This window comes from Deltaproteobacteria bacterium (genome assembly GCA_016218975.1).
GTDB lineage: Bacteria > Desulfobacterota > Deferrimicrobia > Deferrimicrobiales > Deferrimicrobiaceae > JAENIX01.
Window position 1 is genome coordinate 1 of sequence record JACRCO010000093.1, and the last position, 49647, is coordinate 49647.

Genomic DNA, 49647 nt, shown 5'->3' on the forward strand with positions numbered 1-49647 from the left:
ATCGGGCGGTTCTTGCTACAACGGCAGTTGGCCGGGCGGGAACGGCGGCGGTTGGGTCTTGATCAAGGCGGACGAAGCGGTTGTTGACGGTGTAATAACTTCAAACGGCGGGAGCGGCAGCGGCTACCAGTCGGGCAGCGGTTCGGGCGGCACGATCAGTCTTGATGTCGGGATCCTTTCAGGCGCAGGGACGGTACGCGCGAACGGTGGAGCGTACGAAGTGGGCGGCGGCGGCGGACGGATCGCCGTCCGGTATGACACCCTGAACATGACACAGGACCGCATCCAGGCGCTTGGCGGACAGGGAGGAAACGCCCAGGGAGGCGCAGGAACGGTCAACCTGACATCGCAATAGGAACGTTTGGATAATCCGGGGACAACTTGGGAAATTAACGCGGGGGCCGGCAATCAGGCGGCCCCCGTTGTCTTCGTCAACGAAATATAATCTGCGGATCCCTCCTGCAGTTTCATTGTAACAAACACCCCAATGCCTCAATCAAACTGGCATGATTCATGAAGTTATTATGAACATTCCAGGTATATGGCAGATATATCAAGTAATTCCGGGACATTTGCAATTAATACAGGGGAAGGAAATTACGATATCGCAAAAGGCGGTTCCAATTCGTGATGCATCCGCTTGCAGATAGTCCATAAGCTCCTCACCCGAATAATTTCCAAGTTAAAACCGGGAGTAAAAGGAGGTACGCATGAACCGGGTCATATTCAAAAACCAATATAGAAAATTGAGGGTAATGCTTGCGAAATTTTTCGGCTACTGGTTTTTCATCGCTTTCGCCACCATCGCTACGGCGTTCGCCATCATCGAGAGGTTCATGGAGTATTTCCATTCGGAACATATCACTCATGTGATGATCCTGATCCTTGTTTATTCGCTGCTTGTATATATCGTCACCGAAAGGGCGAAGGTCCTTGACGATATCCACGACAGCATAAAGGGTCCAAAATCTTCGATATACCCGACGAGGGAATCCGTATACACGACGATCCCCATGATCATCGCGAAGGCCTCCGCGAACGGCAATGGCCGGAGACGGATATTCCATGCCGCGCTTCATGGACATTCCGGGAAGAGGATCGCGAAGATGGCGCATCCGGACCCGTTGTTCGAACTGTTCGAACACGAAATCGACAAGTGCGTCGCCTCCAAGGGGACAGGGATGTGGCACGTATACGAAATCTATAACATCATCGACGAAGAGCGGCTGGACAGCATCGTGGAATTGCTGGAAAGGAGGATGGACGCGGAAGGGTACGAGGTGCGCGCGTTTTCCGTGAACGATGCGCTTCCGCATCTCTGCCCGCTGGTCATCGGGGACGAGGACCTCCTCGTTTCGGTGGACGATCCCCGTTACTATCGGGCGCGCGCCGCGGCGCACCTGCAGGGACGCGATCACGTGCGTCTGGCGACGGAGTATTTCTACTCCCTGTGGAACGACCCGCGCATCCGCGTTCTGAAATCGGAGACCTGCGTGGAGTGGGATGAGATCGGGAAACTCCGGGAAAAGCTCCGTGCCGAGAGCGAGGTCCGCGCGAAGGCGGGATAACACGCAGAGGTCTTCCCCCGGAGCCCTGCTTTCCCCGCGGGAAAACGGCGGCGGGGACGTGGTATGATTCACGATCATGATAGACCATCTGCGCGGCCGGATCGCGGGAGGCGGGAAGGATTTCGTGGTCGTGGAGTGCGCCGGAATCGGGTTCCGAGTGCACGTCTCCGCGGCCACGCGCAAGGAACTCCCGCCGGAAGGGGAGAGCTGCCTCGTCCGGACGCACCTGCACTTCCGCGAGGGCGGGGGCGACCTCTACGGATTTTCTTCGGAAGCCGAACGCGAACTTTTCCTTGCGATAGTCGGCGTGAGCGGCGTGGGACCGAAGTCGGCGATCTCTGTCCTTTCGGTGATGGGGGTTTCCGGCGTGCTCGCCGCCTGCGCCCGTGAGGATGCAGTGGCTTTCACGCGGGTGCCGGGCATCGGCAAAAAACTTGCGCAGCGCATCGCCCTTGAGTTGCCCGACAGGTTGAAAAAGGTCGCGGTCGAATTCGCTTCCATGGGGCTCGGAGAGGGAGAGGCACCGCCTTCGGCGCCGGAGTCCGAAGCCGTGCAGGCGCTGGTTTCCCTCGGATTTCCACGCGCGGAGGCGCAAGCAGCCGTTTCGGCCGTCCGCAGGGAAAGCGGAAGCGAGGGCACGGCCGAAATTCTCATACGGGAGTCCTTGAAGCGGCTATCCGCCCGCGCCGGGCTGAAATAGGCGCAGGAACGGCGGGGAGAATACCGGGAGATCTCGGGGAGGCGGGTTGGAAGGACGCATCGTGGATCCGGGGTTCGGCAACGAAGACAGTGCGCTCGATCTTTCCCTGAGGCCGAAGCGGCTTCCCGATTTCATCGGACAGCGGCAGGTCGTCTCCAACCTGAAGACCTTCATCGACGCCGCAAGGAGCCGCAAGGAGCCGCTCGACCACGTGCTTCTTTCAGGCCCGCCGGGTCTTGGCAAGACGACTCTTGCGCATATCGTCGCGAACGAGCTGGGCGTCGGAATCCGCACGACCTCGGGTCCCGCCATCGAGCGGAAGGGAGATATCGCGGCCATTCTCACCGCGCTGGAACCCGGCGATGTACTGTTCATCGACGAGATCCACCGATTGACCCGCATTGTCGAGGAACTGCTCTATTCGGCGATGGAAGACTTCGCTCTTGACATCATCCTCGGTCAGGGACCGTCGGCCAAGTCCATCAGGCTGCCTCTGCAACGGTTCACACTGGTCGGGGCGACAACACGCACCGGCCTGCTGACGTCTCCGCTGCGAGACAGGTTCGGCGTGTCTTTCCGCCTCGAGTTCTACCGGCCGGAGGAGCTGGAGGAGGTAATCCGCCGTTCGGCGAAGGCCCTCTCGATCCCGATCGACGGGGAAGGAGCAAAAGAAATCGCCCGGCGTTCGCGGGGCACGCCTCGCATCGCAAACCGCCTGTTGAGAAGGGTCCGGGACTTCGCGCAGGTCGACGGAGACGGAAAGATAGACCGGAAGATCGCCGACCATGCGCTCCTCAGAATGGAAGTCGACCGCGAAGGGCTGGATATAATGGACCGAAAGATCCTGAGCGTGATCGTGGAGAAGTTCCAGGGCGGGCCGGTCGGGGTCGATACGATTTCCGCGTCGGTCAGCGAGGAGCGGGACACGATAGAGGACGTCTACGAACCGTATCTCCTCCAGCAAGGGTACATCAAGCGGACTCCGCGGGGACGGGTCGCCACTCCGTTGGCGTACAAGCACCTGGGGGTCGCGGCTCCGAAGTCCGCCGTCCAGGACGCATTGTTCGAAAGGGAATAGGAAAGAGGCGCGCCGCGATGAACCCGATCGCGAAACTTCTCATCGTCGCGGGCCTGATCCTGATTGCAGTCGGACTCTTCTTCCTCATATCCGACAAGATTCCCTGGCTCGGAAAGCTCCCCGGTGACTTCACCATCAAGCGGGATAACTTCACCTTCTATTTTCCCCTTGCCACGTGCATCATAATCAGCGTGATCGTTTCGCTGATCCTCTGGCTGCTCAGGAAGTAATGTAGCCCATACCCGTCTCCACCGCCTCGCGACGAACCATTGTGAGAAGTGCGGGCTTTGCTGTGGTAGATCAACAACGGCTGTTGCAATAACGCAACACCTGCTGGCGCCTTCTTTAGGGCGATTGCGCTATCTGTCTGATTTTACTGAATATTTATATTCATCCAATTGGTATGTGGATTGCTTGTTTGCAGGGTAGGAACAACAGGGGTGACACTTTGAAAATCTACCAGCAGACGATCTCGACATGGGTTCAGTTTTCGGGAATTGGGTTGCACACCGGGCTTCCGTCGTTCGCACGGATCCTCCCGGCGGAGCCGGATACCGGCATAGTATTCCGGCGCACGGATACGGGCGCCGAGGTCAAGGCGTGCGTGGAAAACGTGGTCGAAACGGCGTACGCGACCGTGCTCGGCTCCGGAAATGCGCGGATTTCCACCGTCGAACACTTCCTGGCGGCTCTCTACGGAATGGGGGTGGATAACGCCGTCGTCGAAGTCGACGGCCCCGAGCTGCCGATCCTGGACGGAAGCGCGCAACAGATCGCCGAGGCGATCGACTTCGTCGGAACGGTGGAGTCGGTCGTCCGCCGTCGTTTCGTTTGGGTCGCGGGGGAGGAGAAGCTCCAGCGGAACGGCTCCATGGTGGCCGTAGCCCCGTCGGATGGGCTTGAGATCCTGATCACGGTCGATTTCCCCGGGACTCTCATAGGAAAACAGTGGATGAAGTTCTCCCTTACGCCTGAAAGCTTCATGAAGGAGATTTCTCCGGCAAGGACTTTCGTTCTGCGGGAGCAGATCGACGCGTTGTGGAAGGCCGGGCTGGCCAAGGGAGGCTCGCTGGAAAACGCCATCGTAGTGGAAGGAAAGAAGCTTCACAACCCGGAAGGCCTGCGCTTCCCGGATGAATTCGTTCGGCATAAGCTGCTCGACCTCATTGGAGACCTGGCGCTTCTCGGCCGCCCCGTAAGAGGGTTTTTCCTTGCGGTGCGCCCCGGCCATACCGTAAACCGCAGCCTTGTGGAATTCCTCTCCGGCATCGCCGACCCGGGGGCTGTCCCGTCGGCCCCGGAACGCCCCGAACCGGTAGAACTTCTGATAACTGCTTAGCCTTAAAGCATTTTCCACTGTTGCAGAATTGCCTCAGCCGGCTATAATGTCCGGGGAGGCACTTTTGCGCCGGATTGCCGTTTCTTCATTTATTTTAGCCGTTCTTTTAGCCGCGAGCGTTTCCGCTGCCTCCCCCAAACCGGAAATCGTCGGAATCGGCGGGCAGGTTCGCGGGAGGGAAGCCCGCGTAAAATTCACCCTTCAAAACGCCTTTACCCCCGAAATGGTGGAAGCGCTGAAAAGCGGGATCGAGATCTCGTTCAAGACCGTCGTTCGCGTGGAGAGGGTTCACCACGGGTGGTTCAATACGACACTGGGCGAAATCAAATTTTCCCGCTCGGTTAAATACGACGTGCTCGCCCGGGTATACCGCCTGAACCGGGAGGGTCAGGAGGACCTGCTTCCCGATATACACGCCGCCCTTGCCGGGATGACCAGGTATGAGGTCGCAGTTCCGGTATTCATCGACGCGGAATCCGGGAAAACCTACCGCGCCTACGTTCGGATCCGGCTGGACAGGGTCGGGCTTTCGGAACCGCTTCGATCCATCTTTTTCATCTCCTCTCTATGGGACGTCGAGACCGACTGGGCGAGAGGGTATCTCACGGCGCCATGAGCCCCCTTATGACCCAGTCCTCCGAGACCCTGCTGGAAAAGGAACGCGCGAAGCGGCGCAGGGAACGGTTCGCCATAGGCATCGTGGCCGTTCTTATCGCCGGACTGACCTTCCTGGAGGCCAACCTTGCGGCACTCGGCGGATCGGTCGCATTCACAAGCAACATCGTCATCTTCGCTCTCATAAACATCAATGTCGTCCTCATCGTCCTGCTGATCTACCTGGTCACCCGGAATGTCTTCAAACTCATCCTCGACAGAAAACGGAACATCCTCGGAGCGAAGATCCGGTCGCGCCTTGTCCTCATATTCATAGGGTTTTCCCTCGTTCCCACCATTCTCCTGTTCGTCGCCGCCGCGAACATCACGACCACCAGCATCAAGTCATGGATTGGGGGAAGAGTGGGGGTTGCGCTGACAGGCGCCCTTGAAATGGCGCGAGGGAAACTGGAACAGGAGGCGAACCGGCTTACTGGTATCGCGGGTGATGCCGCGCTCCGGTTTCCCCGCGGAGCCTCTATCGGGGAGGCGGTCGAGATCCTCGGAACCGCGCGGGAGAAACTGCCGGCGGGAACCGTGTTGATGCTCGCTGATGCCAAAGGGATCATCGCTTCGAGCGGTGAAACCCCCCAAGGTGTGCCCGCGGAGATCCTGTCGCGCCTGAAAGGGATGAAATTCACGGAGAAGGACGACGTTTCCGCGACCCTGGTCGGCGACATCTTCGCCTCCTCCGTCCGGAAACTTCCGGACGGGCGCCTGCTGATCGCCGTGAAGACGCTGCCTTCCGGCGAGGCTAACAGTATCCGGGAAATCGCCAAGGCGTACGACGAATACCACCAGGTGCGGCTCCTCGACGACCCGATCCGCGCCAGCTACATCGCCGTGCTGATCCTGATCACTCTGCTGATCGTTTTCGCCGCGTCGTGGATGGGGATCTACCTTGCCAAGCAGATCACGGTGCCCGTCCAACTGTTAGCCGAGGGAACGGAGAAGGTGGCCCGGGGGGACCTGGACGTCCGCCTCGATTACCGGTCCGACGACGAGTTCGGGCACCTGGTGTCCTCATTCAACAGGATGACCGGGGACCTCAAGGAAATGAAGCGGAACCTCGAGGAAGCCAACGTCTCGCTTTCGAGCACCTTCGAGGAATTGCGCCGGAGGACCCAGTTCATCGAGGCGATCCTCACCAACATATCAACCGGCGTCATTGTCATCGACCGCCACAACCGCATCGCGATGATCAACAAGGTGGCTGAAAAATTGCTGTCGATCAAGACGGAAAAGGTGCTGGGGAAGCCCTACAAGGAGGTTATCCGCGAGGAGCATTTCGAAGCCATCCGGGCGCTCTCCCGCGAGGTCGGGGAAGGGGCGGGACGGCAGGTGGAACGGCAGATCGACCTGCCGCTTGGAGGCAAGAAGATCTCGCTCCGCGTGAGCGTCACCGTGCTGAACGGAGGCGCCGGGGAGTACCTGGGGCTGGTCGTGGCGTTCGACGATCTTTCACAGGCCATGCGCCTCCAGAAAGTGCTCGCATGGAGGGAGGTGGCCCGCCGCATCGCCCACGAAATCCGGAACCCGCTGACGCCGATCCAGCTCTCAACGGAGCGGATGCAGAAGAAATACTCGGCAGCCCACGAGGGAGACGCCGCCTTCGCGGAGTGCACGCAGACGATCCTGTCCGAAGTGGCGACGCTGAAGCATCTGGTCGAGGAGTTCACACGGTTCGCCCGGATGCCGGCGCCCGTATTCAAGGAAGGAGACCTTTCCGAGGAACTGCGTTCAGTGGTGGAAACGTACCGTGCGGCGCATCCGGGCGTTTCATGGGAAATCGAGACGGAAGCGATCCCGCACGCGTGGTTCGATCCGTTCCAGCTACGGCGGGCGTTGACCAACCTGCTGGAGAACGCCGCCGCCGCGCTCGGAGGGAAAGGGGCAGTACGGGTCGGATGCGTTCACGAGCCGGAACTCGGACGGGTCCGCATCTCCGTCGCCGACGACGGTCCCGGGATTCACCCGGAAGACCGGGAACGCCTGTTCGAGCCGTACTTCTCCCGCAAGGCGGGCGGAACGGGTTTGGGGCTGGCTATAGTCAGCGCCGTCGCAAGCGACCACGGCGGGACGGTCCGGGCGAGAGACAACGAGCCGCGCGGCGCGGTCTTCGAAATGGAATTCCCGATCGGTCCGAAGGGAAGGGGGTAGACGGGGCGATGGCCTACTCTGTGCTTGTCGTCGACGACGAGGTCAATATCCGGAAAACCCTCGAAGGCGTTCTGTCTGACGAAGGATACCGGGTGATATCGGCCGAGACCGGCGAGAATGCGCTGGACGCAGTATCCCGGTCCCTTGTCGACGCGGTCCTGCTCGACGTCTGGCTGCCGGGGATGGACGGCCTTGAGGTCCTGCGCCGGATCCGTGAAATGTACCCCCTGCTGCCGGTCATCATGATTTCCGGGCACGGAACGATCGACATGGCGGTCAAGGCGGTCAAAAGCGGCGCGTTCGATTTCATAGAGAAGCCGATCTCTCTCGACAAATTGCTGATCACGCTTTCAAGAGCCATAGAGCGTGAGGCGTTGCGATCGGAAAACGTGGAGCTGAAAGAGAGGGTGGAGCGCAAGTTCCGCCTCGTTGGAGACTCCCCAGCCATGGGGAAACTGCGGGCGGAAATCGCGGCGGCGGGACCGACCAACGCCTCCGTGCTCGTCAGCGGAGAGAACGGTTCCGGTAAAGAGATCGTGGCAAGGGAGATCCACCGCCATAGCCGCAGGGCGGAGAAATCCTTCATCGCGGTGAACTGCGCCGCCATCCCCGAGGAACTGATCGAATCGGAGCTTTTCGGCCACGAGCGCGGGGCTTTCACCGGGGCCTTCGGGAAGCGGCGCGGCAGGTTCGAACTTGCGGACGGCGGCACGCTTTTCATGGACGAGGTGGGGGATATGAGCCCCCGGACGCAGTCCAAGATCCTGCGCGTACTGGAAGAACGAGCGTTCGAGCGCATCGGGGGCGGGGATAAGATACGCGCCGACGTCCGGATCATCGCCGCCACCAACCGGAACCTTCCGAAAGAGGTGGCGGGGGGGCGGTTCCGGGAGGACCTCTACTTTCGGTTGAACGTATTCCCGATTTTCGTGCCGCCCTTGCGGGGCCGGAAAGAGGACATTCCTCACATCGCAGCCTACTTCGTCGAAGAGATATGCGCGGAGCAGGGGAAGGAAAAAAAATCCTTTTCCGGCGAGGCGATGCAGCGCCTGCTCGTGCATCCCTGGCCGGGAAACGTCCGCGAGCTGCGCAACGTGGTTGAGCGCCTGGTCATCCTTTCGATGGGACCGCGGATAGAGGAGGACACCGTGCGGCAGGTGCTCGCCGTGGAATTGCCCCAGGCGGAACTGCCGTTCCTCCAGGCGTTCGACGAACGGAATTTCCGGGATGCTACGCTGGCTTTCGAGAAATCGTACCTGGAGCGCAAGCTGCGGGAGAACGACTTCAACATAAGCCGCACCGCCGAAAAGCTTGGACTCGACCGTACCAGCATCCACCGGAAGATGAAGCAGCTCGGGATCGCCCCCGAGGGCGGGCGGCGTTGATACGCAGGCCAGGTACGGAAATCTGATCGAAAACCCGAACATGCACCCGGCACGGATCGGCAAATATGCCGTCATTCGGAAGATCGCCTCCGGAGGGATGGCGGAGATCTATCTTTGCCGTCTTCGCGGCGAGGAGGGGTTTCAGAAGAAAGTCGCCGTCAAGGTGATCCATCCCCGCCTGTCGGAAACTCCCCGGTTCCGGGATCTCTTCGCCCGCGAAGCGCGAATCGCCGCCTCCCTGTCCCATCCCAACCTGATCCAGGTGTTCGACTTCGGCAAGGAAGGACAGTCCCTGTTCCTGGCAATGGAATTCATCGACGGATGGAACCTGGCCCACGCGGTATCGCGGTCCCGCTTGCGGAACGTTCCGTTTCCGCTGCCCGTCTGGCGGTACTGGATGGAGGGGATTCTCGCAGCTCTCGGCTACCTGCACAAGCGGGGGATTGTCCATCGCGATGTAAGTCCGTCCAACGTGCTGCTATCCCGCGGAGGGGCCGTCAAGATCGCGGATTTCGGCATTTCCCGCGCCGCCTTCGGGGGGGCGGATCCGAGCGCGGGATGGGAAGGAAAGTTTTCCTATATGTCGCCGGAGCAGGCGCGGGGCGAGGATGCGGACGAATCCTCGGACCTGTTTGCGGCGGCGGCGATCGCCGCGGAGCTTTATCTCCCGGGGCGCATTATCGACGGGGATTCTCCGGAACATATCTTGTCCATCATGAGGCAGTACGACGTTCGGTCGCTCGATCTCGGTTGCCTTCCTTCCGGGATTGCCGATGTGGTGAGGAAAGGGCTGTCGACGTCGAAGGAGGATCGTTACGCCGACGCGGATGCGTTCGGCCGCGCGGTCTGCAACGCGGTTACGTCCGCAGCGGGACGCTCGGAACTGGAGTCCTGTTGGAACGGCCTTTTTCCGGAGGAGCCAGGCGAAGAGGACACGGTTGTTGCGGCGCCGGCGCAGGACAAGGACATCGCCATGGTGCGCGAACGCCGGAGCGCATACGGGAAAAAGAGTATGCGCTTTCTGAAAACCGGGATCGCCGCCGCAGTGGCTGCCGTTTCCGTCGGAGGCTGGCTTGCATTGAAGGAGGCGGGGAGGCCGCATACGCACGGCGGGCAGCGGCAGGAAGTTGCGTCCCCGGCTTCGCGGAATCCCGATGACGCACCGCCGGCGGCCGTTCTTCCGGCCGTACCGCCGGCGAAAAAAAAACCACTAGCGGAAACGGCGGCCAGGGATGCGATAAGTCCGTCCGCGCCGTCAGGGAATGTACCGGCGGCTCCTTCCGCAACGGTTCAGGCGTCTCGTGCCCCGGAATCTCCTTCGCGGGAAGTACTTGTCGAAACCATACCACCAGGGGTCGTGTTAACGCTTGACGACGGAACGCCGCTCGGGAGGACGCCTCTACGGCTCGATCCCGCACCGTTGAAAGGCAGGAAAATCGTATTTCAGAAAGAAGGGTACGACGCCATAAGCGTGCATGCCGAGGTGCTGGCCGGATTCAGGACGACGCCCTTCAGCCTCGATATGGAGCGACAGATGGGAACGGTCAAGTTCGTCCAGGCCATCCCTTGGGCGAAGGTTTTCGAGGGGAACCGTCTCCTCGGCTTTACCCCGATATACAATCTGAAACTCCCCGTCGGATCGTACCGTCTCCGGTTCGTCAACGAGCCTCTCGGGATAGAGCATGTCCAGGAGGTCACGGTGCGGCGCGGCTCCAACGATCCCCTGATAGTGACCTTGGTGGGGAAACGTAAAACGGAGTAGCCGCCCCATCGCGCTACATGTTCGGAATGCCGCGTCCGCCCGCCTTGACGGTCTTCTGTTGTCTCGCCACGCTCCTGTAGTAGCGGACGGACGACTTTTTCTTTTTCGCCTCCGATATGCGGATCTGCAGACGAATTTTTCCGGCGGGTTTTTGGGAATGGCTGATATTGCGTCGTAGTTCGCTCGCCGCCGCAAGGGATACGAAAAAAGCGGATACAAGCATTACAAGCAGCGCAGAGCAAATTTTCCGGCAAGCGGCGGTGTTCATCGCGTTATCTCCTTAACATGTCAAAAAGATTGAGAATAACAGGCGACAGGATGACTATGAAGACCGAAGGGAAAATGAAGATAACGAGTGGGAAAAGGAGCTTGACGGCGGCTTTCTGCGCGATGGTTTCCGCTCGATGGGCCTGGCTCTCCATCATGCGGGAAGATAATTCCCGCAACCCCTGCGACAACGCGATGCCGAGCCTCTCTCCCTGCTGGACGAGGTTAAGGAACGCACGATAATCGTCGAGAGGCACCCGGGAGCGCGATCTTTCGATGGCATCGGCACGAGACATGCCGAGGAGCCTGGCACGCGCCAATTCGTCCAATTCGGCCGCGAGAGGGCCGCGCGGAAGCGCGCGCACGACTTCCTGCAAGGCGGCGGAAGACCCCATGCCCGCTTCCAGCATAAGGGACATGAGAAAGGCCGCCACCGGCAAGGCGGCGCGTATGGCGTCGATCCGCCTCCGGGCTTCCTCTCTGAAGGACAGGTAGACGGCGGCTGCCGCGGAGATCGATCCGAGGAACATGACGAATGCGGCTTCGGAAAAGGAATATTTCCCGCCGATGGAAAGGGCTGCCGCAGCGAGGAGCACCGATTCGCCGCAGAACCAGCCGCGTGGAGAGGTTACCAGGTGAGCCCCCGGAAATCGAAACACTCCCTTTTTCAATAACCATCCGGTCGACCCTTCATGGAAACTTTCGACGCCTTCGGCGATCCATCGGATCCGTCCGGGAATCATCGCGCGTTTCCCGAACCGCAGGAGAATCACCGAGCCGGGAAATAGAAGCAGGCCGACCGGAATGAAGTCCGCCGCGTTCATGGCTTCACCGAAAGGATTTTCCTGATGGTCAACCATCCGAAAATCTGCAGGACCGCGGCGACCGACAGGATGGCGATTCCCTGGGGGGTCCCGAAGCACCTGGGGAGGAATCCCGGGTCGATTTTCGAAAGGACGACGGTGAAAGCGGGCGGAAGGAGTGTCAATACCACGGCCTGCAATCGGCCCTGCGCCGTCAGGCTCCGGAGTTTTTCCCGCATCCGGTGCCTTGCGCGGAGAATGTCACGGGAGCGGCAAAGAAGCTCAACGAGGTTTCCTCCGGAAGGAAGCGCCACGCGCAACGGTCGAACCACCAGTGAGATCTCTTCGCACGGCATCCTTTTCTCCCATTGCAAAAAGGCCTCCGATAGGGGAGTTCCAAGCCGGCAGAGACGGAAGACCCAGGATATCTCCAGCCGGATATCGCGGGGGAGCAGGGGGATCGTTTGGGACAGGGCTTCCTGCATGCTGTGCCCTGCCTTGATCTGCCCGGCGAGGACATCAAGAAACCCGGGAAGCTCGGAGATGACCTTCCTGCGCCTTCGGACCCGGTAAGATCTTACGGCGAATCCCGAAAACACCACGGGAGAGATCCCCGCGACGGCGGCAGGCGCCGTGCTTCCGGTCAGCGTGAAGGCAACGGCCGCGCACAGGGATCCCGCGGCCAGCATGCCGGCCAGGAGCCTTCCGGCGGGAAAAAGGAAAAATTCCTCCCGCAGGTCCTCGGCGCGCCGTTGCGCCGTATCTTCGAGCCGCCTCTTCATGTAAGGTGCGAATGAACGAGTAAGGAACCAGGCTATGAGGGAAAAGCCCGATGCAAGGAGAGCAAGTTCGAGCGCTTTCATGCCCATTCCTTTCCTTCCTCCAGGTAAAACTTGGAAGGGACGCCGGTTGGGACCAGGCGCAACCTGCCTTCCGCCCCTTCGCTTTTCGCCGATCGATAGGTTTCCTGCAGCAGGATCTGCGTTTCCCCCATTCCGGTGACCTCGCAGATTGAAGTGACGGCCCTCCTGCCGTCCCCCAACCTGCCGGTGTGCACGATGATGTCGATCGCGGATGCGACCTGCTCGCGGATCGCCCTGACCGGGATCTCCATCCCCGAGAGGAGGACCATGGTTTCCAGGCGGCGCAGCATGTCCCGCGGTGAATTCGCATGTCCCGTGGTGATCGACCCGTCGTGGCCGGTGTTCATCGCCTGCAGCATGTCCAGCGCTTCTCCGCCGCGGCATTCCCCGACCACAATGCGGTCGGGGCGCATGCGGAGGGAATTCTTAACAAGGTCACGGATCGTTACCGCACCGGTTCCCTCGACGTTGGGCGGTCGCGCTTCCAACCGCACCACGTGCGGTTTCAGCAGGCGGATTTCGGCCGCGTCCTCGATGGTGACGATACGGTCCGTTTCCGGTATGAACTGGGAAAGGGCGTTCAGCAGCGTGGTTTTTCCGGATCCGGTGCCTCCGGAGATGATCACGTTCATTCGCATGAGGACCGCTTCGCGAAGGTAGGCAGCGGCCTCTTCGTTGAGCGTGCCGATACGTATCAACTCGTCCAGGGAGAACGGTTCCTTGCGGAATTTCCGGATAGTCAGGCAGGGCCCTGAAAGCGATACGGGCGGTATGATCGCGTTGACCCGCGAGCCGTCCGGAAGGCGGGCATCCACAAAGGGAGAGGATTCGTCCAGGCGGCGGTTCACCCTGGACACCATCCGGTCGATCGTCGAGCGCAGGGTATCGTCGCTTAAGAATGAAATTCCGGAGGGGGATATCCTTCCTTCGCGCTCGACATAGATGGAATCCTTGCCGTTGGCCATGATTTCGGAGACGGAAGGGTCCTGGAGCAGCCGTGTCAAAGGACCGTAGGCGAAAATTTCATCAAGTACCTCATCGCGAAGGAGTCCCTTCTCCTGCTCGGGCAGTTCCAGTTGCTTCATCTCGGCTCGAAGGTGTTCTTCCGCGCGAGCCCGCAATTTTTCCTCGCTGCCGGCGGATAATCCGGTATTCCGTGTGTCGAGATGAGTGACGACCGTATGGTGCAAGGATCGACGCAGGTCTGCATGCATGTGAAGTCCTCCTTTAGTCTATGAGCCTGAATCTCATGTTTTCCTTGGCTTCTTTGGCCTTTGTGTCCCATGCGGCCGCTTCTCCTCGCGAGTCTTCCTTCGCCTCGGAGGGAGTTATGAAGATCGCCAGTTCCGACTGGTTTTCACGGAAGCTGCGCGACTTGAAGAGCTCTCCCAGGATGGGGATCTGGCCGAGGACCGGTACCTTGGAGACGTCTTTCGCCATGTCGCTTTTTATCAGGCCGGACAGCATGACCGTACCTCCGGAAAGACTGGAAAAGTTGGTGGTGACGCGCCGTGTGAGGAACGCGGGAACCTGTGAGCTGCCGCTTCCGTGATCCACGGAGCTGATTTCAGCCGTTATCCGGGTGCGGATCCTGTTCCCCGCGTCCAGCTTTGATTGCAGCTTGAGAATGATTCCGTAGATCTTCCATTCGACCTTCCTCGTTTCCGGGGTGGCGATGACTATCGGGATTTCCCCTCCCGCAAGAAAATCGGCGCTTTCGCCGGTTTCGCAAACAAGGCGCGGGTTGGCGAGTATCCGCGCCCGTCCGTCGGCAAGGAGGAGGTTCAGGCGGGTCTCGAAGTCCGAGGAGACCGAAAAAGCCGCGCCGCCGGTTTTCTCCGCGGACAATGAGCCGTTGACGGGAACGTAATCCGGCCATTTGATGCCCAGTTGCGCGTTCGACCCCTTGCTTACCTCGATTATTTTGAGATCGTAGGAGAGAAGCGTTTTTCTCTCTTCCGGCAGCGAGAGCCGGAGGTGGACGTTCGGTCTCGACCTGGAAAAGTCTTCGAGGAGTTTCTTGTCCGCCGGAGTGGATACCGTTCCCGATACGATTGTCGAGTTTCCGCTCTCCGTGACGACGAGCCCGGGGAACGAAGAGATGAATGCCCGCGTTTCCTCGATGTAGGCATTTCTCCCCTGTACGGATACTTCCCACGAGGTCCTTTGGTCCTTTTCCCAGATCACGAGATCCGTTTCACCCTCCTTCTTTCCGACCACGAGCACGCCGTCGCTCTTCGGAAGCGGGCGAGCCTCGATGATTTCCGGGTTGCCGATGGAAATCCGCGTGACGCTTCCGTGTTCGAGTATCCGCTGGAATCCGGGTCGGATCTGCAACGTCTGGGCGTATGAGGCGGGGGTAACGGCAAAAACCGACATGGCCGCAACGGCTGCCATGGCTGCCAGGGCCGTTGTGACCGCCGGCAGGGGCGCATGCAATGACTTGTCGATGGATTTCATCCGGGTTCCCCGTAAGTGGATGTAAACGAATTTTCCTGGACGCCTGCCTTCCATACTTCGATCTTTCCTGTCGCCGGTCTATTCCGCGCCGGCGGGACTGATGCCGATTTCGAAGGCTCTTCGGGATTCCTCAAGAACCAATGGATGCGTCCTTCGCGGCTTGCGGCGGCGAGGAGCCTTCCTTCCTCGGAAGTTACGGAAACCGTCACGGTGGAAACATCCCGTTCTTCTTCCTTCGAGGGAGCCTTCACGAAGTGCCGGTCCACGGAAATGACCGGAATCCCCCTGATCCAGGATCGGGAAGGCTTGCCGTCACCCCCTTCGCAAAGCAGATCCACGACGTCGCCCGGCCGGATCATGCCTGCGAACGAGGAAGTTGAGTTCACTTCCATGGTGAAGGCGCGGCGGCCCGCGGGGATCGTCTGTGAGAACTTCTCCGCGTCGAACGGTTCCTCCACGTCCGTCCACAGGATCGGTTCCCCGGGTGCGAGGTTTCCCTTCGCGTGAGCGCCGAGAAGCAGCTCGAATTCGGCGGCAGGCACATTGCGGCTGCCGGCTCCGGATCCCGGGACGGACTTCTTTGCGAGGTTCTGCTCCGTGAAGGCTTCGCCCGCCTGGATCGGAACCGACGGGACGACTATCTCGACGGGAGCGATCTTTTGCCGGACTTCTCTTTCGGCGGCGACGATCCGCTGCCGGGCCAGGAAAATCGCGGCCAGCGTCAGGACGACTCCCGCCAGCAGCAGGAGCAGCTCCTTCGACCGGTTACTCCATCCTTCGGATTTGGAGGAACTTTCCTTCTTTTTCGTCCAGAAGAACAATGGCGGCCTCTCTTCGATCGTTTTTCACTGCCACTGACGTCTTGCCCGGGACGGGTTCCATGCATCGCCATCCCGAATCGGACAACCGGCGCCTGATTTCCGGGCCGCGGCTCTCCAGGGAGCCGAAGGCCAGTTCCACCCGGCCGGTTCCGGTTTCAGTCTCAAGGATATGTTCCATGCGTAATCCATGCGGGATGGATGGTTTCCGCGTGGAGAACGCCACCGGAGCTTCCCGAAGCCCTTCTTCGAAAATACGATTCGTCGGCGTTGCGATTCCCAGGTCGGGAACGTCCAATCCCTGACGTTTCAATTCATTCCGGATATGGGAGACACAGTCGTGTGACTGCCGATCGGGCAGGAACCTTTTCCCGTCGATCGAGAACGACTTGACGGCGGACAATGCGGCGCGCCGAACCGCGGTGGATGCCGGTAATGCGAGAAGCAAGGCGGGAATCGCGATTGCGCATATCCACGGTATCTTTTTCAACGAAGTATCCCCGTTGCGACGATTCCGCGGACGAACCCGTTGACCTTTTTTCCCGATGCGGAACCCTTGTCCCAGCAATCCACGCTTGCTTCGACAGCGCGGACCGCCTGAAGCTCCGGAAGGTTAGACGCGAAACCTGCTTCCGTCCATGGCTTGCGGATTTCGACGATCCCCTTTGTCCTGCCTGTCATCGAGGGGAATGGGGACGGAAGCAGGCGGCTCCTGTCGCTGTCCTCAGGCCTGATCGTTATTCCATCGCCACCGGCCATGATCGAATCGGACATCATTTTTTCGATGCCAGGCTGCCTGCGCCCCGAACGGAGCGCCTCGGTGCGCGCCGCCGTCTCCGCCGCCGAAACCAGGAACGCGGAACGGCAGCAGACGTATCCTCCGGCGAGAAGAAGGAGCAGCACGGGAAGCAATATCGCGACCTCCACCAGGCTCTGTCCCTTGTTTTGACTGTATCGGGTCATTTATCCGTTTTCTCCGTAAGGCGGGACTTCCAGGTCATTTCCGCCGTGCCGCCGCCATACGGTTCCGCAACGGCCGTCATGGGGAACCTCGGCGTCCCTTGATTGCCGAGATAGGGGATGGGCAATGGAGAAACCCGCTTGTATCCTGCGAATCGAACGTTTTGCCGTGCGGGAAAATCCTCCTCCGGCTCCAGCATTCGTATCGGCGTGCCGTCGGTTCCTGAAAGAATGGAGCGGACCGCCCCGTCGATGATCGAGGTAATCGTGCGCGCGATCTTCTTCGCCCATTTCCATCTTCCGATCTGCCCGGGAACGTTCGTAATGGGGGACATCGCATCCGCAAGCGTAAGCGGTGCGCCCGGCTTCAGATGAAGCTCAAGCGTGTTCTCGCCGTCGTGCGGCCCTTTCGGGTTGAACGGCGTCAATACCCCGGTCGCTTTGAGCTTTTGGGATAGGCTTGCGGTTTCCACAAGGACGAGATAGGGAGTCATGTCCTTCACCTTCGCCGCCCATGCTTCCAGTTGTTTTGCCGTTTTCCAGTAGGAACGGATAAGTTTCGGCGCTTCCCTGGTGTATGCGACGAAGGCCGGCATACCTCCGAATACGGCGGCGATCGCCAGAGTTGCCCAGATTATGCAGATCCACCGGATGACGCGGAAGCATTGCAGGATTCCATCGTTCAACGAGGCGATGATGTTGAGGCCGCGCGCTTCCCAGGTGGCTGCGGACAGCGCAATGGCGTCGATGGAATTGGAGGTTGCGACTTTTTCCGCTCCGAGGTGCGAGGTGTAAACGGTATATAAGGCGAGCGAAAGGATCGACGCCAGGACTGTGATGAAAAGGACCGCGGCCTGCCCGGAACGGCCGCGCCGGTTATGTTCGACCTGTCGGGTGTAAAAGGAGATCATGCTCATTCCACCGTCGCCCAGCGCGTGGCGTTGAGAAGGAGATAGTACTTGCCGCCGATCTGCGTTTTTGGAACGGGGGCGATGGAGTAGAGCACACGGTCTACCCACGGCACGATCAGTTCGACACCGTGCGTCAGGCGGATTTTGTATGCTTCACCGGGCGCGGCGGCGGAAGGTAAGGTGGATGCGGAGGCCGATGCGGATGAAGCTGCGGGTGCGTTGTTGCCGTCCCTCGCGATGTCCAGCGACGTAAGAGCTGCACTCTGCAAATTCCCCCCGATGCGGTGCCGGCAGAGAGAAGCGGCTTCGGCAAGCGCTGCCGTCCTGGCCTTCCGGTAATCCGCCCGGGCGTTGATCGCGAATTTCCTCGCCGCGAAATGGGCCGCCGTTTCGACGGCCCCCTGGCACGACCATAAAAACAGGAGCTGGATGATGCCGAAAATGGCCGTCAACAGGACGGTTGCTCCTATGAGGAAGCCGACCATCGCCGTTCCCCGGTTACTTCGAAGCCGCATAGGTGGAAAGGTTTTTCTGGTTGGCTTCTTTTTCCGCATTGCCTGCAAGCGATTTCACATTCGCATCCTCGATACCTGACATCGCCTTGACGATTGTGTAAAACTGGTTGCGGAGCTGGTTCCCGAAGATGTTGACGACCCCGATCGCCGCGATTGCAACAAGCGCCACGATGATGATGTACTCCGTGAGGCCCTGTCCCTTGCGATTACGAGCCTTCCTTCTTTTTGCCGTTTCCATGCCTTGCTCCTTTCTGTGGAATGTTGGCGGGAAGGTGAGCAAGGAACATTCCGGTCCGCCGCGAGGGTCGGACAAATAAAAACTCCCCAAGATGCGGGGAGTTGGAGGGGTGCGATCGGGTGAAGGGGAATTAACTGGTAATGGGAAGTCTGATTATCGGACCATCGGTCCGGTTACCGGTCGGACCCTGGAGAGCGTATCCCGTACTTTTTCAGCTTCTCGAACATGGTGGATTTCGCGATTCCCAGCTCCTTCGCGGTGCGGGTCTTGTTCCAGTTCTGGCGCGAAAGCTCCGCGAGGATGTTGCCCCTTTCCGATCGCTCCCAGCGCGTGAGTGCATCGTCCGAGGCGTCCGGACGATCCGATGCCGTTTCCTTTTCCAGCAGGAATGAGAAATCATCCGGATGGAGAGAGGTCCCGTCGCTCATGACGACCGCCCTCTGCACGGCGTTGCGGAGTTCGCGGACGTTTCCCGGCCAGGCGTGCGCCTGCAGGAGTTCCGAGGTCGCTCCGGAGATATCCGGAATCGGCTTGTCGGTCCTGGCCGCAATTTCCGAGAGGAAATGGAGGGCGATAGGCAGGATGTCCTCCCTGCGGTCGCGAAGCGGTGGGACTGTGATCGTTATGGCGCCGATCCGGAAGTAAAGATCGTCTCGAAAAGCCTTTCGGGAGATCTCCTCCCGCAGGCTCCGGTTCGTGGCTGCTATGATGCGCACGTCGACCAGGATCGTCTCGTTCCCGCCGACGCGCTTTATTTCCTTCTGCTCCAGCGCCCGCAGGAGTTTCGGCTGAAGCGCGAGCGGCAGTTCGCCGATTTCGTCGAGGAAAATCGTGCCTCCGTGCGCCGTCTCGAACGCCCCTCTCCGCTGCGCCGTGGCCCCCGTGAACGATCCCTTCTCGTGGCCGAACAATTCGCTTTCGATGAGTTCCGGCGATATCGCGCCGCAGTTAACTACCACAAAGGGACGGTCCTTTCGGCAGGAAGAATCGTGGATCCCCCGGGACACGAGCTCTTTCCCGCTTCCCGTTTCTCCCTCGATAAGCACGGGAAAATCGGAAGCACCCACGCGGCGGATATTTTCGAAAAGCTTAGCAATAATAGGTGAATTGCCGATCAAGCCAAATGTAGAAGATGAGGTTTCACGTTTGACTCCGCCACGCCTGGTCGAAACCTCTGGTTGCTGATTTTGCCCCTGGGATACGGTCGGCGGCTCCGCCCCCGAATTCGGGAAATCCTCCCGGGAGAAGTGAATCTGGTAGGGTCCCACGCCGAAGACGTGCCCGTTTTCCAGGAGGAGCTGGGTTATGCGTTTTCCCGAATGGAAAGTTCCGTTCCTGCTGGTATCCGAAAGGAAGTATTGATCGCCGACCCTGAATATGCGGGCATGAAGCCGGGAAACCGAAGGATCCGGGAGTTGGAGATCCGCCTCCCTTCCCCTGCCGATCTTCACTTCCTTGACGCCCAAACGGATTTCGACGCTCATCCCGTTCGAAATCGAAACGGAGATTTTGGCGGGTTTGTCTGCGGATATCATTTCCGTCCTCCGGGGTTTTCCATCGGGTAAAGCAAACCGGATGCCGGAAGTTTACCTCATTTTTCTCCGGATTTGCCCCGGGATTCCGCTTTCAGGCATCAAAGAAATGAATAACGCTCCCTCAAGGAGGGGATGATATGGCCGGACAGACGCACTCCTGGCTCTGCAGGGCGATAGTGGACAGCACGCCGGATGCGATGATCTTCGCGGACCGGGACGGGATCATCAGGTTATGGAACCAGGCGGCTGAATCCCTTTTCGGCTACACGTCGAAGGAGGCTATCGGGAAATCGCTCGATATCATCGTCCCCGAAAACTTAAGGCCCAGGCACTGGGAGGGATACCGCCGAGTCATGGCCACGGGGGAGACGAAGTACGGGAAGGACATGCTGGCTGTTCCGGGTATCCGGAAGGACGGGACGCGGGTATCCCTGGAGTTCAGCGTCGCCATATTGCGCGATACCGGCGGTCAGCTGCTTGGCGTCGCCGCGGTCCTGCGCGACGTTACCACCCGGTGGAAAAAGGAAAAGGATCTTCTTGCCCGCCTGGCCGCCCTCGAGGCGGAACGGAAGGAAGCCGGATAATAGCTCCTGCCGATCGAGCGGTTTTACACTTGCACCGCCGCCGCGAGCTTCAGCGAATCACGTGCCGACGGCCCCTCCTCAGCAACGCGATAACCCCAAGAGGGAAGAGAAGGGCAAGAACCGCGCACAGTTCGGAAAGATCCACATCCGCGGCGCTGTCGCCATGACGATTCGAAATTGCGCAACCGCCTCCACCACCTCCTCCGCCTGAAGGAGTCGAGGGTGAGGAAGAAGTCGCGGCCGATGCTTCGCTTGAATAGGAGCCGTCGGAGCCGCTGGTCGCCTTCACCCTGTAAAAGTAGGTGCTGCTCGCAGCCAGCCCTGTGTTATCGATATATGAGGTGGAATTCTGGCTGAGCGCGGCGATCTCGGCAAAGTCGCCTGCAGGATACAGACGCCTTTCCACAGTGTATCCGGTTTCATTGTCGGAGTCAGGCCAGATCAAATCGACCCGGCTGGAGGATACGGTGGTGGCGGTAAGGCCTGTCGGGGCGGTTACGGCGGAGGGGCGGAACCGCCCCCACCAGGTCCCCCACATGGAAGTGCTGCCTGATTTGGGCTTGGCGTACTCCTGAATTGTCCAGAATGAGACGTTGTCCGCCGGGTCAACGGTCGTCCCGCTGTAATCACCCCAGCGGTTGTCTGCTCCGCTTAGAGTCTTGTAGTAGTCCGTTTCCCCGGTTTTAAGGAGGGTCACCGGTTGCATCGTTTCTGAAGCGTCGCTGCTTCTCCTGGCGGTGTAGTAGGCGCCTATGTACTCGGTAGATGAAGAACCGCTGAATCCTATTCCGACATCGCCGTCCTGGTTCACCGCAATGGATGGGTAGATGTACCACCGGGAAGCGTGATTGATCCTTCCCTGGTCAGTCGCGGTTAGGGTAAGCGGATTGATCTGGTACCACGCCACCTCTATTTTTCCGCCGCTCTGCACGTGATGTGAGGTCCAGACGTAGTCGTTCCTGTAGACGGCGTTTAGAACCCGGGTGTCGCCCGCATCGATGGTGTTCGAATTGCCGAGTTGCGGGACACCAGGCAGGAATGAAGTGGAGGTGAATGAATTCACGGAAACCGGCCCCACGTTCTCCCAGGTAGGAACTCCACCCGGAAACGTGATTTTAGCGAGGTGCAAGTTGTTGATTCCTTCGTAAGCTATATATTCCGCCCCCGGCGTGCCGAATGTGTGCGCAGGTTGCATCGAGGAGTCGGATCCTGCCGGATCCCGGAATTCGTAATATTCGAGTTGACTCGGGGCCGAGCCGCCCAGCAATTGGGTTTTCGGGATCGCCCAAGCCTTGCTGTACTGGTAAAAATTCAACGTGTTGAACATGTTGGCGGCGATATAAATGTTCACGTTGTCGATGCCGAGGCCCGGGAAATCCGCGGAATTGCTTCGGACCACATTGTCCGCGTCCGCGTCCGCGTCTATGGCAACCTTGACCCAGTTACCCTCCGGATCGGATGTTTGCGATACGGCAATCATGATCCAGGAATTCGGCGCGCTTTCCCCCGCTGCGGATGAGACGATGAATCGTCCGCTGTTCTGATCGAAAAGGACTTTCGGGTCAAAAGTGTTAACTCCGGGAGAATCGGTGAATGTCCAAAAGTCGTTCAGTGTGACGCGCGATAGGAGATTCCCCGCCTTGTCGAATACCGCGAAGTCGCTGTTGAGTGCGCTGACAAGATGATTCGGCCCCGCGGCTCCCATCGTGTCAGGGGGAACAATGTCCGGGCCGGGGGGCGGGTTATCTGATCCCGCGAAGCTGTTGTCGAGCGCGGGGGCCATCGATGCGGGGGCGAATAGAGAGGTCACCACCGCGGAAAGGCTTAACGAGAGCCTCGGGGTGAATATCGGGGTATCGCCGGGTTTTTGGATTCTCCGGAACGGAATTGCGCGATCCCGCTTCACCGGTTGCGGCCGTGCCGCCGCCCTTGTCTTGACGTCGTGAAGCGATTCCACTGCAGTTGGAACCGGGCGGGTAACTTTGACGCCGACAGTCGTTTTTCCATCCGACGTGCCCGCGACGGCCGTGCCGCCGATCACGATACCCGCATTTCCTCGCTTTGAGGATTGAAATACGGAAACCTCCGCAAACCCGGTGATGAGCAGCACGACGATTGCAGCCAGCATCAGGACGATACGTTTTCGAGACAACTGTTTCTCCCTACTTGATGTTGTTGTCGATCTTGCCCGGCGCCGGTGCGTTGTTATCGCAGTTCCATGGAATCCATTGAGAATGTATCGCAGATCGCGCGAAGGGCACTCGGGTCACTTCGCAGGGGGAAGCAGGTATCCGATCCGGAAGGTTCCGTCCACGTACTTGGGATCGTCGTACCTGCTTTTCATCTGGGCGGATCGTATGACGACGGGCAGCGGGCCGTTTTCGAGCCGGACGGCCAGGCGCACCGCCTCAAGGTAGGTGAGGTTTTCGATCTTCAGGTCGAACGATTCTTCCCGCTGGAATTCCCCGTCCTTCACTCCACCGGACTTGAGGCTGAACGCGGATGACGGAAATCCGGCCTCCCCGAGCGTGGACGTCAGGCGGGCAAGCGGGGATTCGGCGGCGTTGGCCGCCCCTGCGATACGCCCGGTCTTCTGGCGCACTTCCCTGTCGGCCCTCTCAAGCTCCGGACGTATCTGCCTTAGTTCCGCAAGATCCTTCCCCGCCTGTGCATACTGGCGTGACAGACTTTTGATTTTCGCCCCGCCGGGAATGACGACGAATGACGCCAGCAGGATCAGCGCGGCGGCGATCCCGCCGAAGAAGAGGACCGCTTTTTCACGATCACGAAGCACGGCCCGTGGTTCCTTTCTCGACAAGGATGGTGAACCGGATCGATCCGCCCCTCGCCGTGCCCTGCGATTCCTGCACCGTGACGTTCATCTCCCGGCCGAAGGAGGACGCAAGCGCCGTTCGGAACTTTTCCACCTGCTGCGTGCCGCCTGCTTCGCCCGAAATCCGCATCCGCCCCGACTCATACGAGACTTCCTTCATGACGATGTTCTCTTTCAGGGGAAGCGACTGTGAGATCTTCCCGAGAGACACCGAAAGCCCCGCGGAGTCGATCCCCATTTCCTTCTGCTGGCGGCGGAGCGACTGGACCTTGGCGCGGATCTGGGCAGGTTCAAGTGCGGTCGCTTTTGCGCCGGGGACGGCTTCCGTGAATTCCTTCCGGATCTGTGCCCGCACGGCGGCGATCCTCCGGGTTTCAGCCCACTGGGCGATCTCAAGCGAGGCAACCGCGGATAGAAGGGCTACCCCCGCCGCGATGCAGGCGATTCGAACGCGCCGCTGTTGCCGTTTCCGTTCCGATTCCCCCTCGGCGGAGGTACGCAGGGAAAATCCCCCAAGTTCCTTTGCGTGAGAGAAGACCCTGGCGGCGCCATAGGCCAGTGGCGCGGCATCCCCCGCGCCGTCCGGAAGACGGAACCGCACCGAGCCCGCCAGTTCCTGGGCGAGGCCTGTGGGGGCCTCGCCTATCAACGTCACAGGCAGAAGCATATTCGACGGGGCATCGACCGCCATGCATTCGCGAAGCTCCTTCGCCAGGCTGCCGTCGGAGTCGGCCATCGCGGAGGGAAACTGGCGCGCCCATCGGACGGCCCCTCCTTCGGTGCGAAGTATCACGATGTCGGAAAGCGTCGAAACGATGAGCCCGTCAGGCAGCGCGTTCCCGGAGAGGAAAGCCGAAAGGATCGACACGTGGTCGGTGACGACACGGTCCACGCGGAACCCCGCGCCTGCGAAAAGCGAAACTGTTTTTTCCACGCCTTCCCTGCGTGCGGCCACCGCAAGGTACTTGCCGGGGTGAGCCGGCGGGGAGGGGAGGAGATCGGAAAGGATAGCCTCGTCCTCGAGCGGAAGGCTCCCCTCGAGTTCCGCGACGTGGATCTTCTTCGCGAGCGGGAGATCTTTAGCGGGCAGCTCCACCTGGCGCAGGTAGGTCCAGGAGGGCGGCAGGGACAGGACGGCGGGCGGCAGCGTAGCCGACCCTGTACCCTTGCGAATCTCCTCAGCGAGTTTTCCCGCGTCTTCCGGTCCCCCGTGCGCCTCCCGGCAGGGTACCGTACAGGCGAAAGCAACCCTCGAGGAAAACAGGGTGGATTCCCACAACACCGCTGAAAGGTTGTTTCGGGTTATCGAAATGCCTAAGACGCTCATTCCCCGTTCCTAAAAGAACTGGAACTCTCCCGTCGGCGACAGGAGGGTGCCCTTGATCCTCAGATTAGCATTCTTGACGTTTTTCGCCACCAGGTCAAATAGGGCCGCGATCTTGCCCTCAAGCGGATTCTGTATCCGCAGATGGAAAGTGATCGCCGCGGCGGCGGGGTTGGAAAATCGCACGATCTCTCCCGTCCCGTCGACGGCGGACCCTTCGTAAGTTCCCGTGAAGGACGAAACATGGATGGTCCCTTCCCTGACGACGAACTTCATCCGAACGTCCTTCAAAAGCGCCTCGCGGACGGGAGATTCCTTCGCGGGAATCGGCATGCGCAGCCACTGGACGGACCCGTCCCCCGTTCCGGAGACCCGCCCGCCGCCGCTCCGTTTCAATTGAAGGTCTACGGAATCGATCAGGAAACCGACACCGGACGCGGGAGGGTAAAAGGCGGCCAGGTCGTCCGAACCGATTCGGGAAACGCGAAGTCGAACCTTCCCGGGGTCCGATACCATGGGGGAAGTGCGTATATCGACCGAAGCCGTTCCACGGGTCGCCCTTAGATGAAACGGAAGCCATCGAAACAGCCCCGTCCATTCGAATGCGGCGAGGACGGAATCGAAGGATACGGCGGCTCCCCCGCGCGGTGAGAGGACAGCGTTCCGGCATTCGACCCCCAGCGGGAATACGATGCGGGCGTTTTCGTATGTCAGGTCGTATCCCGCCCGGGAGAGCGCCGAACGCAGCGGCGAAAGAAAGGCATCGCCGGGAAGGGTGTACAGGAACGTGAAAAGAAAGATCAGGGCGAAAAGAAGGATGCCCAGGGCCGCGAAAATCCGGCGGCCCCGGGCCAAACCGTTAATGTGCCGCACTTCTCACCATCTATACGACGTCCCTCCCGCGCGCCATCCGGGAACGGCGGGAGATCCGGCGGACGCCGAGCACAACTGCGGGCAGGAAAAGTATCGCGGCCCCGGCCATACGGCCGTTTTCACCGGAACCGGGATAGGCGACCATCGAACACCCCGATTCCTGGGCTGGCGTGACGATCGAAGATGTCTTGGCCGTCGTAACGTCGAGGTTCCGGTTTGTCCCGATCTCACCCGACCAGAAAATGACCACCTTCCCGGCCGACGGCATGTAGACGAATGCCGCCCTTGTATAGTCGCCGGAGAGCTCTTTCGGGTATTCTGTCGTACCTCCACCCCAGGACACCATCGAAGGTTGAAAATCGTAATAAGGCGATGAAGTGGTCAGGATAATCGCCCCGTAATCGCCGAATACGTTATCTATACCGTAGCCGGCAAGGTGAATTTTCCCGGCCGAATCCAGAAATGCGTCGGGGTGATACAGCCTGATTCCATCGGCGATGATGGCTTCGCCCAGGGGAGAAAGGAAGAATGTCCTCGCATCCGCCGTGAACGCCGGGTCGCCGTCCTGGTCGTCGGCATCGGGATTGATATTGACGATGCCCAAGTTCCCCGCCTGGCCCGACACCGTTTCGTCAGCCGCGAGAATGACGACCGAACTGGGGCTGTAAACGAGCGTGATCGGAAACCCCCAGCGGATTCCCGGCGTCGCGATCACCTGGGTTGCCTGGATGACGTTGTTGTCGGGATTTCCCGCCGGTTGTTCTTTGACCAGCGCATAGTAAACAGGGCTGGTGACCGGAGTGGAGTTGTTCGCGACCCAGGCGATATGGGCACGGTTGGAAGAATCGAGTTTCAGGCTTGGGAGCGGACGAAGCCCCCCGGTGTTGGTAATCGAAGAAAGCAGCACCGGTGTGCCGGTGACCGTCGCGTCGCCGAGCAAAACCCTGGCGAAGTAGACCTGGAACGATTCCGACGCGCCGATCGCCGATTTCGTGCAGAAAGCGATATGCGCGACATTATCGGTCGTGACGATCCCGAAGGAGATGTCTTCGATGTCGCTGGTGCTCAGGTCGACGGGCGAGGTCGGGAATCCCGTGATCTTTTTTACCGATATCGTGGTGATCGTGCTTCCCGTCAGGGCCACCCTGGCGAGGTAGGGCCGGTAGACGGTGGCCCCGGAGGACTCCTTTGCCTGGAAGAGGATCACGGCCTCGTGAGTAGATGTCCTCATGAGAATTTTCGGATGCCTCGCGTCGTAATACGCGTCATTGGGCGACGTGGAGTTGTCGACGGCGGTTGCATTGGTCAACCGGTAGGCATTGTCGGACGGAAACGTCGTTCTCACGAAATCGAAATTCCCGTCTACCGAAGCGATATAGACCTTGTAGACGCCGGAACCGGATGCATCGCCTATGAAAGCGACACGGACCGCCGTGTCGTCCAGCACCGCCGACGGCTGGTCGAAGATGCCGGTATTGTTGTCGTTGACCGGCAGGGTGATTTCCGCGGCGGCAGGTCCCGCAAAGGCGGCGGCAAGCAGCAAGGCAGCGAGGACGGCTCCGGCATATCGAGTCATCGAACACCCCGTGAATTGAATTGGATACGGACTATTCTAATCGCCAGTACCGCCATTGTATATCATTTCCCGACCGCAACCCCACGGCCTCCACCGTGCGGACGGTCCCTCCGTGGTCGCCCAGCGAGCGGACGCGGAAGACGGCGCTTTTAGCGTCGATCAGGTCCCGGAAACGTGTCTTGTCATATAGGTCTTTCAACTGTGTGCTGACGTTCGATATGTCGCGGGCTTTCTGGAACGGATTGTCCTTCCGGTAATCGACGATCTGGGCGGCCATGGCCTCGCTGATTTCCACCGCATCGGAGGCGTCCTTGCCCGCCGAAAGCGACATCAGGATCTCTTTCGGTGCGGTGTTTATGTTTACAGTTCCCCCGGAATATATCGTCACAAACGGCTTCAGCTTTTCGAAATCCTCCTTCGTCACTCCACGGACAAGCCGAAACTCGTCCAGCGTGTCGAACAGGTCGTTTTTCGCACGGTAGGGGACCGGAAGCGACATGTAATAGGAGCTTTCCGCCCCTCCGGAGCGGGTCGTGTCGTCGTTGTCGAGCCAATCGACAGTCGCTTCCGCTACGAGGGGATCGATTCCGAGGACCGTGAGGAGTTTCCTGAAGACGGCGAGCCGCTGCTCATCGGGCGCATTCCCGTTCGGAAGGACGAGCTTGTTCAGGTTGAACTTCCTGTCTTCGTCCTCCACGACCACCGTTACGATGCCGTCTCCCAGTTCTATGGGCGGGGCCGGCCGCGACCAGATTTCGTCCAGGGTATCGTAATCGTTGTTCCTCGAATCCTCGCGAAGCGCCACGCGCGCCGCCGCGAGGCCCCCTTCGGCGACCAGGGTGGAGCGGATGGAATCCCGGCCGTAGGCACCGGTCTGCGCCGCCCGCGCGCCGATGCGGAAAATCTCGATGGCCATCACGACGATCATAACGAGGATCAGGAGCGTGACGAGGAGCGCGACTCCCGCTCTGTTACCGGGCAGGGGTTTCTCGCCTGGGTTATTCGCGATACTGTGCTTCATTTCGTCGCCGGCCGCTTCCCCGAGAAGAGGATCGAGGATTCCTGCCCCGCCAGAGGGAGCGTGATAGTTCGCTTGAACTCCCTGCCTTGCGAATCGGCAAGCATGAACGAAACCCTTTTCGGGAGTTTCCCCTTCGAAGCCCCGGCGTCACCGGACGGCCAATCGGCCGTCCATTTTTCGCCCGAGGACAGTTCGACGCGAAAACCGGAGAGCCCCGAGGCGATGCGGGATTCGCTCGTGGGTATCTTGTTCTCGATCAATGGGAGGTCGGACTGCTCGCGATACAGGTCGATCGATTTTCCGTCGCCGCCGACCTTGGCGAAATACCGGATCTTTACGATATCCGTCGCAGGGCGCGCGCTCGATGTGTCGGGCAGGGCGAAGGCGGTGAAAACGAGAGTGGATGCCGGTTTCCCGGAGAACGTGTCGGGCCGGCAGGTGAACGCCGTGGTTTCGACGGCGGGAGAAGAGATCGCGCCGGGCAGGTCGGCTCCCAGGCGGTCCATGGCTATACGGATCTGCCGGAATCGGCTCGACCGTTCCGTGAGGATCTCGAGCCCGCGGCTTGCGCCGGTGAAGGTGGAAAGCAGAAGGACCAGGACGGTTGCGAGGATGGCAAGCGCGAGCAATACCTCGACGAGCGTGAAGCCGCCCCCTCGAAACGCACGTTTCGCCTGATCTGCAGGCGGAAGGGAATGGAGGCCTTCCATCTTATTTTGCCGCGATGCCGGCGAGCTCCACCTTTTCCTCGCGGCCCCCTTCGCTCCATTTGACGGTCACGTGAACCTCGACGGCGTCTGCGTGCGGCGCCTGCCGGACAGCCCGTACCCATGAGTAGGCATCGTCGGGAGGAGCGAATCGCCCCGTGGTCTCGCCGACGTCGGGAAATGTGGATGTCGCCTCGCGCATGAGGGCCTCGCCGAGGTAGGACGCCGTGGTCCAATGTTCCGAGCGCGCCTCCGCGGCGATCGCATCGGTCATCACCCGGTAGGCGATCACGAGCACCGACGAAAGGATCGCCAGCGCGACGAGCACCTCGAGGAGCGTGAAACCCCCTGCCAACTTCCTTGACCGGGGGACAAGTCCGTTGCGGCGATTGATGCCGTTACGCATCCTTGACCACCGTCCCTTCGAGCACTTCCATGGAGCCGTCGAAGGGATTTATCCGGAGCGTCCAGTCCGAAGCGTCTCCCCCGGCTTCCTTATCGCGGAAGAAGATCCGCGCGGCGGGCACCTTCCCGCCCGGCAGGTAGCGGATTTCGGTGACAAGGTCCAGCGGACGGTCTTCGTTCTCGATGCGGATGCCGGTGATCGTCAGCCTGCTGCCCAGCGGTTTCGCGGAGGGAGTGAAGCTCCTGCCGTCGGCAGTCTGGAACAGGTAGGTGCCTGCCTTGGGGTCAAGCACCAGGCGCGCCTCGCGTTTTTCGAACAGCGAAAGGTCGAACGCTTCCTCGGAGCCTGCCGCAAGCTCGCGGAAGACCGAACCGCGGTCGGGCTCGCCGACGCCGGCGAGGTGGGGCATGGCCAGCCAGAAGACGAGCCCGAGAACGAACAGGACGACCGAAAGCTCGATAAGCGTGAATCCCCGGCGGTCCCGGGCGCGGCAGTCTCCGATGCGGCTACTTATCGTCCCAGCTGTTGATGTCCGCATCTTCGCCTTCTCCGCCCTGCACGCCGTCGGCGCCGTACGAGCTGATGTCGTAATCCGAGCGCTGCCCCGGAGACGCGTATACGTAGGGATTATTCCACGGATCCTTCGGCACCCGATCGATGTAGCCGCCCTTCCGGTAGTTCTTCGGGATCCTGCCCCCTTCGGGCTGCCGCACGAGCGCGTCGAGCCCCTGGTCGGTGGCGGGGTAGAAGCCGTTGTCCAGCTTGAACAGCTCCAGCGCCTGCTGGAGGCTCTTGATCTGGACGCGGGACTGCGTCTTCTTCGCTTCCTCCGTGCGGCCGACGAGCTTCGGCACCACGAGGGCTGCGAGCAGCCCCAGGATGACGATGACGACCATGATCTCGATGAGGGTAAAGCCGGCGCGGTCGCGCAGACGGTACGTTTCCTTTTTCCCTTTTCGCATCGAGCGATCCTCCTTCTTACCGAACGATCTGTGAGATTTCCAGCAGCGGCAGCAGGACGGAGATGACTATGCCGGCGACCACCATTCCCATCAACAGGATGATGATGGGCTCCAGCAGCGAAAGGAGGCGGGAAAGCCTCGTCTCGATCTCTCCGTCGATGGCGTCCGCCATCTTCGACAGGATAAAGTCCAGTTTACCGCTCTCTTCGCCGACCGCGACCATCTGTACGAGCGTGGGCGGGATTTCGGCGTGGACCCTCAAGGCCTCGGAAAGGGGAGCCCCCTCAACCACGCGGTCCGCCGCCGCGGCTATCCGCTCCGAGATAACCATGTTCCCCACAACCGGCGCGACGATCCGCAAACCCTTGTCCACGGGGATTGCCCCTGCAACAAGCGTGGACAGGGTGCGGCAGAAGCGGGAAAGGGCCGAAAGGTGCGCGAGCCGCCCTATAAGGGGGAACCGCAGGATCAGGTTATCGCGGCGGCGCTTCCCCCGTTCGGTCGCGAGATGTCTCCTCGCCGCCAGTATCCCCGCAGCGGCCAGGATCAGCATGGCCCACCAGCCTGCGGAAAAAACGTCGGTGACGAAAATAAGGATGCGGGTCGGAAGGGGAAGCGCCCGGCCGAGGTGTGAGAACACCCCGACGATCTTCGGAACGACCACGGTCAGGAGGAATATGACCACCAGCGTGGCGACGACCGCCATGAGAATGGGGTAGGTGAGCGCCGCCCGCACACGGTTCTTCGTCTTCGCCATTCCCTCCAGGTGGTCCGCCAGCCGGGAGAGCGAAAGGGAAAGCATCCCGCTTTCCTCGCCCGCCCGCACCATGCTCGCATACAGCTCCGGGAACATGTCCGGATGCGCCTCGATCGCGCGGCCGAACGGCATTCCGCCGCGCACCGCCTCCTGCATCTCGACCACCACCCGGCGGCCTTCGGAGTCCTCCATCTGCGAGGATACGGATTGCAGGGCCGAGACCACGGGAACTCCCGCGCCCACAAGCGTGGCGAGCTGGCGGGTCAGCAGCGGCAGGAATTCCTGGCGCCCCAGCAGGGAAAACGTGGGGAACAGCTTCTCCTTCCCGGCGCTCTCCGCAAGCGTTACGGGATATGCCCCTTCGGCATGCAGCTTCCTTCGGGCGGCGGAAAGGTTGTCGGCGTCGACATTCCCTTTCCGCTCTTCTCCCGTTTTGGTGATTGCCGTGTAATTGTAGGTGGGCACGGGTAACCCTTAGTCTTCCTGGGTCACGCGAAGGACTTCCTCCGCGGAGGTGGTCCCGTCGCAGACCTTCTGCGCCCCCCCGGCGAGAATCGTCTTCATTCCGCGGGAAACGGCGAACGATTTGATTCCGTCCGCGTCGGCCCGCGTAAGTACCAGCGAGCGCACCTTTTCGTCCGCGGGGAGGACCTCGAAGATTCCGATCCGGCCGAGATACCCGGTATTCATGCAGCCCGGGCAACCCGCGGCGGTGTAAAAAGGCCCAGAGGGAGCGGCGGAGAGCCCCAATTTCCCCCACTGCGCCGGCGTCGGATCGTAGGGGACGCGGCAGGCGGGGCACAGCCTGCGGATGAGTCGCTGGGCGACGACCGCCGAGAGGGAGGAAGCGACCAGGAAGGGTTCGATTCCCATGTCGACGAGGCGCGTCACGGCGCTCGCGGAGTCGTTTGTGTGCAGCGTCGAGAGCACCAGGTGGCCGGTAAGCGACGCCTGTATGGCGATCTCGGCTGTTTCCGCGTCGCGGATTTCACCCACCATGATGATGTCGGGATCCTGCCGCAGGATGGAGCGCAAACCGTTGGCGAAGGTAAGCTGGATCTTCGGATTGACCTGTATCTGGCCGATCCCCTGGATCTGGTACTCGATCGGGTCTTCGATGGTGATGATGTTCTTCGTCCCCGAATCGAGACGGCGCAGCGCGGCGTAGAGGGTCGTGGTCTTCCCCGACCCGGTGGGGCCGGTCACCAGCACGATCCCGTTTGCGCGGGAAAGGAACCTCTCGAACTGCAAAAGGTCCTCCGGCGCCAGCCCGATGTCCTCGAGCCCCACCAGGATGCTCGAACGGTCGAGAAGCCGCAGGACCGCCCGCTCCCCGAAGGCGGTGGGTACGATCGATACGCGGATGTCGATCTCCTTCCCCCCGATCCGGATCTTGATCCGGCCGTCCTGGGGAAGACGGCGCTCCGCGATATCCAGCCCCGCCATGACCTTTATGCGCGACACGACAGGCGCGTGCCATTTCCGCGGAGCGGTCACCATCGGATAGAGGATGCCGTCGATGCGGTTGCGCACCGAAAGCTCCTTTTCGTAGGGTTCCACGTGGATGTCGCTCGATCGCTCCTTGATGGCCCGGAAGAGAAGGGAGTGGACGAACTTGATGACCGGCGCCTCGTCGGGCGTTTCCAACAGGTCCCGCGTTTCCTCGATCGCGGCCTCGACGTCCAGGTTCCACTCCCCGGAGAGCCCGTCGACAAGCTCCCTTTCCGGCGCGTGGATCTTCTCGTATGCGGCGTCGATTTTTTTGAGGATCGCGTCACCCGGGGCGGGAAGGACACGGATCGGTCCCACGAGGAACCTGACCTCGTCTATGGTCTCCGGGACGTCGGGCCTGCCCGACAGCAGGACCAGCGACCCGTCCGCGTCACGGCAAGGTAGCAGAAGGTGTTTCCTTGCGTAACCGATCGGGAGTTTCCCCAGGAGGTCGGTCTCCGGCGCGAGAGCGTCCAGGTCCTGGATCGCTTCCTGTCGAGGATTTCCGCTCAAGGATTCGCCAGGGCGCCGGGGCGGGGCATCTTCTGCTCCGTGAGCCCATCCTTCCGCTTTATGAATTCGTCCATCTGCGCCTGCTTCCTTTCGCCGATCTTCGCCATGTCCGTCGGCTCCTTGATGACGTGGGGCGTGAGGAAGATGAGCAGGTTCGTCTTGTTCCGCGCGACCGACTTGAACTTGAAAAGGTTCCCAAGGAGCGGGATGTCCCCGAGGAGCGGAACCTGGCTCTCGCTCACCGTGAGGGAGTCCTGCATCATCCCCCCCATCACCACGGTGTTCCCGTTCTTCACGAGAACGCTTGTCTTGGCCGACCTTTTCGTCGTCGTGGGACCTACCTGGTTGGCGTTCAGGAGCTGGGTTCCCAGGATGGCGGAGGATTCCTGGTAGATTTCGAGGTTCACGTACTCGCTCTCGTGGATGTGTGGCGTGAGACGTAGCGTTATGCCCACGTCCTTCCGTTCGATCGTGTTTATGGTGTTGGCGAGGTTGGTGCTGTCGCGTGACTGGCTCGTGATGAAAGGCACGTTCTGGCCTACGATGATCTCGGCCTCCTTGTTGTCCAGGGTAAGGAGGTGCGGAGAGGAAAGGACGTTGATGTTGTCGGACGTCTGTGCCGCCCGCAGGATGGCGGTGACGGCCGGAATCTGTGTCCCGTCCGGAAGCGTGACGTTGCCCAGGATGCCGCCCGCGATCAGCCCGGTGCCGCTGAAGACCAGCGGGTTGCCGGAGGCAAGCGCCGAGAACAATTCGTTGACGTTTCCCTGGAAATCGAAGTTCGTTCCCGAGAGCAGCGCGCCCTTGTTTGCCGCGCTGGCGACGGACCCGCGGAATTCCACTCCTACGTCGCGCCCCTTGTCGAGGGTGATCTCCATGATGACCGCTTCCACGTAAACCTGCCGGCGGCGGATGTCGAGCTTCTTTATGACGTCCACCAGCGTCAGGTAATCGTTGACCGATGCGATGATGATAAGGGAGTTGGTGGCCTTGTCAGCCGCGATCCGCACCCCTCCCTCCAGTTCCGCGGTAATGACCGACTTGACGGTGCCGGCAGGCCCCGCGGCGGCCGGTGCGGTCGGCGTTGTGGGCGCTCTCCCCGACAGGTTGGCGAGAACCTTTGCGACCTCCTCGGCGTCGGAGTGCTCCAGGTAGTAGACGTTGATCTTGCCGGTGTTCTCCGGCGATGGGATGTCGAGCTTCTTTATCAGGTCCTCGATGTCCGACATCAGGTCCGCGCCGGCAAGGACGATCAGGCTGTTTGTCCGCACGTCCGGGATGAACCGGATCGCGCCGCCGCGTCCCTTGCCGCGGCGGACCGCCCTGGCTCCGGCGCCCGCCTGGCCGGGAGCCGCAGGAGCCGTTCCCGCGCCCGTGTAGAGCGAATCGAGCGTCCTGGCGATTTCGGTGACCGATGCATACTTGAAAGGAAAGATCCTGAGAATGCCCGAAGTGCCCTCCACGTCAAGTTCGGCCAGTATCTTCATGACACGGTCGATGTTGGAGCGCGAATCGATGAGGATCAGCATGTTCGACGCCGGGAAGGCGGTGAGCAGGCCGTCCTTTGAAACGATGGGAGAGAGCACGGGAACGATTTCGGCGGTGTCCGTGTATTGAAGCGGGATCAGGCGGGTGATGAATTCCGAGGCGGAGGCCGGTTCTCCGGCCCGCGCCGTGGGGAGGCTGTCCTGCTTGGCGTCGCGAAGCGCGATGATCTTGATCGCGTTCCCCTGCTCGATGGTGGCGAATCCCTTGACCTGGAGGACGGAAAGAAAGACGTTGTAGGCGTCCTCCACGCTGATCTTGCGGGGGGAGATGATCGTGATCTTCCCCTGCACACGCTCGTCGAAAATGAAGTTCTTCCGGGTCTGCTCGCTGATGAACTTGATCAGGACGGGGAGGTCGACGTCCGTGAAATCCATGGAAATGTATACCGGCATCCGTTTCGTTTCGGCCTGCTGGGGAAGCGGCGCCTGGATCGGCGGTTGGGGAGGCGGCGCCTGTACCGGTGCAGGAGGAGGCTCGGCCGGTCGTAGAATCCGTTCGGGAGGAGGCTGGACGGGAGGTTGCGGGGGAGCCGCCTGCGGAATTACGGGTTCCTCCCTTATCGGCGGCGCCGTATTGTCCGCGGACGGCGGGGGAGCGGAAGCCTGGTTGTCGGAAGCCGGGGAAGGGACCGCCTGCGGAGGATCCGCCGCTTGCGCGGTCGCGGCGAGGAGACATATCGCCGCCAGCCATGCACCCGTTTTTTTCATCGCGCGCTCCCTCTTCATCGGATTTCGTACGTGATCGTGCTTTTCTGCCCCTGGCGGAGAATGTTGACGGTTACGCGCTTTTCATCCTTGAGGTTCTGGAAGATCGTGTACATCTTGTCGGGGGTGCTGAGCTCCACGTTGTTGATTTGCTGGATTACGTCCCCGTTTTTGAATCCCAGCTGTTCGAAGGCGGATCCCGGCCGAACCGCAGCGACACGGTAACCCGCGGACTTGTTCCCCTCGAAGAACGGGATCAGCCGGACGTTTGTCATGTACTGGTTGATATTTCCGGTCAGTTGCCCCGCCGTGGCTTCATCGAGTGCGAACGAACTCTCGCCGAGCTTCGTGACGCGGATTTCCCCGCCCGCCGGAAGGTCGGCGGCCCTCGGAGCGCTTGCGGACGCGGCAGGCGCTGCAGGTGGCGCGGTGACGCGGGTCCTGGAGCCCACTGGAAGGATGTCCAGCCTCTCCTCGACTTTGCCGCGGGAGAGGAAGACGTGGTCCCTTTCGATGCGGGATAGCCTCACGCCTGCCTCCAGTTCGGCGCTTTCCCTTTCCATGCGGGGGGTCTTCATACCATCGGCCCAAAGGATGGCGCGCCGGGCGGACCTTGAGTCCGAGGCGACCGTGCCGAGGAGAACGTATTTCGTCGAGGGTAATTCCTGCGGTTTCGATTTCCCGATCAGCCTGGAAGGAAGGTCCATCCCCTGGTCGGGGGCGAAAAGGTTTGTCCACTTCTCGGGGGACAGGGCCTGCGCGCCGGAGGGCTCCGCCGCCGCTCCGCGGGCGGGAGCGGCAGGGGCGGGAACCGAGTACCGGGCGGAAAGGAAACGGCTTGCGGAAAACCCGAGGGAAACCGCGGTTACGACGATGGACACTCCGACAACAGCGAGAAACGCCCTCTTCTGCATTCCGCCCCCGGCATGCATGTGTGAAACGATCAAACGATAGTCAACCATTCATTTTTTACCCTTTCGGGTATCCAGTCAACTTACTTGAAGAATGTATCGGCGGAAATGCCTGATTTATTCGGTGTTCCCGCGAAATATTTCAATGCCCCGGTGAAACGCGGGCGGACCCCCGCATATTCAACATGAGCTGGGTTTCTAACGAGAAATTTTATCAAAAAAGCGGGGTGTACGGCGATACGAACTCCATCGCCGCCGAACGGTACGGAAATTCCTTTCCCTGCCGACCCGTCTATGTATACTGTATGCACATGGGGTGGTGCGGGACGGTGCGATAGAATGAGCTGGTATCACAGCATCAGCGTCAAGATCATCCTGTGCGTCGTCGGGATGGTCCTGATCGTCAACGGCCTTTTGGCCTATCTGTCCCTCGTCATCCAGAAGGAAAACCTGAACGAAACGGTCCTCCGGAGCGCCTCGCAGCTAAGCGAGACGATCAAGAAGTCGATCAGGAACGACATGCTCGAAAACCGCAAGGACGCCGCATACAAGATCATGGAGACGATCGGCCAGCAGGAGGGGATCGAGAGGGTCCGGATCTACAGCAAGGAAGGGCGGATCCTCTTCTCAAGCGACAAGTACGAGATCGGCGGCATGGTCGACAAGCGGGCGGAAGCGTGCTACGGGTGCCATTCCGAGGCCCGTCCGCTGGAACGGCTGGCGACGTCAAAGAGGAACCGGATCTTCATGTCCGCGGACCACCGCGAGCGTTCCGACAAGGAGCACCGCGTGCTTGGCGTCATCAATCCCCTGTACAACGAAGCGGAGTGTTCCTCATCGACATGCCATGCGCACCCTCCGTCGAAGAAGGTCCTGGGCGTGATCGATGTCACCATGTCGCTCAGGGACGTAGATGTCGCGATGGCCCGCGACCGCGGCCGGATTCTCCTCGTCAGCGTGATTTCCATACTTTGCATCTCCCTCATCGTCGCGATGATCCTTATTCATTTCGTCGAGAGGCCGGTCAAGGACCTCGTCCTCGGCACGAAACGGATCTCCGACGGGGACCTCGAGCATTTCATCCCCGTGACGTCCAACGACGAGATGGGACACCTGGCCTTTTCGTTCAACCAGATGACACAGGATCTGGCGAAGGCGCGCGAGGAGATCGAGGAAGGTATCCGCAACCTGGAACACAAGGTCGAAGAGCGGACCACCGAACTAAAAGACGCGCAATCCCAGCTCCTGCAATCGGAAAAACTGGCGGCGGTCGGGAAGCTGGCGGCCACCGTAGCCCACGAGATCAACAACCCGCTGACCGGCGTCTACACTTACATACGGCTCATGGAGCGGAAAATCGCCCAGGGGCAGCACGGCGAGGAGCATGTGGATAAGTACCGTTCCTACCTCGACACGATGCGCAGGGAGGTCGAGCGTACGACGGCGATCGTTCAGAACCTGCTGGACTTCACCAGGCCGAAAGAGCCGATCCGCAAGCCCCTGGATCTCGAAAAGATGGTGGGCGAATCGATGGTGCTCCTTCAGAATAAATTGCGCCTGAACAATATCGTCGTGGTGAACGAAATGAAGTCCCTGCCCGAGGTCCTGGCCGATCCGGGCCACATGAAGCAGGTTTTCATCAACCTGATGGTGAACGCCTGCGAGGCCATGGAGGGGGGCGGGACGCTGACGCTGGGCAGCTGCAGCAACGAGAAGGAGAACACGGCGACGATCTGGTTCCGCGACACCGGCGTGGGGATCGAAAAGGAGAACCTCGCGCATATCTTCGATCCTTTCTTCTCGACGAAGGAAAAGGGGACCGGGCTGGGGCTTTCGGTCGTAAGCGGTATTGTCGCCCGGCATAACGGCAAACTCGACATCGACAGCGCCCCGGGCAAGGGAACGTGCATCAGGGTTACGCTCCCCATTACGTAAAGGGACCGGGGACCATCGGAAACATAATCTACATAAGGCCCGTCGGGGCGGTGGATCCTGGAATTCTCCAATGGCTGCGGCAAGAGATGAGCGAATCCCTCTGGGCGACGGTGCGGGTCATGCCTTCGATCCCGGTTCCACCCGCAAGCTTCGAGCCGGCCAGGAACCAGTACATATCGACGAAAATCCTCAAGGAAATGCTGAAGGAGGTTCCCGAGAACGCGCTGAAACTGCTCGGGGTTACCGACAAGGACCTTTGCATACCGATCCTCACGTACGTTTTCGGGGAGGCGCAGCTCGGAGGGACGACGGCGGTCGTCTCGCTTGCCCGGTTGCGCCAGGAGTATTACGGCGCCCCGCCGGACCAGAAACTGTTCCAGGAACGGATGAGGAAGGAATGTCTCCACGAGCTCGGGCACACATTCGGACTGATCCACTGCACTTCGAAGGAGTGCGTCATGTACCTGTCGAACACGGTGGTTGACGTGGATACCAAGGGGCGGACGTTCTGCCGGGCCTGCCAGATGACGGTGGCTTCGAAAACGGGGGCTGGGAAGGAGGAATGACGATGGAAAAGAGCGTAAACATTCTGGTCGTGGACGACGAGGAAATCGTCCGGGACTCTTTGTCGAGCTGGCTCGAGGAGGACGGCTACGCCGTCGAGGCCGTCGAGAGCGGCAAACGGGCGTTGGAACGGCTTCCCGTCAAGAACTGGGACCTGATGCTCGTCGACCTGAAGATGCCGGGCATGGACGGTATCCAGTTGATGGAGGAGGTGCGCAAAACCCACCCCGACATGCTGATCATCATCATGACCGCCTACGCCACGGTCGACACCGCCGTGAAGGCGATGAAAACGGGCGCCTACGACTATTTCGTCAAACCGTTCAACCCCGACGATATCTCCCTCACGATCCGCAAGATCGTGGACCATCACAAACTCGTCCAGGAGAACCTGTTCCTGCGGAAGGAACTCAAAAAACAGTACAAGCTCCGGGACATGATCAGCAAGAACGAGAAGATGCTGGAGATCTTCGAGCTGGCGCGGACCGTCGCGAAGAGCAGCTCGACGGTCCTCATCCAGGGGGAAAGCGGAACGGGCAAGGAGCTTCTTGCGCGCGCTATCCACGACGAGAGCCCGCGCAGCGATTCGCCCTTCATCTCCGTGTCCTGCGTGTCCCTGACGGAAACACTGCTGGAAAGCGAATTGTTCGGCCACGAAAAGGGAGCGTTCACCGGCGCCACCGCGATCAAGCGGGGGAAACTGGAGCTTGCGCAGGACGGGACGCTCTTCCTGGACGAAATCGGCGACATCAGCCTGAAACTGCAAATGGACCTGCTCCGTGTGCTGGAGCAGAAGGACTTCCGGCGCGTCGGAGGATCCGACGTGATCGCGATCAACTCGCGAATCATCGCGGCGACGAACAGGGACCTGAAGGCCGCCATCGACGAGGACCGGTTCCGCGCGGACCTCTACTATCGGCTGAATGTCATTTCCATCCACATTCCCCCGCTGAGGGAACGGAGGGAAGACATACCGCTGCTGGTCGACCACTTCATTGAAAAATTCAACATCGAGATGGGGAAGCAGATCCGCGGCGTAAGCGAGGGAGCGATGCGGATCCTGATGGACAACGAATGGCCCGGAAACGCGCGTGAACTGCGGAACGTTGTAGAGCGGGCAATGGTGGTGGCCAAGGGGAATATCATTACGGATTCCGATGTCAGCAGGCCGACCGCGACATCTACGCCAACAAACCACTGGACGAAATCCCTGGACGAGGTCGAGAAGGAGCACATTCGCGCGGTATTGGCGGAAAACCAGTGGAATATCGTGCGTTCCGCCCAGACATTGGGGATAGACCGGGTGACGCTCTACAACAAGATAAAAAAATATGAACTCAAGAGGGATGGCATCGCTCCGAAAGAGTGAGAGTGTTGAGTATTTCAATTTGCTGTTGAATTTTTCAACTGGGCAAGCCACCGGAAAACAAGATCATTCCTTTTCGCCCCAGGAAGTGTAGAGAATGTATACACCTTCCTGAAATTCAATAACCGCGTCTCTATTCGGAACACCCTCCTCCTTCTGTTTTAAAATCCGTAAGTTATCGACTTATAAAATGTCCTCCGATCGGTTGGCACGGGCATTGCGCTATACATGGGCGCGGGAAAGGCAACCCCGCTGAAGGGAGGTGGGAACGATGGGATTCATACTGATCGGCATAGCCTACATCGTTCTGGGTATCGTCTCGGCGGCGAGAATGATCGCGGAGCACGCGGGGCACGCGTGAAAGGTGCGTTGACGCAGTGATCGTAAGCAGCGGAAAAGCTGGAAGAAAAGGGGTGCGGCGATGAAGGAACGGAAGTGCCCTTTTCTCGAAACCCAAACGGTAACTTTCTGCAAGGCGTTCCCGGTGAAAATGATCCCGGTGGACAGGATGTCGAATGCGAAGGGTATCTGTAATACGACCAATTACCAGGAATGTTCCCTCTATTGCGAGGTCAGCCACACCGGAAAGGACCTGGACAACATCCGCGGATTCCAGCTGAAGCCGGAATACTACTATCATCCCAAACATCTTTGGGTCGCCGTGTCTCCTGACGACGAAACCGAAGCCCGCGTGGGAATCGACGATTTTTCGGCAAGGCTGATCGGCAGGATCCACCGCGTATCGTCTCCCGGCCCCAACATGCCGGTGAAGGAGAACAGCGTGTGCTTCCTCCTTCATTCCGGCGACCGGACCGTCCGCATGGTGGCGCCTGCTACCGGGACGATCAAGGCGGTCAATCCGAAAATAACGACCGACCCCGCCATTATCAATACCGATCCGTACAACGAGGGGTGGATCTATTCGATGAAGTTGCGGAACGAAGCGGTGAACGGCCTGTTCCACGAAAACGTCGCCAGGAAATGGATGGAATGCGAAGTCGAAAGGCTTCAGAAGCTGTTCGCGTCCGACTTGGGGATGACCGCAACCGACGGAGGCGAAGCCCTCACCGATATCAGCAGCCGGTTGAACGACGCGCAGTGGGGAAAGATCGTCAGCCAGTTCTTGGGGTAATGCCGGGAGGTGCGCCATGGTAGTCCTGCTCGTCCTGCTCACGGTTCTCTGCTTCATCACGGTGGAATTGGCCATCCGCTGGAGCAACAAGCGGCGGGCCGCGGAGTCCGGCATCCTGGATCCGGCCGCGCTGTTCCCTGCGTCCTTCCGGCCGGCTTACGAGATGCCCGGCGGGCTTTTCATCCACAACGGGCACACCTGGGCGAGGCTGGAAGCCTCCGGTGAGGTTAAGGTGGGCCTGGACGGGTTCGCCCGGGAAATCATCGGAAGGGTGGACCGGTTCGAGCTTCCCGCGAAGGGGAAGCTGGTCCGGCAGGGAGAGCCGGCGTTCGCCGTCCTCCAGGACGGGAAGAGGATAGAGCTCGTGGCGCCCGTCGACGGCGAGGTTTGCGCGGTGAACGAGATCCTGAACGCCGATGCGGTGGGGTCGATGGAAAGGCCGTACGAGAAAGGGTGGGCGTTCGCGATCCGTCCGACGAACCTGGGCGCCAACATGAAAAAGCTCCGGGTCGGCGTGGAAGCCTCCGTATGGCTGGGCAAGGAAGTCCGGAGGTTCACCGAGTTTCTCACGCTCTATCGGGCAGTTCCCCAGGAAGTCGGAGTCACGATGCCCGACGGAGGGGTGCACACCGAGGGAGTCATGGAGACCATGGACGGCGAGATCCTTCAGATCGCGGTCCGGAAGTTCTTCCGCTAAGTCAAGACGGCAACCGACAGGAGGGATTGTTCAATGACCATCACACGAAGAGGTTTCCTGAAGTTTGCGGGGCTGACCGGCAGCGCCTTGCTGGCTGCCGGCGCCAGGGCCCCCGCAAAAGCCGCCACGGCGGCGGCGGGTGCGGCGGCCGACAAGGAGTTTTTCGGCATGCTCGTCGACACGACGAAGTGCATCGGGTGCCGGAGCTGCGAGGAGGCGTGCAACGCCAGGAACCGCCTTCCGGAGCCGAAAGAATCCTTCTCGACCGACTCCGTGTTCGAGCGGCAACGGGACACGACCCCGGAGGCGTTCACCGTCGTGAACAGGTTCCCCAACGAGAAGGAGCCGGACAAGCCGGTCTTCGTCCGGAAGGAGTGCAACCATTGCAACCAGCCGGCGTGCGCGACGGCCTGCCTGGTGAAGGCCCTGGAGAAGACGCCGGAAGGCCCGGTGATCTACAACAAGGACAGGTGCATGGGTTGCCGGTACTGCATGCTTTCATGCCCCTTCGACGCTCCGAAGTACCAGTACAACAGCCCCAGCCCGTACGTCATGAAGTGCGTCTTCTGCCACGACCGGATCGTCAAGGGCGAGCAGCCGGCCTGTTCGGAGGCTTGTCCGGAGGGAGCGTCCCTGTTCGGGAAGCGGCGGGACCTTATCGAGATCGCGCGGGAACGGATCTACAAGGAACCGGGCAAGTATTATCCGCACATCTACGGGGAGCACGAAGCGGGCGGCACGGAGTGGCTCTTCATCGGCAGCGCGGCCCCCGAGAAGCTTGGTCTGCGGGACCGGGAAAACGTGGGGACGAGCTCCTACCCGGAGAAGACCGCCGGTTTCCTGTACGCGGTTCCGCACATCTTCATCCTGTGGCCCACTTTTTTGTTCGGGCTTAGCTACCTGACGTCCCAGAAAAACGGGAAGGAGAACGAACATGGAGAGGAATAACACGATCCCCTTGCATGCGGCAAAGTCCCCCACGGGAGCGGACACCCTCAAGGGGTTCCTCCGGTTCGTTTTGAGCGAGCTGAAACCCAAGGGGAAGATCATTACGCCGTTCAACGTGATCAGCGGGATCATCATCGCGGTGGGGTTGGCGCTGATCGTGATCCGGTTCGCCTTCGGGCTGGCTTCGGTTACGAACCTCTCCCAGGAATACCCCTGGGGGATCTGGATCGGGTTCGACGTCGTGACGGGGGTGGCATTCGCGGGCGGGGCCTACACGCTGTGTTTCGTTGTGCACATACTGAACTTCAAGAAGTACGAACCGATCCTGAAGGCCACGGTGCTGAACGGGTTCCTGGCGTACTGCTTCTATGCGGGCGCGCTCTTGCTGGACCTTGGGCGTCCGTGGAACGTGGTCAACCCGATCATCGGCAATGCCTTCGGGTACAGCTCGGTGCTCTTCCTGGTGGCGTGGCACTTCCTTTTGTACACGGTCTGCCAGTTCGTCGAAGTGTTCCCGGCGGTGGCCGAGTGGCTTTACTGGCCGAAGGTGCGCAAGTACGCCAAACTTTGCACTACGGGCGCGGTGATCTTCGGCATAACGCTTTCGACCCTGCACCAGTCGGGGCTGGGCGCTCTGTTCCTGATGGCGTCCAACAAGATCCACCCGCTGTGGTACTCGGGGAACATCCCGATCCTGTTCTTCGTTTCGAGCGTATTCGCGGGGCTGTCCATGGTGATCGCAGAGAGCACTATCAGCCACCGGGTCTTCCGGGACCAGATCGACCCGCACCACCATGCATCCTTCGACGACATCCTGATCGGGCTGGCAAAGGGGGCGTTGGGCGCGCTCTTCGCCTACTTCTTCCTCAAGGTGATCGACTTTGTTCACGGACATCAGTGGACGCAGCTCAACACCCCGATGGGGTACTGGTGGATGGTCGAGATGATCGGCGGGATCATAATCCCGATCGTCCTCTTCACTTACGCGATACTCAAGAACAACAGGAAGCTCGTGCAGGTCACCGCGGTCATCACGGCGCTGGGCGTCATCCTGAACCGTCTGAACATCTCGGTGATCGCGTTCAAGTGGTATGCGGCGAACCGGTACTATCCCTCCTGGATGGAGATCTGGGTCACCGCCGCCGTCATCTGCATGGAGATATGGGCGTTCCGGTGGATAGTGGGCCGGATGCCGATCCTGCGAGAGCACCCGGACTTCCCGGAAGAAGAGCATGCACATCCTGAAGAAGCGGAGGTCGTGAAATGGAAAGCTTCAGCTATGTAGACATCTTCGCGACGAAAGGCATCGAGTACATCATAGTCATGGCGTTCCTCGGCGGCTTCATATACTTCTCCCGCTATCTTGCGCACAGGGGGAAGGAGGCAGCGGCGGAGGGAAGGAACCTGGGCGTGATCGACTACTTCCGCGTCCCCGACGGGTACCTGTTCCACCAGGGGCACGGCTGGCTCCGCACCGAGCCCGGTTCCGTCGCCATCGTCGGGATGGACGACTTCGCGCAGAAGCTGATCGGCAAGGTGGATTCCATCGAGCTGCCCGAAGTCGGTTTCCGCCTCTCGCAGGGAGAGCCCGGCTGGAGCCTGATCTCCGAGTCCCGCCGTGTCCCGATGCTGTCTCCGGTGGAAGGCGTCGTCGTGGCCGTGAACCACGATGTCCTTCGTTCTCCCGACCTCCTGAAGCAGGACCCGTACGGAAGAGGGTGGCTGTTCCGGGTGCGCGCCGGGAAGTTGTCCAGGGATTCGAGCAACCTCCTTTCCGGAAAGCTTGCAAGGTCATGGATGAAGAACGCGCTGGACAGGCTGCAGCCGGCATCGACAGAAAACATCGGTCCCGTCCTGGCGGACGGCGGTACCCCCATCGAGGGGATCGCCAAGGCGTTCGGCGGAGAACGGTGGGATGAACTTGCAAGGAAGCACCTGCTGACGAACGGCGAATAAAGTTGGGGTGGGCCTGGAACCGCGGGTTGCCGCCGGCGGGATCCAGGCCCATGCTCCTCCGTCATCCGACGGGATCGGGCTTCTATCCGGCAGGCGGAATGAGTTCCGGCACGCCGGATCGGCGAAAAGGTTTCAAACGCATGGACAGGCCGAATAACATCAGCGTCTCTCCCAGCATTTCCAGCCCTTCCTCGAAAAATATTTCCATCTGCTTCATCTTGGGCAACTGCGGCATATAGATTCCGATCGCCTCGGAAGCCATCCCTCCGAGCACGAAAACCGCGGCTCCGGCGACGAACAAGTTCCGGCCTTCCGGAATTTCCAGGAATACGACGATCTCTTTTCTGAATAACAGGACCAGCAAAAGAGCTGCGAGAAGGTACACCAGGATCCAGATCCCCCTCAAATCGATTAACCCGTGGCGCCTCAACAGGAGCCCCAGGGTTCTCCCGACCGATTCGTGGATCTCAGCGGTTTCGTCGAGGGAAAAAAACAGGAAGACGGCCGCCAACAGGCGATAGCCCCGGCGCAGTGCCTTGCTTTCGGCGCCCCGGGCACAGGCAAAGGAGATGAGAAACACGAGGAAAAGCTGCATCGTGGAGAACCAGGTGGGGATGTTGTATTCCTGGTCCAGATCGAAAAGGTGCTTCACTCTCCAGGACGGAGATTGAAATATCACGTTGGTGACGAGGTACATGGCCAACAGCAGCAGGTTGGTCGCAAGCAGGATTTTGAGAAGGTTTTTCCGGTCGGATGGATCCACGCATTCCACCTCTGGAAAGCGGCGTTTTTCGAATAGCGCGACCGTATTATATACCGCACACGGCGCAAAGCGTAACCGCCGTGCCGCGGGAAAATCATGATATCCTGGTTTTATGAACGGACCGTTGCTTATAAGCCTTCTTCCGCCGGAGCGTGCAAGCGACACCGTCGCGGCCGTTTCCGGTTCCGTTCCCGTTGTCGCTATCCTGCTGCTGGCAGGCCTGTTTTTGTCTCTCTTCCTCCGTCAGCCTGAGAGGTAACGTTCAAGCCGCTTTCCGAAATGCGACGGAACGGCGCAGATATTCCTTAAACTGCGTCAAGGTTATACCGTAATGCTTGTGTAGTCCCTCTATGTCCACGCCGGGTCCCCCGGTGTTGAACCAACGGTACATGAGGGACATGTCGCTGCCGACCGCTTCCTCCGCCTCGTCTTCCGGTATCTGCCTGTACCTTACCTCATGGCCGAGTGCTTCCGAAAGGCTCCAGGCGATATCGTCCATCGTCATTTCGTCGCCCGTCAGGTCGATCTCCTGCCCCGCAAATTCCGCGGCGCGCAGGATCGCCGCCGAAGCGAACTCGCCTATATCGCTCACGTCGATCATCTGAAGTTTCCGGTTGAGCAGAATCGGCGTGCTCAGCACCCCTTTCTGAATGAACGGCAGCAGCCATTGCGACTCGAAGTTCTGCATGAACCAGACGGGGCGCAGGATCGTGTAGACCTGGATGTTGTCCTTCAGGAACTTTTCGATCCGCATTTTGCTCTCGAAGTGTGGAATCCCCGTTTTCCGGTTCGCACCGCAGACCGAAGAGTACACGATGTGCGGACTTCCCAGCCGCCTGCACACGGAAATGACGGATTCCGCGTTCGCGACTTCCGCCTTCACCCCTTTTTCGATGTGCGTGGCCATGAGGAAAACCGCATCCGCTCCGCGGATCGCCTTCTGAAGGCTGTCCCTTTCTTCAAAGTCACCCCTGATAACTTCCGCGCCAAGGGCCGAAATGTCCTGAGCCTTCTGGGGAAAACGCGTCAGTACGCGGACGTTTACCTCTTTCGAGAGAAGTGTGCGTGCGACCGTTCCTCCCTGAAGTCCCGTGGCGCCGGTAACCAATATCGTCATCCTTTTTGCCATTGCAACGTCCCTCCCGTGTAAAACCGTGCGGCCATTCCGCATCCATCCACGCGATAGCGGGAAAGCGCAGCGTCGCCCGGTAATAATGAATTAGATGTACGGGACTCGCCGAAGAATCGCCCGGTGCAAGGTGATACACTTCCTCCCTGGGAGGGATATGCGATGGCGCTGAAGACATGGAAAAAAATATCCGAATCGATCCTGTTCAGAAACCCTTGGTGGACGTACAAGCTGGACTCCATCGAACTTCCTTCGGGGAAGCCCGGCGAATACCACTATCTCCACACGAACGGCGCCTCCATGGTCATTCCGGTGCTTGAGGACGGGACTATCGTGCTTGTGAACCAGTACCGCTACCTGCTGAGAAAAGAGAGCCTCGAGTTTCCTTGCGGGAGCATGAAGGACGGGTCGAACTACGATGAAACGGCGCGCCATGAGCTGCAGGAAGAGACCGGCTATTCGGCGAAGACACTGGCATCCGTCGGAGAATTCAATCCGTACAACGGGGTGACGGTCGAAATGTGCCGCGTCTACATCGCCCGGGACCTGGAATTTGTCGGGGGCACTCCCGACGAAACGGAGGAATTCGAGGTGCTGCGGCTTACGCCGTCCGAAATAGACGACGGGATCCGGTCCGGCGTCATCTGGGACGGAATGTCCATTGCCGCATGGGCGATCGCGAAAGACCGGATTCAGGAAGCGGAATAATCCTTTTCACGTTTCCTCATTTCACCGATTCATTGCTCCCTGCGTTAATTGCTGCGCCAGGGAAATAAAGCCATTGCAGCCTCCCAATCCATTTGCGCGGCAGCAGCCTCCTTTTCATTCTGGATGTGCCATTCTTTCAAATACGCCGAGCGAGCTTCCGCGGCTATGTCGGCGCGCGACGACACCTTCTCCCGAAACCTGGCATCGGATTCCATTGCTTTCCGCCATGCCGCTTCAGATTGGACATGCGCGCCCAGTTTGCGATTGGCTGCTTTGCGTTTTTCGGTGTTCTTCATGGCGATGTAGGTTCCGAATTTGCCCTTTAAACCGCCAAGACCGCCTGCCTGGCCTTTTCCCGCGGCTTCCCGATACCACGCCCAGAACTTTTCACCCGCCAGGCGATACGTGCTGCGTGATTCCGCTTTTCCAAGACGCCTCTTCATTTCGCCGAAGGGCACAAGGGCTTTCCGTTTCTCATGGAATTTCAAGGCCAGAAGCACAAGGCGGTCGGCGTTTGTGAGCGGACCAGGGCCATCTACGGAGGTACCCAGGCCAGGAAGCCTCAATGTGATCGTGTTCTCGGCGATGACCGCGTTGGCCATTTTCAAGTCTTCTTGAGACAAACCGACATCCGCTTGGGCCGCGGTTGGCGGGACATTGATAATAAGATCCGCGAATGCGATGACAATATATAGAGAGAGAACGGCAAAACGAGTTATTTTTTCTTTCCAAATGGTGCATGATTTTTTTTCTTTCATTTTCGGTCCCTTCACAGGGAAGCGATCAGCTCAAAGCGGTAATTATGTGCCAAATATATTTAAGTGCCAGATTCCCCACGCGCCATATTCCAGAAATTGCGAGGGGTCATAATCGGAATCGGAGCCTGTGAAGCAACCTCTAATAAATCTTTGTCGCCTGTAACAAGGACATCGGCACGTCCAGCGATCGCAGACGCCAAGACCCATTTGTCGTCGGGATCTTTAATGACCAGTGGATGAGGTTCCGAAGGGGTTGGAATAACTTCATGCTCTCTTAGGAGGTTTTCGATGATTTTTATATCAGTAGGAGAAACGCCAATACGATCTTTCAAGACGCGGCGGAGTTCATGAATGATCACTTCGCCCGTAAACAATTCGTGCTCATTCAGAATATACTCGTATAATTCATTGCATAACCCGCGCGCCGAGAATGCGCTTACAAGTACGTTCGTATCGAGGAATACCCTCACGAAACGTCTCGGAACACATCCTCGTCTGTGATATATCCTCGGGCTTCTGCCAACGGCAGGACCTTGCGCCGTATTTGCCGGAAGCGAATGATTGCAAACTGGCGCTTGAGAGCGTCGCGGACAATCTCACTCTGCGTGCGTCCAGTTTGCTTGCACAGCTTGTTGAGCTGGCGCTTGAGGTCCGTGTCCATACGAATTGTGACGGCTGATGTTTTCATGTATTACATTGTACAGCGCATGCTCGGCGCACGCAATGTCTTTCTGGAAGATGCCTCTATGCTTTTATATCTCGATGCCTTCGTGCCTCTATGCCCGATGCCTTCATGTCTGATGCCTTATATGCCTTTCGTATAAATTGTGCACATAACGTTCGGGCTAAGCCGCGGGGCCACTGGGCGAAGGGCAGGGCAGCCTTCGGCTTCAACCGCTTGTTAGGCGCCAATTATTTATGCGGCGGGATCCCACTTGATAGATAGACGTCTTCCCGCCCCAGCACAGTCGCGTAAATAAAGATTAATAAGCGTCTGATAGGGCATTCCCAAGTCAGCAGCCATTTTCTTAAAATAGTTGATTGTATTTTCGTCAAGGCGGATCGTAACCTGCCTCTTGAAATGCTTCGCGTACGGGTTCCTCTTCGCCTTGGAAAAATCGTATTCCTTTCTCATTTTCTCCACCTCCGCGTGTAATCCGCATGCTCGGATTTGATTGCCTTTCGTGCTGAGAAAATTCGGATGATCTCATCCTGACGTCGATAACAATGGCAAACAACCAGGATGCGCAATGAAGCGCTGAACCCCATCAGCACGATGAATTCTAATCACCACAGTCTCCCCTTGCTCTGTTTTAAGACAAACGCTATAGAAGGATCTGAAGTGGAGTTGACCCGCTTTCGTGGACACTATAATCCTTTGAGGAGGAGGTGTCCGTCATGCCGAAATCACGCCCGCCGTATCCCCCGGAATTCAAGCGTCGGATGGTCGAATTGGTCCGCGCCG

Annotated in this window: 53 protein-coding genes; 20 read left to right on the forward strand and 33 right to left on the reverse strand. The window is 59.8% G+C overall.

Annotated elements, in window-relative coordinates:
* The first annotated feature begins 58 nt into the window (after positions 1-58).
* The 10 genes from HY896_13180 to HY896_13225 all read left to right on the forward strand — a co-directional run bounded on the left by HY896_13180 (position 59) and on the right by HY896_13225 (position 10646).
* Complete coding sequence (locus HY896_13180) at positions 59-355, forward strand: hypothetical protein (protein ID MBI5577298.1); 297 nt, start codon at positions 59-61, stop codon at positions 353-355.
* A 355-nt stretch (positions 356-710) separates the two neighbouring features.
* Positions 711-1568, forward strand: a complete 858-nt coding sequence (locus HY896_13185) for a hypothetical protein (protein MBI5577299.1) — start codon at positions 711-713, stop codon at positions 1566-1568.
* 76 nt (positions 1569-1644) lie between these two features.
* On the forward strand, positions 1645-2268 hold the full coding sequence (gene ruvA / locus HY896_13190; protein ID MBI5577300.1) for a Holliday junction branch migration protein RuvA: 624 nt from the start codon (positions 1645-1647) through the stop codon (positions 2266-2268).
* A gap of 46 nt (positions 2269-2314) precedes the next feature.
* Positions 2315-3346, forward strand: coding sequence for a Holliday junction branch migration DNA helicase RuvB (gene ruvB, locus HY896_13195; protein MBI5577301.1), 1032 nt, complete (start codon positions 2315-2317; stop codon positions 3344-3346).
* A gap of 17 nt (positions 3347-3363) precedes the next feature.
* The gene (locus tag HY896_13200; GenBank protein ID MBI5577302.1) at positions 3364-3576 is read left to right on the forward strand and encodes a DUF2905 domain-containing protein; all 213 of its coding nucleotides are present in this window, start codon (positions 3364-3366) and stop codon (positions 3574-3576) included.
* A gap of 218 nt (positions 3577-3794) precedes the next feature.
* A complete protein-coding gene (gene lpxC, locus HY896_13205; GenBank protein ID MBI5577303.1) occupies positions 3795-4685 on the forward strand; it encodes a UDP-3-O-[3-hydroxymyristoyl] N-acetylglucosamine deacetylase in 891 nt (296 codons plus the stop codon).
* Positions 4686-4749: 64 nt separating this feature from the next.
* A complete protein-coding gene (locus HY896_13210) occupies positions 4750-5301 on the forward strand; it encodes a DUF4390 domain-containing protein (GenBank protein ID MBI5577304.1) in 552 nt (183 codons plus the stop codon).
* Positions 5302-5309: 8 nt separating this feature from the next.
* Positions 5310-7499, forward strand: a complete 2190-nt coding sequence (locus HY896_13215; protein MBI5577305.1) for a HAMP domain-containing protein — start codon at positions 5310-5312, stop codon at positions 7497-7499.
* Positions 7500-7507: 8 nt separating this feature from the next.
* The gene (locus HY896_13220) at positions 7508-8884 is read left to right on the forward strand and encodes a sigma-54-dependent Fis family transcriptional regulator (protein ID MBI5577306.1); all 1377 of its coding nucleotides are present in this window, start codon (positions 7508-7510) and stop codon (positions 8882-8884) included.
* A gap of 40 nt (positions 8885-8924) precedes the next feature.
* Positions 8925-10646 carry a protein kinase gene (locus HY896_13225; protein MBI5577307.1) on the forward strand — a complete coding sequence of 574 codons (1722 nt, stop codon included), beginning with the start codon at positions 8925-8927 and terminating at the stop codon, positions 10644-10646.
* A gap of 13 nt (positions 10647-10659) precedes the next feature.
* On the opposite strand, the gene HY896_13230 is transcribed toward HY896_13225, so the two are convergent.
* From HY896_13230 to HY896_13285, 12 genes are all read right to left on the reverse strand, one after another.
* Entirely contained in the window at positions 10660-10914 is a 255-nt protein-coding gene (locus HY896_13230; protein ID MBI5577308.1) for a hypothetical protein, read from the reverse strand.
* A 4-nt stretch (positions 10915-10918) separates the two neighbouring features.
* Positions 10919-11737, reverse strand: coding sequence for a type II secretion system F family protein (locus tag HY896_13235; GenBank protein ID MBI5577309.1), 819 nt, complete (start codon positions 11735-11737; stop codon positions 10919-10921).
* Positions 11734-12579, reverse strand: coding sequence for a type II secretion system F family protein (locus HY896_13240; GenBank protein MBI5577310.1), 846 nt, complete (start codon positions 12577-12579; stop codon positions 11734-11736). Before HY896_13240 ends, HY896_13235 begins: the two co-directional genes overlap by 4 nt.
* Entirely contained in the window at positions 12576-13793 is a 1218-nt protein-coding gene (locus HY896_13245; protein ID MBI5577311.1) for a CpaF family protein, read from the reverse strand. Before HY896_13245 ends, HY896_13240 begins: the two co-directional genes overlap by 4 nt.
* A gap of 13 nt (positions 13794-13806) precedes the next feature.
* Positions 13807-15039, reverse strand: coding sequence for a pilus assembly protein N-terminal domain-containing protein (locus tag HY896_13250; GenBank protein MBI5577312.1), 1233 nt, complete (start codon positions 15037-15039; stop codon positions 13807-13809).
* Positions 15036-15860, reverse strand: coding sequence for a Flp pilus assembly protein CpaB (gene cpaB / locus HY896_13255; GenBank protein ID MBI5577313.1), 825 nt, complete (start codon positions 15858-15860; stop codon positions 15036-15038). Before cpaB ends, HY896_13250 begins: the two co-directional genes overlap by 4 nt.
* Complete coding sequence (locus HY896_13260; protein ID MBI5577314.1) at positions 15805-16347, reverse strand: hypothetical protein; 543 nt, start codon at positions 16345-16347, stop codon at positions 15805-15807. The genes cpaB and HY896_13260 overlap by 56 nt, the downstream gene beginning before the upstream one ends.
* A complete protein-coding gene (locus tag HY896_13265) occupies positions 16344-16820 on the reverse strand; it encodes a pilus assembly protein (GenBank protein ID MBI5577315.1) in 477 nt (158 codons plus the stop codon). The genes HY896_13260 and HY896_13265 overlap by 4 nt, the downstream gene beginning before the upstream one ends.
* A complete protein-coding gene (locus HY896_13270; GenBank protein ID MBI5577316.1) occupies positions 16817-17734 on the reverse strand; it encodes a hypothetical protein in 918 nt (305 codons plus the stop codon). Before HY896_13270 ends, HY896_13265 begins: the two co-directional genes overlap by 4 nt.
* The gene (locus HY896_13275) at positions 17731-18213 is read right to left on the reverse strand and encodes a hypothetical protein (protein ID MBI5577317.1); all 483 of its coding nucleotides are present in this window, start codon (positions 18211-18213) and stop codon (positions 17731-17733) included. Before HY896_13275 ends, HY896_13270 begins: the two co-directional genes overlap by 4 nt.
* Positions 18214-18226: 13 nt before the next feature.
* Positions 18227-18481 (reverse strand): hypothetical protein, encoded by a 255-nt coding sequence (locus HY896_13280; protein MBI5577318.1) that lies wholly within the window; start codon positions 18479-18481, stop codon positions 18227-18229.
* 173 nt (positions 18482-18654) lie between these two features.
* Complete coding sequence (locus HY896_13285) at positions 18655-20016, reverse strand: sigma 54-interacting transcriptional regulator (GenBank protein MBI5577319.1); 1362 nt, start codon at positions 20014-20016, stop codon at positions 18655-18657.
* Between the two features lie 137 nt (positions 20017-20153).
* Here HY896_13285 and HY896_13290 point away from each other — a divergent pair, with 137 nt between their 5' ends.
* The gene (locus HY896_13290; GenBank protein ID MBI5577320.1) at positions 20154-20600 is read left to right on the forward strand and encodes a PAS domain S-box protein; all 447 of its coding nucleotides are present in this window, start codon (positions 20154-20156) and stop codon (positions 20598-20600) included.
* Positions 20601-20649: 49 nt separating this feature from the next.
* On the opposite strand, the gene HY896_13295 is transcribed toward HY896_13290, so the two are convergent.
* From HY896_13295 to HY896_13360, 14 genes are all read right to left on the reverse strand, one after another.
* The gene (locus HY896_13295) at positions 20650-22752 is read right to left on the reverse strand and encodes a fibronectin type III domain-containing protein (protein ID MBI5577321.1); all 2103 of its coding nucleotides are present in this window, start codon (positions 22750-22752) and stop codon (positions 20650-20652) included.
* A 114-nt stretch (positions 22753-22866) separates the two neighbouring features.
* Entirely contained in the window at positions 22867-23394 is a 528-nt protein-coding gene (locus HY896_13300) for a hypothetical protein (GenBank protein MBI5577322.1), read from the reverse strand.
* Positions 23384-24760 carry a hypothetical protein gene (locus tag HY896_13305; GenBank protein ID MBI5577323.1) on the reverse strand — a complete coding sequence of 459 codons (1377 nt, stop codon included), beginning with the start codon at positions 24758-24760 and terminating at the stop codon, positions 23384-23386. The genes HY896_13300 and HY896_13305 overlap by 11 nt, the downstream gene beginning before the upstream one ends.
* A 9-nt stretch (positions 24761-24769) precedes the next feature.
* Positions 24770-25630, reverse strand: coding sequence for a type II secretion system protein GspN (gene gspN / locus HY896_13310; GenBank protein MBI5577324.1), 861 nt, complete (start codon positions 25628-25630; stop codon positions 24770-24772).
* A gap of 10 nt (positions 25631-25640) precedes the next feature.
* Positions 25641-27206 carry a hypothetical protein gene (locus HY896_13315; GenBank protein ID MBI5577325.1) on the reverse strand — a complete coding sequence of 522 codons (1566 nt, stop codon included), beginning with the start codon at positions 27204-27206 and terminating at the stop codon, positions 25641-25643.
* A 31-nt stretch (positions 27207-27237) separates the two neighbouring features.
* Positions 27238-28227: a type II secretion system minor pseudopilin GspK gene (gene gspK, locus HY896_13320; GenBank protein MBI5577326.1), complete on the reverse strand. Its 990-nt coding sequence runs from the start codon at positions 28225-28227 to the stop codon at positions 27238-27240.
* Positions 28224-28937 (reverse strand): prepilin-type N-terminal cleavage/methylation domain-containing protein, encoded by a 714-nt coding sequence (locus tag HY896_13325; GenBank protein ID MBI5577327.1) that lies wholly within the window; start codon positions 28935-28937, stop codon positions 28224-28226. The genes gspK and HY896_13325 overlap by 4 nt, the downstream gene beginning before the upstream one ends.
* Before the next feature lies 1 nt (position 28938).
* Positions 28939-29340 carry a prepilin-type N-terminal cleavage/methylation domain-containing protein gene (locus HY896_13330; GenBank protein MBI5577328.1) on the reverse strand — a complete coding sequence of 134 codons (402 nt, stop codon included), beginning with the start codon at positions 29338-29340 and terminating at the stop codon, positions 28939-28941.
* On the reverse strand, positions 29333-29878 hold the full coding sequence (locus HY896_13335; protein ID MBI5577329.1) for a prepilin-type N-terminal cleavage/methylation domain-containing protein: 546 nt from the start codon (positions 29876-29878) through the stop codon (positions 29333-29335). Before HY896_13335 ends, HY896_13330 begins: the two co-directional genes overlap by 8 nt.
* The gene (gene gspG / locus HY896_13340; GenBank protein ID MBI5577330.1) at positions 29847-30302 is read right to left on the reverse strand and encodes a type II secretion system major pseudopilin GspG; all 456 of its coding nucleotides are present in this window, start codon (positions 30300-30302) and stop codon (positions 29847-29849) included. The genes HY896_13335 and gspG overlap by 32 nt, the downstream gene beginning before the upstream one ends.
* Positions 30303-30318: 16 nt before the next feature.
* Positions 30319-31524: a type II secretion system F family protein gene (locus HY896_13345; GenBank protein ID MBI5577331.1), complete on the reverse strand. Its 1206-nt coding sequence runs from the start codon at positions 31522-31524 to the stop codon at positions 30319-30321.
* Positions 31525-31533: 9 nt separating this feature from the next.
* Positions 31534-33063, reverse strand: a complete 1530-nt coding sequence (gene gspE / locus HY896_13350; GenBank protein ID MBI5577332.1) for a type II secretion system ATPase GspE — start codon at positions 33061-33063, stop codon at positions 31534-31536.
* Positions 33060-35318: a type II secretion system secretin GspD gene (gene gspD / locus HY896_13355; protein MBI5577333.1), complete on the reverse strand. Its 2259-nt coding sequence runs from the start codon at positions 35316-35318 to the stop codon at positions 33060-33062. The genes gspE and gspD overlap by 4 nt, the downstream gene beginning before the upstream one ends.
* Before the next feature lie 14 nt (positions 35319-35332).
* Positions 35333-36229 carry a PDZ domain-containing protein gene (locus HY896_13360; protein MBI5577334.1) on the reverse strand — a complete coding sequence of 299 codons (897 nt, stop codon included), beginning with the start codon at positions 36227-36229 and terminating at the stop codon, positions 35333-35335.
* 336 nt (positions 36230-36565) lie between these two features.
* On the opposite strand from HY896_13360, the gene HY896_13365 reads away from it, so the two are divergent.
* The 8 genes from HY896_13365 (at position 36566) to HY896_13400 (ending at position 44824) form a co-directional block, all read left to right on the forward strand.
* Entirely contained in the window at positions 36566-38161 is a 1596-nt protein-coding gene (locus tag HY896_13365) for a HAMP domain-containing protein (GenBank protein MBI5577335.1), read from the forward strand.
* Positions 38131-38727: an archaemetzincin family Zn-dependent metalloprotease gene (locus HY896_13370; GenBank protein ID MBI5577336.1), complete on the forward strand. Its 597-nt coding sequence runs from the start codon at positions 38131-38133 to the stop codon at positions 38725-38727. The genes HY896_13365 and HY896_13370 overlap by 31 nt, the downstream gene beginning before the upstream one ends.
* Positions 38724-40094, forward strand: a complete 1371-nt coding sequence (locus HY896_13375) for a sigma-54-dependent Fis family transcriptional regulator (protein ID MBI5577337.1) — start codon at positions 38724-38726, stop codon at positions 40092-40094. The genes HY896_13370 and HY896_13375 overlap by 4 nt, the downstream gene beginning before the upstream one ends.
* 418 nt (positions 40095-40512) lie before the next feature.
* Positions 40513-41223 (forward strand): glycine cleavage system protein H, encoded by a 711-nt coding sequence (locus HY896_13380; GenBank protein ID MBI5577338.1) that lies wholly within the window; start codon positions 40513-40515, stop codon positions 41221-41223.
* Between the two features lie 16 nt (positions 41224-41239).
* Entirely contained in the window at positions 41240-41920 is a 681-nt protein-coding gene (locus HY896_13385; protein ID MBI5577339.1) for a glycine cleavage system protein H, read from the forward strand.
* A gap of 33 nt (positions 41921-41953) precedes the next feature.
* On the forward strand, positions 41954-42868 hold the full coding sequence (locus HY896_13390) for a 4Fe-4S dicluster domain-containing protein (GenBank protein MBI5577340.1): 915 nt from the start codon (positions 41954-41956) through the stop codon (positions 42866-42868).
* On the forward strand, positions 42855-44153 hold the full coding sequence (gene nrfD, locus HY896_13395) for a polysulfide reductase NrfD (protein MBI5577341.1): 1299 nt from the start codon (positions 42855-42857) through the stop codon (positions 44151-44153). The genes HY896_13390 and nrfD overlap by 14 nt, the downstream gene beginning before the upstream one ends.
* Positions 44132-44824, forward strand: a complete 693-nt coding sequence (locus tag HY896_13400) for a glycine cleavage system protein H (GenBank protein MBI5577342.1) — start codon at positions 44132-44134, stop codon at positions 44822-44824. The genes nrfD and HY896_13400 overlap by 22 nt, the downstream gene beginning before the upstream one ends.
* 82 nt (positions 44825-44906) lie before the next feature.
* Here HY896_13400 and HY896_13405 read toward each other — a convergent pair whose 3' ends face one another.
* Together HY896_13405 and HY896_13410 are read right to left on the reverse strand one after the other, a co-directional pair.
* Entirely contained in the window at positions 44907-45587 is a 681-nt protein-coding gene (locus HY896_13405) for a hypothetical protein (GenBank protein MBI5577343.1), read from the reverse strand.
* A gap of 262 nt (positions 45588-45849) precedes the next feature.
* Complete coding sequence (locus tag HY896_13410; GenBank protein MBI5577344.1) at positions 45850-46716, reverse strand: NmrA/HSCARG family protein; 867 nt, start codon at positions 46714-46716, stop codon at positions 45850-45852.
* Positions 46717-46878: 162 nt separating this feature from the next.
* Between HY896_13410 and HY896_13415 the strand changes: the two genes are divergently transcribed.
* A complete protein-coding gene (locus tag HY896_13415) occupies positions 46879-47424 on the forward strand; it encodes an NUDIX hydrolase (GenBank protein ID MBI5577345.1) in 546 nt (181 codons plus the stop codon).
* 44 nt (positions 47425-47468) lie between these two features.
* Here HY896_13415 and HY896_13420 read toward each other — a convergent pair whose 3' ends face one another.
* The 5 genes from HY896_13420 to HY896_13440 form a co-directional block, all read right to left on the reverse strand.
* Positions 47469-48182, reverse strand: coding sequence for a hypothetical protein (locus tag HY896_13420; protein MBI5577346.1), 714 nt, complete (start codon positions 48180-48182; stop codon positions 47469-47471).
* A gap of 59 nt (positions 48183-48241) precedes the next feature.
* On the reverse strand, positions 48242-48652 hold the full coding sequence (locus tag HY896_13425) for a putative toxin-antitoxin system toxin component, PIN family (protein MBI5577347.1): 411 nt from the start codon (positions 48650-48652) through the stop codon (positions 48242-48244).
* A complete protein-coding gene (locus HY896_13430; GenBank protein MBI5577348.1) occupies positions 48649-48870 on the reverse strand; it encodes a ribbon-helix-helix protein, CopG family in 222 nt (73 codons plus the stop codon). The genes HY896_13425 and HY896_13430 overlap by 4 nt, the downstream gene beginning before the upstream one ends.
* A 228-nt stretch (positions 48871-49098) precedes the next feature.
* A complete protein-coding gene (locus HY896_13435; GenBank protein ID MBI5577349.1) occupies positions 49099-49317 on the reverse strand; it encodes a BrnA antitoxin family protein in 219 nt (72 codons plus the stop codon).
* Positions 49314-49451, reverse strand: coding sequence for a BrnT family toxin (locus tag HY896_13440; GenBank protein MBI5577350.1), 138 nt, complete (start codon positions 49449-49451; stop codon positions 49314-49316). The genes HY896_13435 and HY896_13440 overlap by 4 nt, the downstream gene beginning before the upstream one ends.
* Positions 49452-49647 lie beyond the last annotated feature (196 nt).

Coding starts and splice junctions, on each gene's coding strand:
- HY896_13185 (MBI5577299.1), top strand. CDS start 711: ATGAACCGGGTCATATTCAAAAACCAATATAGAAAATTGAGGGTAATG.
- ruvA (MBI5577300.1), top strand. CDS start 1,645: ATGATAGACCATCTGCGCGGCCGGATCGCGGGAGGCGGGAAGGATTTC.
- HY896_13200 (MBI5577302.1), top strand. CDS start 3,364: ATGAACCCGATCGCGAAACTTCTCATCGTCGCGGGCCTGATCCTGATT.
- HY896_13215 (MBI5577305.1), top strand. CDS start 5,310: ATGACCCAGTCCTCCGAGACCCTGCTGGAAAAGGAACGCGCGAAGCGG.
- HY896_13220 (MBI5577306.1), top strand. CDS start 7,508: ATGGCCTACTCTGTGCTTGTCGTCGACGACGAGGTCAATATCCGGAAA.
- HY896_13225 (MBI5577307.1), top strand. CDS start 8,925: ATGCACCCGGCACGGATCGGCAAATATGCCGTCATTCGGAAGATCGCC.
- HY896_13230 (MBI5577308.1), bottom strand. CDS start 10,914: ATGAACACCGCCGCTTGCCGGAAAATTTGCTCTGCGCTGCTTGTAATG.
- HY896_13235 (MBI5577309.1), bottom strand. CDS start 11,737: ATGAACGCGGCGGACTTCATTCCGGTCGGCCTGCTTCTATTTCCCGGC.
- HY896_13240 (MBI5577310.1), bottom strand. CDS start 12,579: ATGAAAGCGCTCGAACTTGCTCTCCTTGCATCGGGCTTTTCCCTCATA.
- HY896_13245 (MBI5577311.1), bottom strand. CDS start 13,793: ATGCATGCAGACCTGCGTCGATCCTTGCACCATACGGTCGTCACTCAT.
- HY896_13250 (MBI5577312.1), bottom strand. CDS start 15,039: ATGAAATCCATCGACAAGTCATTGCATGCGCCCCTGCCGGCGGTCACA.
- HY896_13265 (MBI5577315.1), bottom strand. CDS start 16,820: ATGACCCGATACAGTCAAAACAAGGGACAGAGCCTGGTGGAGGTCGCG.
- HY896_13270 (MBI5577316.1), bottom strand. CDS start 17,734: ATGAGCATGATCTCCTTTTACACCCGACAGGTCGAACATAACCGGCGC.
- HY896_13275 (MBI5577317.1), bottom strand. CDS start 18,213: ATGGTCGGCTTCCTCATAGGAGCAACCGTCCTGTTGACGGCCATTTTC.
- HY896_13280 (MBI5577318.1), bottom strand. CDS start 18,481: ATGGAAACGGCAAAAAGAAGGAAGGCTCGTAATCGCAAGGGACAGGGC.
- HY896_13285 (MBI5577319.1), bottom strand. CDS start 20,016: ATGATATCCGCAGACAAACCCGCCAAAATCTCCGTTTCGATTTCGAAC.
- HY896_13290 (MBI5577320.1), top strand. CDS start 20,154: ATGGCCGGACAGACGCACTCCTGGCTCTGCAGGGCGATAGTGGACAGC.
- HY896_13305 (MBI5577323.1), bottom strand. CDS start 24,760: ATGAGCGTCTTAGGCATTTCGATAACCCGAAACAACCTTTCAGCGGTG.
- HY896_13315 (MBI5577325.1), bottom strand. CDS start 27,206: ATGACTCGATATGCCGGAGCCGTCCTCGCTGCCTTGCTGCTTGCCGCC.
- gspK (MBI5577326.1), bottom strand. CDS start 28,227: ATGAAGCACAGTATCGCGAATAACCCAGGCGAGAAACCCCTGCCCGGT.
- HY896_13325 (MBI5577327.1), bottom strand. CDS start 28,937: ATGGAAGGCCTCCATTCCCTTCCGCCTGCAGATCAGGCGAAACGTGCG.
- HY896_13330 (MBI5577328.1), bottom strand. CDS start 29,340: ATGCGTAACGGCATCAATCGCCGCAACGGACTTGTCCCCCGGTCAAGG.
- HY896_13335 (MBI5577329.1), bottom strand. CDS start 29,878: ATGCGGACATCAACAGCTGGGACGATAAGTAGCCGCATCGGAGACTGC.
- gspG (MBI5577330.1), bottom strand. CDS start 30,302: ATGCGAAAAGGGAAAAAGGAAACGTACCGTCTGCGCGACCGCGCCGGC.
- gspD (MBI5577333.1), bottom strand. CDS start 35,318: ATGAAAAAAACGGGTGCATGGCTGGCGGCGATATGTCTCCTCGCCGCG.
- HY896_13360 (MBI5577334.1), bottom strand. CDS start 36,229: ATGCAGAAGAGGGCGTTTCTCGCTGTTGTCGGAGTGTCCATCGTCGTA.
- HY896_13365 (MBI5577335.1), top strand. CDS start 36,566: ATGAGCTGGTATCACAGCATCAGCGTCAAGATCATCCTGTGCGTCGTC.
- HY896_13375 (MBI5577337.1), top strand. CDS start 38,724: ATGACGATGGAAAAGAGCGTAAACATTCTGGTCGTGGACGACGAGGAA.
- HY896_13380 (MBI5577338.1), top strand. CDS start 40,513: ATGAAGGAACGGAAGTGCCCTTTTCTCGAAACCCAAACGGTAACTTTC.
- HY896_13385 (MBI5577339.1), top strand. CDS start 41,240: ATGGTAGTCCTGCTCGTCCTGCTCACGGTTCTCTGCTTCATCACGGTG.
- HY896_13390 (MBI5577340.1), top strand. CDS start 41,954: ATGACCATCACACGAAGAGGTTTCCTGAAGTTTGCGGGGCTGACCGGC.
- nrfD (MBI5577341.1), top strand. CDS start 42,855: ATGGAGAGGAATAACACGATCCCCTTGCATGCGGCAAAGTCCCCCACG.
- HY896_13400 (MBI5577342.1), top strand. CDS start 44,132: ATGGAAAGCTTCAGCTATGTAGACATCTTCGCGACGAAAGGCATCGAG.
- HY896_13410 (MBI5577344.1), bottom strand. CDS start 46,716: ATGGCAAAAAGGATGACGATATTGGTTACCGGCGCCACGGGACTTCAG.
- HY896_13415 (MBI5577345.1), top strand. CDS start 46,879: ATGGCGCTGAAGACATGGAAAAAAATATCCGAATCGATCCTGTTCAGA.
- HY896_13420 (MBI5577346.1), bottom strand. CDS start 48,182: ATGAAAGAAAAAAAATCATGCACCATTTGGAAAGAAAAAATAACTCGT.
- HY896_13430 (MBI5577348.1), bottom strand. CDS start 48,870: ATGAAAACATCAGCCGTCACAATTCGTATGGACACGGACCTCAAGCGC.
- HY896_13435 (MBI5577349.1), bottom strand. CDS start 49,317: ATGAGAAAGGAATACGATTTTTCCAAGGCGAAGAGGAACCCGTACGCG.
- HY896_13440 (MBI5577350.1), bottom strand. CDS start 49,451: ATGGGGTTCAGCGCTTCATTGCGCATCCTGGTTGTTTGCCATTGTTAT.